Source organism: Actinocorallia populi, assembly GCF_002995495.1.
Classification (GTDB): domain Bacteria; phylum Actinomycetota; class Actinomycetes; order Streptosporangiales; family Streptosporangiaceae; genus Actinocorallia; species Actinocorallia populi.
Window position 1 is genome coordinate 286,560 of the sequence record NZ_PVZV01000003.1, and the last position, 54,417, is coordinate 340,976.

Genomic DNA, 54,417 nt, shown 5'->3' on the forward strand with positions numbered 1-54,417 from the left:
TCGACCTCGAGCCGCAGGACATCCAGGCGGCCTGGACGCGCGGCGACATCGACGCCGCGTACGTCTGGACGCCGGTGCTCGGGGAGCTGCAGAAGGACGGCAGGACCCTCGTCACCAGCAGGGACCTGGCCGCCAAGGGCAGGGTGACCGCCGACCTCGCGGTGGTGCGCACCGCTTTCGCCGACAGATACCCCGAGGCGCTGGCCGTCTGGCTGCGGCAGCAGGACCGGGCGGTGAAGCTCGTCCGCGAGGACAAGGCCGCCGCGTCCGCGGCGGTCGGACGCCAGCTCGGCCTCTCCCCCGAGGAGGCCGGACGGCAGATCGACCAGCTCATCCTGCTCGACGGCGAGGAGCAGCAGGGCGCCGGCCATCTGGGCACCGCCGCCGCGCCGGGCGCGCTGGCGCAGACCCTGCGCAGCACCGCCGAGTTCCTGCGGACGCAGAAGACCGTGGACGCGGTGCCCGAGCTGACCGTCTTCCAGCAGGCGCTGGCCGCTGACGCGCTCGCCGAGGCGTTCGGTGGCTGAATCCTCCCCTCCCGCGGTGGAGCTGAGCGGCGTCTCCCTGTCCTACGGGGGACGCCGCGACAGGGTCCTCGCCCTCGGCCCGGTGGACGCCCGGATCGAGGCCGGAGAGTTCGTCGTCATCGTCGGCCCCTCCGGCTGCGGCAAGAGCACCCTGCTGCGGCTCGTCGCGGGGTTCGCCCCGCCCTCCGAAGGCACGGTGCACGTGGACGGGGCCCCGGTCGCCGGACCGGGCCCCGACCGGGGCGTGGTCTTCCAGCAGCCCCGGCTCTTCCCGTGGCTGAGCGTGCGCCGCAACGTGGAGTTCGGCCTGCGCACGACCGGAGTCCCCAGGGCCGAGCGGCGGGCCAGGTCCGCCGGGCTGCTGGAGCTCGTCGGGCTGGGGGACTCCGCCGCGCGCCGCCCGTACGAGTTGTCCGGCGGGATGCAGCAGCGGGCGGCGATCGCCCGCGCCCTGGCGCCCGACCCGGCGATCCTGCTCATGGACGAGCCGTTCGCGGCGCTCGACGCGCTGACCCGCGAACGGCTCCAGGAGGAGATCCGGCGGATCTGGCAGGCCACCGGCAAGACCGTCCTGTTCGTCACGCACAGCGTCGACGAGGCGGTCTTCCTGGGGACGCGGATCCTCGTGCTCAGCAGGCGGCCCGGCCGCATCGTCCTGGACCGTTCCGCGCCGCCCCGCTCCGCAGGCCCCCGCACCCGTCCGTCCTCCCTCGCCCTGCGTGAGGAAGTCGCCGCGGCCGTCCGCGACGCCGCGGCCTGAGCACCGAAGGAGCATCCGATGCGCTTCCACTGGTTCCTGCCGACGACCGGTGACGGGAACGGAATCCGCACCGCCATCATGGACACCGACCGGCGTCTGGCATCCGGCCGCCCGGCGAGTGTGCGCTACCTGTCGCAGGTGGCCCGGGCCGCCGAGGACGCCGGGTTCGAGGCGGTGCTCACCCCCGTCGGCGCGGGCTGCCCCGACCCGTGGATCGTGTGCTCGGCGGTCGCCCAGCACACCGAGCGCCTCCAGATGCTGGTGGCGTTCCGGCCCGGGTTCGCCCTGCCGACCCTGCTGGCCCAGCAGGCGCAGGCCTTCCAGGAGGTCTCCGGCGGGCGGCTGGCGCTCAACGTCGTCACCGGAGGCGACCCCGTCGAGCAGCGCTCCTACGGCGACTTCCTCGACCACGACGCCCGCTACGCCCGTACCGAGGAGTTCCTGGACGTGCTGAAGCGGAGTTTCACCGGGGTGCCGTTCGACCACGAGGGGGAGCACTACCGGATCGCGGGCGGGGGTCTTGCCGAACCGCTGGAGCGGGTGCCGGAGCTGTACTTCGGCGGGTCCTCCCCCGCCGCCGAGCGGGTCGCCTCCCGGCATGCGGACGTCGCGCTCACCTGGGGCGAACCGCCCGCGGCGGTCGCCCCCAAGGTGGAGCGGCTCAGGGAGCGGGCCGCCGCGCGGGGCCGGACGCTGCGGGTCGGCCTCCGCGTGCACGTGATCGCACGCGACACCTCGGCCGAGGCGTGGGCGGTGGCCGAGCGGCTGCTGGCGGGCATGGACCCGGCCCGGATCGAGGCGGCGCAGCGGCGCTTCGCCCGCTACGACTCCGTCGCCCAGCGCGCCATGACCGATCTGCACGGCGGCGGCACCCGGGATCTGGAGGTCTCGCCGGGGTTGTGGGCCGGAGTCGGGCTGGTGCGCGAAGGCGCGGGCACCGCGCTCGTCGGCTCCTACGAGGAGGTCGCGGCGCTGCTGCGCGAGTACGCGGGACTCGGCGTCGAGGAGTTCATCCTGTCCGGCTGGCCCCATCTGGAGGAGGCCTACCGGGTCGGTGAGAACATCGTCCCAAGGCTGGCCCCGGTGACGGCCTGAGCCCCGCGGCCTCAGTCGTCGACGTCGGCGAAGACGTCGTGGTCGGTCCAGTCCGAGACGTGGCCGCGGGCCGTGCTCGCCCCGGCGATGCCCACGGCCATCCCGGTCAGCGCCGCGAAGGCGGCGGCACCGGCGACACCGGTGATGATCCTGCGTCCGGTCATCTTCGGTCTCCTCCGACTTCGGTTCTTTTGACTTCCAACGAACGGCTCCACGGTGACGGACGCCACCCGCGGGTGTCAACGATCGCTACTGGACCGTAATCCTGCGACCGGCGATAGGAGAAATGTAAAGTAACTCTCTAAATCCCCTCTGTCTCGGAGGAATATTGCATACCGTCGTCCGTCCGGCGATGCTCCCCACCGCTCTGCTGCTCGCCGTCGGCCTGGCCGCACCCGTCCGGGCGGCGCCCGCCCCCTCACCGGTCTCCCAGGAGCTCGACGCGCCGGGAGGATGGACGGCCGAGCGCATGCGCCGGGCGGAGGCGGCCCCGCGCGACATGCCCGCCCGGACCAGGAGGGCCGCGCCGAAGAAGCCGCCGCCGATCGCCAAGGCCGTGGTCGCCGCAAAGCACCGCAGGGCACCGCTCAAACAGATCGGCCGCCTCTACATCACCGGTGAGGACGGGCGCGTGGCCACCTGCACCGGGACGGTCGTCAACACCGCCCGTCCCGGGCGGGGCAAGGGCAACGGCAGCGTCCTGCTCACCGCGGCGCACTGCCTCCAGGACCCTTCCGACGGCTGGAACGCCCGGTCCCTGGTGTTCGCGCCCGACCTGGACCGGGAGGCCGCCCCGCACGGGTTGTGGAACGGGTACCGGACGCTGATGTGGTCGCCGTGGACCGAGCGGGCCGACCCTGCCTTCGACTACGCCTTCGTCGCGATGGCCCGGCACTCCTCGGGCACCATCCAGAAGAAGACCAACGGCCAGAGCCTGCGCTTCGACGTGAAGCGCAAGGCCCGGCTGTGGTCGCGGCTCTACGGGTACGCCGTCCAGCACCACCCCCGCAACCAGGACTACCCCGAAGGCGGCAGCGTCCTGCGCATGTGCAGGGGCCGGACGGGTCCCGTCACGCTCTCCGGAGGCAGGTTCCACACGCTGAAGTGCAACATGTCCCACGGGGCCAGCGGCGGCCCGCTCATCGCCGGCATGCGGAAATCCGGTTACGGGCGGATCGTCGGGGTGACGAGCTTCCGCAAGGAGGGCGAGGCCAAGCTCTACAGCCCGGTCCTCGACAAGTGGGCCAAGGACCTCTTCCTCCGGATCCGCACCGTTCGCGTGCCGCTCCAGGAGGCGCCGCAGGACGTCGTCCGCGTCCCGAAACGCCTCACAGCACCCGGAAGGTGAGCCCCGCCCGCCGGAGCCGGTCGATCAGCGCCTGTCCCATGGCCTGCGCCGTGGTGACCTGGCCGGCCGTCTCCGGCAGGTCGTCGTGCAGGAGGCACAGCGCGGACTCCGCGAGCATCTTGGCGGTCTCGGTGTAGCCGGGGTCGCCCCCGGCCACCTCGGTGTTGACCGAGCGGCCGCCGCCCTCGCCGTGGAAGCGCACCCGGAACCAGTTGCGCGCCCGCTGCTCCGCCGAGGGCCCCTCACCCGGCTGCCGCCGCAGCATCTCGCCCAGCCCGCCGTCTCCGCCGAGGCGCCCGGCCCTGGTCAGCGCGAGGAAGTGGCCGTAGGTGAAGTCCGGCCCGTACCGCTCCAGCGCCCGGGCGCTGCGGACGACCACCTGCGGGTCGAGGGTGGGCAGCGGGACGGCGAACCCGCCGCGCAGCCGGGTGTGCGGCAGGGGGCTGCGGGAGATCCGGGCGCGGCGGTCTTCGGGCATCCGCTCCATGCGGGAGCGCGCCCGCGCGGCGCGCAACCCGGTGAGCGGGTCGAAGATGACGCCCTTGGCCGAGGCGATCGTGCCGCCCGAGGCGCTGCCGCTGGCGCTGACGAACCCCTCGACGCGCAGCGGCACGCCCTCGGGCAGCTGCTGGACGGTGAAGAGGACGCCCAGGTCGTGCGGGATGGAGTCGAAGCCGCACGCGTGCACCAGGCGCGCCCCCGACTCCACCGCGCGGTGGTGGTGGCGCACGTACATCAGGTCGACGAACGCGGGCTCGCCGGTGAGGTCGATGTAGTCGGTGCCGTTCTCGGCGCACGCCTCGACCAGCGGCTCACCGTACTTCAGGTAGGGCCCGACGGCGGAGACGACGAGCCGGCTGCTCCGTGCCATCTCCTCCAGGGACGCGGGGTCGTCGGCGTCGGCGTGCAGCAGCGGGACGTCCGAGCCGAGCCGTTCGCGCACCGCCTCCAGCTTCGCGCGGTTGCGTCCGGCCAGCGCCCAGCGCGTCTTCCCCGCGTGCGCGGCGAGGTACTCCGCGGTGAGCCCCCCGGTGAAACCGGTCGCCCCGTACAGAACCGCGTCGTACTCCCGTTCCCGCTCCATGCGACGTTCCTTCCCCTTTCCCCCAGGCCTATTGACACGATATCTATCAATTATCGACCCGGTGACCACAAACGCCCCTACCCCCTGCCGGGCGCGGCACGCCTCAGGCCGCCCGGCTCCAGTCCACCGCGCCGAGCTCGTCGAAGACGGCGGTGTTGAGGCGGTAGGCGAGCCGCACCTCGTCGATGATCCGCCCCCGCTCCCCCGCGTCGAAGGGCGCCTCGTCGACGCGCCGGCGGTAGGCCTCCTTGAAGGGCTTGGTCTTCAGGCCGTCGAAACGGTAGAAGCCGGTGCCCCTGCCGCCCTCCAGGCCGTAGACGCGCTCCACGCGGCGGCCGATGATCTGGCCGCCGGACAGGTCGCCCATGTAGCGCACGTAGTGGTGGGCCAGGAAGCCGCCGGGCGAGGTGAACGCGACCTCGCGGATGCGGGCGGCGTAGGCGTGCGCGGCGGGCGACTCCCCGATCCGGCCGGCCCAGTCGGGACCCAGCAGCTCGGCGAGGTCGGCCTCCAGCGCGGGCCTGCGGACGAGCTCGGCGAAGACGAACCGGCCCGCGACCGGGTGCTCCCGCATCGCCTCGGCCGCCTCCTCCAGAGCGGCGTACACCGGGAGGAGCCGGGCGGTCAGCGCGGTGTACGCGGACAGGGGCAGCTTCCCGCCCATGAGGTCGCTCATGTAGCCGTTGGACTCCGCGTCCGCGTGGTCCTGGACACTCGCCTGCCGCAGCACGGCGGAGAAGGGCTCCCCCGGAGGAAGGGTCATTCGGATGCTACTCCTTTGTCGCAGTTTGGACTGTTCGAGCAGTTGATCCACATTGGGGGTACCTTAGCTTAGGCTCACCTAAGAAAACAGGTCGGCCTTCTCCGGCGGCGGGACGCGGTCAGTGCCCGCGCGGGGCCACCCCGAGCACCGCACAGGCCTCCTGGTACATGCGCACCACCTCGTGCCGCACCTGGACGCGGTCCTTCAGCGGCTCGTTCCAGGGCACGCGGACCTCGCGCTCGGAACCGTCGGCGAGCACCGCCCGAAAGACCATCGCCTCGGCGTCCAGGCCGGTGTTCACCGCGCTGACGGCCTCGACGCCGCCCAGCGCCCGGCAGATGAGCACGTTGTCCTCGGCGTGGTCGCCGTTCATGTGGGCGGCGATGGCGGCGACCGCCTCGGGACCGAACGGAAGGTCGGACATCGAGGTCCTTTCGGAATAGCGGGATGTATGACCGTTAAGGTACTCCACGGAAGTCAGTGCGGCCTTACCTCGTCCGTGTGCCGGAGCGGGCGGCGCCGCGTCAGGATCCGGCCAGGAACGTGCCGGGTGACCGGGTCGCGGTTACCCTGGAGACACCGCGGGCACCCTTGGTGCCGTCCTGGTAGGGGGAGACGATGCCGGAGCCTCGCCTGCAGTTCGCGCAGAAGGCGTTCATCGTGGACCGGGACCGGGTGCTGCTGGTCCGCAAGTCCGGATCCGACCCGCACCATCCGGGCTGCTGGGAGGTGCCCGGCGGGCGGCTGAAGGTCGGCCAGGACGCCGACCTCGACGAGCACATCCGCCGCGAGGTCTACGAGGAGGTCGGGCTGCGGGTCGAGCCCGGCCCGCCCTTCCACCTGTGGGACTGGTGGATGCCCGACGGGGAGCCGGGCGAGGACGTGCGGGTGGTGGCCGTCGCCCGCACCTGCCGGGCCGTCGGCGGGACCGCCGTCACCGACGAGCACCGCGTGCCCGACGACCACCTCGGCGAGGCCGCCTGGGTGCCGGTGCGCGACCTGGCGGACTACGACGTCATCCCCGGCCTCAAACCCGTGATGGAACACTTCCGCACCGACCTGGCATGAACCCGGCCCGCTGGCTCGACGCCCCGCCGGAGCCGAGGTTCACGCTGACCGTCCTGGGCGACGTGCGCGTCGAGCTGCGCGCCCGCATCCCCGAGCGCTTCACCGGCATGGACGCCGACCGGCTGCTGTACGCGCCCCTGCGACCGCTCATCGCGGGCACGGCCGTCAACTTCGCGCGCAACGCCCGCGAGCACTTCAAGCACATCGGGATCCTCGGCCGCATCGGGGACGACTCCTTCACCCCGGTCATCCGCGCGACCCTGCGCGACCTGGGCGTCACCGACCTGCTGCACGCCGACCCCGAGCAGCAGAACGGCTGCTCGGTCATGCTCCGCGACCCCGGCGCCCGCCTGCTCGTCGCCAGTGACCGGGGGCCGCGCCCCACACCCGAGGACGTCCGCGCCGGACGCGAGGCCATCGCCTCCTCGGACCTGCTGGTCGCCGACGGCTACGCGCTCCTGGAGGAACGTTCCCGCGCCGCGCTGCTGGAGGCCATGGCCCTGGCCCGCGCCCACGGCACGCCCGTCGCCTTCGACCTGGTGCCGCACGACCTGCCCGACCGGATGGCGCTGCCCGGCGTCCTGCCCGCCCTGGAGCTCGCCGACGTCGTCATCACCGAGGTGCCCACCCTCGCCGGGCTGCTGGAGGACGGGGCACGCCTGCCCGAGCGCCTCGACACCCTCACCGCGGGCGACCCCCTGTGGCTGCTGCGCGACGGGCCCACCGCGATGGAGCACTCGCTGGCCTACCGGCGCGGGCGGCTGCGCCTGGGCTACCCCACCGGTTTCCGGTCCGGCGTCACCGAACGCACCGGCTTCGGCGACCGGCTGACCGCCAGCGAGCTCTACTGGTGGCTGTCGCAGCGCTGACCCCGCGCGAGCGCCTTTAGCGTGGCGTGGAACCTGCGGCGGCTGGGCGGCAGCCCGAACAGCTCCTGCCAGCGCCAGACCGGTGAGCCCTCCCCCAGCACCGCGCCGCGCAGGAACTGGCCGGGCAGTTCGTCGGCCGGGTAGGCGTGCCCGCCGACCATCACGTACGAGCGGCCTTCGTCGTGCAGGCGGCGCAGCGCCTCGTGGCCCGCCGGGCGTCCGGTGAGGCCGGCCGCCTCCGCCGCGGCGCGCACCCGGCCGCCCAGCGCGCCCGCGTCGGGCAGCAGATGCCAGTGGAAGTGGTCGACGCACGCCCCGCCGCCGCCCGGCGAGGCCGGACCGTGCTCCAGGACCAGGACGCCGGGATCCCCGTAGGCGCGGGCATAACGGCCGGAGACCTCGGCCCGCCAGCCTTCGGCGCGCTGCCACAACGCGGGCGGCAGCTGCCCGCCGCACCGCCAGTGCCGTTCGCTGACCAGCAGCAGATGCCCCTCGACGAGCGGGGCGAGGTCGGGCGCAAGGTAGAAGTCGGCGTCCCGTGCCAGCACGCCCGGGGGCAGGCCCGCCATCTCGTTGAGCCGGAACCGCAGCGGCGGGCACAACACGCAGTCGTGCGCGGACGGCTCCCCCGCCGGGCCCCCCTGATCCGGAAACCATCGTGTCGCCATGAGCGTCCTCATCGTAGGCCGCCGAGAGTCAGTGGCACGCTTGACTCTTCGCGTTCAGAGCAAAAGATAATCTCTTCCGAGCCGATCACCATCGAGGGCGGCCTCCCGGCCGCCGGAGCGGAGCGTGTTGATCCTCGACGTCCGCGACCTCCACCGCCACCTGTCGATCGCCACCGAGACCCTGCGCGACCACTACCGCTCCGTCCCGGACGGCCCGCAGGGCTCGGGCGGCTGGTACCACGAGCTCGGCGGCGCCCCCGGCGCGACGGCGACCGCCCTGGCGCTGGCCTGCTTCGTCGACTGCGACGAGGCGCCCGACCGGCTCGACCAGGCGCTGCGCTTCCTGCGCGAACACCAGCAGGAGGACGGCGGCTGGCCCACCCGCACCAGCGGCAGCCAGGCCGTGGTCGAGGCGACCGGCTGGATCGCCTGGGCCCTGGCCCGCATCCGCTGCGACCTGCGCGAGGGCGCGCCCGACCTGCACCGGGCCACCCGCTGGCTGATCGGGCAGCAGAATCCCGACGGCGGCTGGGGCTCGATGCGGGACGCCCCCTCCCGGGTCTGGCTGACCTGCCTGGCGCTGCGCGCCCTGAACGAGCTCGACCCGCACGCCGATGCCGTCGCGCACGGGGTGCGCTGGCTGCTGGACCAGCGGGTCACCGACCAGACGACCCGCGCCCGCGTGTGGGGGGTCAACGGCGGCGCGGGCGGCCCGACCGTCACCCACACCGCCTTCGCCCTCATCACCCTGGCCGAACTGCGCCCGGCCGACCTGTCCCGCCACCTGCCGGCCTTCGCGTGGCTCACCCGGCGGCTGGCGATGGACCCCGCCAACCCGCACAAGTGGATCGAGACCTACACCGTCGCCCCTGCCGAGGGCGGCGCGTGGCGGCTCAACCTGTGGCATTACGGCCTGCCGCTCGCCCTCACCGCGCTCCTGCACCACCCGGAGGGGCCGCCGGTGGCGCAGGTGGGCCCGGCGCTCGAGCGGATCCTGCGGATCTCCCCCGGCGAGCACATCTGGGGCGACGACATCACGCCCGGCGAGAGCCCGTCGTTGTGGAGCCTGTGGTGGTCGCTGCAGGCCATCACGAGCGTGTACCGCCAGCCGCTCTTCCGCCCCGACGACCTCGTCGTCTGGCTGAAGGACGCCGTCGTCATCCGCCGCGGCACGGCCCGCCGCAAGCCGCTCTTCTCCCTGGCGCCCGCGTTGTGGGCGGCCGGGCTCGGCCGCCTCCTCAAACGCTACTGGGCGTACGCCGCCCTGCTCCTGCTGTGCTCCCTGATCGGCGGAGGGGTGCTGGCCGGATGGTGGAAGGGCGAGGTCTTCTGGGTCGGCCTCGTCATCCCCATGGCCCTCATCCCCCTCCAGGAGGCCTTCAAGCCCCGGCGCTGACGCCTCAGGCGGGGCCGTCCCCGCGCAGGCGGCGGGCCAGCTCGGCCTCGCCCGCGGCGCGCATGGCCTCCACCGGCACGTCGGTGCGGGCGGTCATCAGCTCCACCTGCCGGACGGCCTGGTGCAGCAGCATCGCGTAGCCGCTGACGACCGTGCCGCCGCGTTCCAGGACGGCCCGCGCCAGCGGGGTGGGCCACGGCGAGTAGACCACGTCGAAGACCGGGACGCCCGCCTCGGCCACCGGGCCGGTGAAGGGCAGGGCCCCCTCGCCGGGCAGGGTGGAGACCACCAGGCCGGTGTCCAGCAGGGCGGGGAGCTCCTCCAGGGTGGCGATCTTCATCCCAAGGCCGAAGCGCTCGCCGACCTCGGCCGTCTCCACCGCCCGCGCGGGCGTCCGGACGGCCAGGACCGCCCGGCTCGCGCCGAGCCGGGCCGCCGCGGCGAGCGCGGACGCCGCGGTGGCGCCGCCGCCCAGGACGACGAGCTCGTCCAGTTCGTGCACGCCGCCCTCGGCCAGGGCGGTCACGATGCCGTACACGTCGGTGTTGTCCGCGATCCAACGGCCGTCGCGCGGGACGAGGGTGTTGGCTCCGCCGACCCTCACCGCCAGCTCGCTGCACTCGTCGGCCAGCTTCAGCGCGGTGCGCTTCAGCGGCATCGTCAGGGACAGCCCCGCCCACGGCCGCGCCAGGAAGCCCGCCAGGCCGTCCTCGGCGCACTCGTGCGCCTCGTACGCCCACTCCTCCAGGCCCAGGGCCGCGTAGGCGGCCCGGTGCAGGACGGGTGAGAGGGAGTGCCGGATCGGCGAGCCGAGCACGGCGGCGCGGCGGGTCAGTCGCGGTTCTTCTCGAGCCATTTGTCGAACTTCTTCTTCAGCCGGGCGAAGTCTTCCTCGGTCACCCCGAACTCGGTGATGTGGTTCTCCGGGTCGGTGGCGACGAAGAACATCCATTTGCCGGGCTGGGGATCGATCGCGGCCTTGATCGCGTCGAGTCCTGGATTGCTGATCGGGCCCGGCGGCAGGCCGAGGTGCTTGTACACATTGTAGGGGGAGTCGATCTCCAGGTGCCCGTACCGCACGTCGATGGTCCGCTCGCCGTGCGCGTACATGACCGGGGTGTCGAACTGCAGGGCCTTGTCGGCCTTGAGGCGGTTGTAGACGACCCGGGAGATCTTGGCCTGGTCCTCGGGCTTGCCCGCCTCGGCCTGGACGATGCTGGCGATCACCATGATCTCGCTGACCGTCCGGCCCTGCTCCTCGGCGCCCTCGGCGAGGTTCACCCTCTTGATCTCCTGGCGGAACCTGTCGACCATCATCTTCAGCAGCTGCTGGGCCGTCGCGTCCGGCGGCAGGTCGTACCGGCCGGGGAAGAGGTAGCCCTCGACCTCGCCCTTGGCCGCCGCGGGCAGGCCCAGCTTCCGGGGATCGACCTTCTTGAACGCCGAGACCGGGATCTTGGTGGTCTTCGACAGCCGCTGGTAGATCTCCGAGGCCCACAGGCCCTCGGGCACGTCGATCACCCCGGAGCGGGCCTCGGGGCTCAGGATGAGCGTCACCGCCGCCTCGGCCGACATGCGCAGGCGCATCACGTAGAAGCCGGGCTGGATCGACTGGACCTCGGGCGCGTCCTCGGCCGCGTTGACGAACGCCTTGGCGGACTTGACCACCTCGGCCTTCTCCAGGGTGCCGGCGATGACGGAGGTGGAGTCGCCGTCCTTCACCTCGACCGTGACCTTGCCGGTGCCCTCCCCGGTGTAGTCCGGCGGCTGCATGTAGGCCTTCAGCTCGGTGTAGCCGAAGTAGCCTCCGCCGCCGACCACCACGAAGAGGAAGAGCAGGGAGGCCACCGCGGCCGCGCCGCTCCCCCTGCGCTTGCGCTTCTGCTTCTTCTGTTTCTGCTTCTGCCTCCGGCGCCCGCCCGAGCCGACCACCGGATTGTCGTCCCGGGTCTTGTCCGTATCCCAGAAGTCGGTGCCGCTCACTCTTTCCCCTTGACCGGCGCGCCCGGCGGGTTGCCGGTGAGCCGCTCGGAATCGAGCGCGGCCTGCAGCAACACCGCCGCTGCGGCCTGATCGATGACGCCGCGTTGGTTCTTGGCCTTGGTGCCTCCGGCCCGCAGGCCGCTGGCGGCGGTCACGGTCGTGAGACGTTCGTCATAGAGACGTACCGTACCCAAGGGGAGTTTCAGTGCCAATCTCCTGGCGAAGGCCCGAGCCGAGGCCGCCGCCTGCCCCTCCCTGCCGGACAGGTTCGTCGGCAGCCCGACGATGATCTCCAGCGCCTCGTACTCGGCGGCCAGGGCGAGGATCCGCGCGACATCGCCCCGGCCGGCGCGCACGGTCTCCAGGGGGGTGGCCAGGATGCCGGCCGGATCGCTGCGGGCCACGCCTATCCGGACGCTGCCCACGTCGACGGCCAGCCGCACACCCTGTCTCACTCGGCGCCCACCGCGTGTTCCACCACGTGCAGCGCCTCGGCGATCTTGGCGGGGTCGGCGCCGCCGCCCTGGGCGAGGTCGTCCTTGCCGCCACCGCCGCCGCCCAGCGTCCTGGCGGCCAGCGAGACCAGCTTCCCGGCCTTGCGGCCCCGCTCGCGGGCGCGCTCGTCGACCGCGACGACCACGACCGGACGGTCCTTGGGCACACCGGTGATCATGACCACGCAGGGGCGGTCCTGGATCCGGGAGCGCACGTCCACGGCGAGCCTGCGCAGGTCGTCCGCGCCGGTGCCGTCGGGGGCGCGGTGCCCCACGAACGCGATGCCGTTCACGTCCTTGGCGCCCTGCGCCAGCCCCGCCGAGGCGGCCAGCACCTGCTCGGCGCGCAGCCGCTCCAGGTCCTTCTCGGCCTCGCGCAGCCGGCTCACCAGGCCAGAGATCCGCTCGGGCAGCTCCTCGCGGCGCGCCTTCACCTGGTCGGCGAGCTGGGAGACCAGCACGCTCTCGCGGGCCAGGAAGCGGAAGGCGTCCATGCCCACCAGCGCCTCGATGCGGCGCACCCCGGCTCCGATGGACGACTCGCTCATCAGCTTGATCAGGCCGAGCTGGCCCGAGCTGCCCACGTGCGTGCCGCCGCACAGCTCGCGGGAGTAGTCGCCGACCTCGACGACCCGCACCTCGTCGCCGTACTTCTCGCCGAACAGCGCCATCGCGCCCATCGCCACCGCCTCGGTCTGGCTGGTGGTGAACGCCCTGACCTCCAGGTCGTTGATGAGGACCTCGTTGACCTCGTCCTCGACGTCGCGCAGCACCGACGGCGGCACCGCGCCGGCGGCGGTGAAGTCGAACCGGAAGCGGCCCGGGGAGTTCTCCGAGCCCGCCTGCGCCGCCGACTCGCCCAGCGCCGCGCGGAAGCCCTTGTGGACCATGTGGGTGGCGGTGTGCGAGCGGGAGATGGCGTTGCGGCGGGAGACGTCGATCTCGGCCAGCACGGTGTCGCCGGAGCGGGCCACGCCCGAGCGCACCCGGCCGCGGTGCACGATGAGGCCGGTCAGCGGCGACTGCACGTCGGTGACCTCGACCTCGGCGCCGCCCAGGAAGCGGATCACCCCGTGGTCGGCGAGCTGGCCGCCGCCCTCGGCGTAGAAGGGGGTGCGGTCGAGCACCACCTCGACGTCGGTGCCCTCGGGCGCCTCCACGACGTTGGCGCCGTTGACCAGCAGGCCCACGGCCCGCGCCTCGGCGGTGAAGTCGCGGTAGCCCAGGAAGTCGACGGTGCCGCCGGCCTGCTCCAGCAGGTCGCCCAGCACCGAGACGTCGGCGTTGCCGGTCTTCTTCTCCCTGGCGTCGCGCTTGGCCCGCTCGCGCTGCTCGGCCATGAGGCGGCGGAAGCCCTCCTCGTCGACGGTCAGGCCCTGCTCGGACGCCATCTCCAGGGTGAGCTCGATCGGGAAGCCGTAGGTGTCGTGCAGCTTGAAGGCGTCGGCGCCGCCCACGACCTCGCGGCCGGAGTCCCGGGACTCCTTCACCGCGACGTCGAAGATGTTCTCACCGGTGCGCAGGGTGCGGGAGAAGCTCTCCTCCTCCGCGTCGATGACGGTGTGGATGTTGGCGGCGGTGCGGACGAGCTCGGGGTACTGCTCGCCCATCGCGCCGATCGCGGTGGCGGTCAGCTCGTGCAGCATCCCGCGCTCCTGGCCGCCCAGCAGCCGCAGCTTGCGGACCGCCCGGCGCAGGATGCGGCGCAGGACGTAGCCGCGGCCCTCGTTGGAGGGGATGATGCCGTCGGAGACCAGCATCATGCCCGCGCGCACGTGGTCGGCCACGACGCGCAGCGAGACGTCGTCGTTGCCGTTGGCGCCGTAGCGCGTCTCGGTCAGCTGCGCCGCGCGGTCGAGGACCTTCCACATCGTGTCGGTCTCGTAGATGTTGTCGACGCCCTGCAGCAGGATGGCCATGCGCTCCAGGCCCATGCCGGTGTCGATGTTCTTGGCCGGCAGGTCGCCCGCGATGTCGAAGTCGACCTTGCTGCGCACCGCGCCGAGCTGGAACTGCATGAAGACCAGGTTCCAGACCTCGAGGTAGCGGTCCTCGTCGGCCTCGGGGCCGCCCTCGCGCCCGTACTCGGGGCCGCGGTCGTAGTAGATCTCCGAGCTGGGGCCGCCGGGGCCGGGCACGCCCATGTGCCAGAAGTTGTCGGCCAGGCCGCGGCGCTGGATGCGGTCCATCGGGACGCCGACGTTCTTGTGCCAGATCTCGGCGGCCTCGTCGTCGTCGTGCAGGACGGTGACCCAGAGCCTGTCCTCGGGGAAGCCGAAGCCGCCGTCGGACTGCGACCTGGTCAGCAGGTCCCAGGCGAAGGGGATCGCCTGCTCCTTGAAGTAGTCGCCGATGGAGAAGTTGCCCAGCATCTGGAAGAAGGTGGCGTGCCGGGTGGTCTTGCCGACCTCCTCGATGTCCGGGGTGCGCACGCACTTCTGGCAGCTGGCCATCCGCGGGGCCGGCGGGGTGCGCTGGGCCAGGAAGTAGGGCTTGAACGGAACCATGCCGGCGGGCACCAGCAGCAGCGTCGGGTCCTCGGCGATGAGGCTCGCCGAGGGCACGAGGGTGTGCCCGTTCTGCTCGAAGTACCGCAGGTATCGGCGGGCGATCTCAGCCGACTCCATGTGTTCCGTCCTTGATGTCGTCGTGGTTGTCGTTGTGGTCGAGGGCGCGGAGCTCGCGGGCTTCGACGGGCCGCGCCTGCAGGATCCGGATCGGCCGGGCCCGCCGGGGGTCCACCGGAGGCTCCTGGTCCAGCCGGATGGCCTCGTTCAGCTCGGCCTCGCGCTCGGCCATGTGGGCCCGCACCTCGTCGGCGAACTCGCGCAGCCTGTCCCCCGTGGTGCTCCCGGTCTTCACCGCGTTCTCCACGGCGCGGACCGCGAGGTTCTCCGGGGCGAGGCTGCGGGCGAAGCGCATCGCCCTGCGCTGGGCGTACAGGGCGGTGCCCGCGCCCACCGTGAGCCAGAAGAGACGTTTCATCTGCGCCCTCCCTTGCGCTGGGCCGGCAGCTGGGGCCGTGCCGGGGGGCTCGGGCGGCTGAGCGCCCTGCGCACCCCGTAGGAGAACGCCGCGGCCTTCACCAGCGGTCCGCTGACCACCGAGGTCATCACGGTGGTGACCGCCGAGACGTTCTGGGTGACCCCCGCCATCTGCTTGGTGATCACATCGGTGCGGTCGAGCTGCTCGCCCGCCTGCTCCACCGTGCGGGCCATCTCCTCCAGCAGCGGGGCCGCCTGGTCGCCCAGCTCGGCCACGAGCTCGGTGGTCTCCCGCAGCAGCCGGGCCAGCCGCAGCAGGACCAGCACCAGGAAGGAGACCAGGACCGCCCAGAAGACGGCGATGATGAGACCTGCGAGCTGTCCACCAGTGAGCATCCGGGTCTTCCCATCACAGTTCGTCGAGCCCCCGCACGGGGCGATCGGGCCGGAGCCCGTGTTCCACGGACCTTATCGCGTGCGGGCTGCTCAGAAGGCGAGCCGGCTGCCGGGCACCGGGCCGTCTCCAGCCTAACGGCCCCGGAGAACAGTTCTAATACGCTCCAGCACCTCGGTCCACCGGGTTTCCGCCCCGTGCCTGGTGGGGCGGTAGTAGCGCCGGTCGACCAGTTCGTCGGGGGCGTACTGCTGGGCGACGACCCCGCCGGGGTGGTCGTGGGCGTAGAGGTAGCCCTTGCCGTGGCCGAGCTTCTCGGCGCCCCGGTAGTGGGCGTCGCGCAGGTGGCCGGGCACGTGGCCCGCGGCGCCCCGGCGCACGTCCGCCATCGCCTCGTCGATCGCGGTGATCACGGCGTTGGACTTGGGCGCCAGCGACAGGTGGATCACCGCCTGTGCCAGGTTGATCCGCGCCTCGGGCAGGCCGACGTGCTCGACGGCCTTGGCGGCGGCCACCGCCGTCTGCAGGGCCGTGGGGTCGGCCATGCCGATGTCCTCGCTGGCGTGGACGATCAGCCGCCGGGCGATGAACCGGGCGTCCTCCCCCGCCACGATCATCCGGGCCAGGTAGTGCAGGGCGGCGTCCACGTCGCTGCCCCTGATGCTCTTGATGAAGGCGCTGATCACGTCGTAGTGCTGGTCGCCGTCGCGGTCGTAGCGCACCGCCGCCCGGTCGACGGCCTTCTCCAGGACGTCCACGGTGATCTCCCCGTCCGCCGCGACCAGGGCGGCGGCCTCCAGGTAGGTCAGGGAGCGCCGGGCGTCCCCACCGGCGAGCCTGACGAGGTGGTCCTCGGCCTCCCCGGTCAGTACCGCCCGGATGCCCCGTTCGTCCGTCAGCGCGCGTCTGAGGACCGCACGCACCTGCTCGTCGCCCAGGGGCTGGAGGGTCAGCAGCAGCGAGCGGGACAGCAGGGGGCTGTTGACCGAGAAGAACGGGTTCTCGGTGGTGGCGCCGATGAACGAGACCCAGCGGTTCTCCACCGCGGGCAGCAGGGCGTCCTGCTGCGCCTTGTTGAAGCGGTGGACCTCGTCGACGAACAGCAGGGTGTGGCGGCCGGACATGCCCAGCTCCCGCTTGGCCCGGTCGATGGCCTCCCTGACCTGCTTCACGCCGTCGGAGACCGCGGAGATCTCCACGAAGCGGCGCTCGGAGGCCCTGCTGATCACCGTGGCCAGAGTGGTCTTGCCGGTCCCGGGCGGGCCCCACAGCACCAGCGACATCGGCGCGTCCCGCTCGACGAGCTGCCTGATCGGCGTGCCGGGGCCGGTCAGGTGCTCCTGCCCGACGACCTCGTCCAGGGCGCGGGGGCGCATCCGCACGGCCAGGGGCTCGTTGGCCCGCTGGGCGTCCTCCGCGGGGACGTCGAACAAGCTGTCCATAAGGTGACACTATCCGGCGCAGTCCAGAAGCGGCGTAGCGGTTGACAGAGCGACCGGAACGGGAGTGACGTTGTCCTTCATGACTCGGGAGCCCAGCGGATACGACCGCGCCCTCGACCTGTTCGAGGGCGTCGTCGTCGGCGTTCCGGCGGGCGCCTGGGACCTGCCGTCCCCGTGCGAGGCCTGGAGCGCCCGCGACCTGCTCGGCCATGTGATCGGCGGCCAGCTGGAGATCATCGCGCTGATCGGGCGGACTGAGCCCCCCGACGCCGCGGACGATCCCGGCCGGCTCGCCGGGGACGACCCGGTGGGCGCCTGGCGGCGGGCCAGGGCCGCCTGCGCCGCCGCCCTCACCCCCGCGGCGCTGGCCACCCCCATCCCGTTCGGCGGGTTCGGCGAGCTGCCGCTGCGCGACCTGCTCGACACCTACGTGCTGGAGCTGCTGGTCCACGCCTGGGACCTGGCCCGCGCCGCCGGGCTGGCGGTGCGGCTCGACGCCGACCTGGTCCACCGCGCCTCCGCCACGGCCCAGGTGATCGGCACCACCATGCGCAAGGAGGGCATGCTCGGCCCGGCGCTGACCCCGCCGCGCGGCGCGGGCGAGCTCACCCGGCTGCTGGCCTTCCTCGGCCGTGACGAGAGCGCCTTCCCCGAGGCCTGAGGACCCCCGGAAAAGGGGGGACCCGCACGGCCTCGCGGCCGCGCGGGTCCTGCGCCCGCGTGCGGGGCGTCAGCCGGTGAACTCCGCGAGGGTGCGCTCGGCCTCCTCCAGCCAGGCGCGGCGGGCCGTCAGCGCCTCCTGGGCGTCCTTGACGCCCTTGGCGTTGTTCGCCGCCTCGGCCTTGGCCAGCTTCTTCTCCAGCTGCTCGATCGACGAGCGCAGCTGCGCCACCGTGGCCTCGGCACGCGCCCTGGCCTCGGGGTTGCTGCGCCGCCACTCGGACTCCTCGGCCTGGCGGACGGCCTCCTCGACCTTGCGCAGCCGGCCCTCGAGCCGGTCGCGGTCGGCGCGCGGGACCATGCCCGCGGCCTCCCAGCGCTCCTGGATCGAGCGCAGCGCCTGCCGGGTCTGGCGGACGTTGCCCACCGGAACGAGGCGCTCGGCCTCCTCCAGCAGCTTCTCCTTGACCTCGGCGTTGCCGGCGAACTCCGCGTCCCGCTCGTCGAAGGCGGCCTTGCGGGCGTTGAAGAAGACGTCCTGGGCGCCCTTGAAGCGGCCCCACAGCTCGTCCTCGACCTCACGCGAGGCGCGCCCGGCGTTCTTCCAGCGGCGCATCAGCTCGCGGTAGGCCGCGGCGGTGTCGTTCCACTGGGTGGAGCCGGAGATCGCCTCGGCCTCGGCGACCAGACGCTCCTTCTCCGCCTGCGCGACGGCCCGCTGGTCCTCCAGGGAGGAGAAGTAGGCCTTGCGGCGCTTGGTGAAGGCGTTGCGCGCCGACGACAGCCGCTTCCACAGCACCGTCTCGGTGGCGCGGTCGATGCGCTCGGCCGCCTTCCACTCCTCGACGAGCTGGCGCAGCCGCTCGCCGCCGTTCTTCCAGTGGGTCTCCTCGGTGGCCAGGCGCTCGGCCTCGGCGACGATGCGCTCCTTGACCTCCTTGGCGGCGGAGCGGGCGTGGTCGCGCTGGACCTTCAGCTCCTCGCGCTTCTTGCCCGCCACCTCGCCCAGCGCGTCCAGCCGGCGCAGCAGCGAGTCGAGGTCGCCGACCGCGTTGGCGTCCACGACCGACTCGCGCAGCCGCTCGATGCTGCTGGCCGCCTGGGCGGGGGCCAGGTCGGTGGTCCTGATGCGCTGCTCGAGCAGCCCGATCTCGGTGGCGAGCGAGTCGTACTTGCGCTTGAAGTAGGCAAGGGCCTCCTCAGCGGCGCCCGCCTGCCAGGAACCCACGACCCTCTCGCCGTCCGCGGTCTTCACGTAGACCGTGCCCTCTTCGTCGACACGGCCCCACGGATCTGTGGCGCTGGACACCCTTGCCTCCTGCGTCATGGCCCGAACTGCCGGATGTGTTTTTCGGGCCTATCAAACACTAGCGCCCCGAGTCACTCATTCTTGGCGATCGAGATGCTGTTGATTTCAACCTTCTTCTTGGGCTTGCCGTCGCTCGGGGGCTCGGAGCCCGCCTCGGCGACGTCCTCGACCTTGTCGAGGCCCGAGGAGACCGTACCGAAGATGCTGTAGTCGGCCGGAAGGTCGTCCCAGTCCTTGTAGACGATGAAGAACTGGCTCCCGTTGGTGCCGGGGCCGGCGTTCGCCATCGCCAGGACGCCCTTCTTGTACTTCGCGCCCTCGGTGTTCTCGTTGGCGAACTCATACCCCGGACCGCCCGAGCCCGACCCCGTGGGGTCGCCGCACTGCAGGACGTTGCCGGTCAGGCGGTGGCACTCGGTGCCGTCGAAGTACTTCTCCGCCGCCAGGTGGGCGAAGGAGTTGACGGTGCAGGGCGCGTTCTCGCCGTCCAGAGTGAAGGTCATCTCGCCGACCGAGGTCTTGACCGTGGCCTTCACGTCGCCGTCGTGGGCGGGCTTGACGGGGGGCATGCCGACGTCCTTGGCGGCCTTCTCGCCGCTCGCGGGCTCGGTGTAGAGGCACTCGCCGGGCTTGGCGGTCGGCGCCGCCACCGTCGGGTCGTCCGCGAGCTCGTCCTCGCCGCCCTTGGTGATGGCGTAGGCGGCGCCGGCGACGCCCAGGACCACCACCGCCGTGGCGACGGCCGCTCCGATCACGCTGCGCCGCTTGGCCGCGGCCTCCTCGGCGGCGCGGCGCTCCTGCTGGCGCTCATAGCGCTGGCGCGCGAGTTCCTTCTTGCGGTCCTTGCCGGCCACTGCGGCTGCCTCCCCTGTTCTCCCTTGCCGTACGCTGATGATGATCAGTGCAGGGCATCGTAGCGGTCTCCGATCCCGCGCGCCTCCCCCGCGTGACACGCGGAACTCGTTCGCGGAGGGGCCTGACCCCCCGGTAGGCTCGGGATCACCTTCCGTGCATCCAAGCGGCCCCAGCATAAGGGGCGCATACAGAGAGGCAGAACGTGCTCGTCGCCGGGTTTCCCGCAGGCTCCTTCGCCACCAACTGCTACGTGGTGGCGCCGGCCGCGGGCGAGGAGTGCGTGGTCATCGACCCCGGGCAGGACGCGACCGACGGCGTCGAGGAGATCCTGCGCGAGCACCGGCTCAAGCCGGTCGCGGTGATCCTCACGCACGGCCATCTGGACCACGTGTGGTCGGTCGCCCCCGTCTGCGGGGCGCGCGACGTGCCTGCGTTCATCCATCCCGACGACCGCGACCTGCTCTCGGATCCGGCCAAGGGCTTCGGGGTGACCTCCGCCCAGCTGTTCGGCGGGCTCACCCTGAGCGAGCCGGACGACGTGCGCGAGCTGAGCGACGGCGCCGTGCTGGAACTGGCGGGGCTGGAGCTGACCGTCGACCACGCGCCGGGCCATACGCCCGGGTCGGTGACGTTCCGCACGCCCTTCGAGGACGTGCAGGTGATGTTCTCCGGCGACCTGCTGTTCGCCGGATCCATCGGCCGCACCGACCTGCCGGGCGGCGACCACCAGGCCATCCTGCGCAGCCTGGCCCGGGTCTGCCTGCCCCTGCCGGACGAGACCGTGGTGCTGCCCGGACACGGACCCCAGACGACCATCGGCCGTGAGCGCGTGAGCAATCCGTACATGTCGGATCTAGCTCCCAGCGAAGGCCCCGGACGAGGCTTCTGATCTTCCATGAGCACTTTCCAGGCCCCCAAGGGGGTCAGTGAGTACGTTCCGCCGCGCTCGGCGGCGTTCCTCGCCGCCCGCGACGCCTTCGCGGCCGCCGCGGGCCGGGCCGGCTACTCCTATCTGGAGCTGCCGGTCTTCGAGGACACCCAGCTGTTCGCCCGCGGCGTCGGCGAGTCCACCGACGTGGTGAACAAGGAGATGTACACCTTCACCGACCGGGGCGACCGCTCGATCACGCTCCGGCCGGAGATCACCGCGGGGGCGCTGCGCTCGGTGCTGGAGCACAACCTGCACCGGGGCGCGCTGCCGGTGAAGGTCTGGGCCGTCGGCCCCGTCTTCCGCTACGAGCAGCCCCAGTCCGGCCGGTACCGGCAGTTCTACCAGGTCGACCTGGAGGCCCTGGGCTCGCAGGACCCGGCGATCGACGCCGAGACCATCGCCCTGGCCTGGGACTACTACCGCGAGCTGGGCCTGCGCCGGACCGCCCTGCACCTGAACACCCTGGGCGACGCCGAGTGCCGTCCCGCCTACCGTGCCTCCCTGCAGTCCTTCCTGCGCGGCCTGGACCTCGATGAGGACACCCGCCGCCGGGTGGAGCTCAACCCGCTGCGCGTCCTGGACGACAAGCGGCCCGAGGTGATCGCCCAGCTCGGCGACGCCCCGCTGATCGCCGACCACCTGTGCGCGGCCTGCAAGGCCCACTACGACCGGGTCCGCGAGCTGCTGGCCGACCTGTCGATCCCGTGGACCGAGAACCCGCGGCTGGTGCGCGGCCTGGACTACTACACCCGCACCCTGTTCGAGTTCGACCACCCGCTGCTGGGCGCCCAGTCGGGCATCGGCGGCGGCGGCCGGTACGACGGCCTGTCGGAGACCATCGGCGGCCCGCCGCTGCCCGGCATCGGCTTCGGCCTCGGCCTGGACCGCACGGTCCTGGCGATGGAGGCCGAGCGGGTCCCCGCGGTGACCGGCGCCTGCGTCCAGGTCTACGGGGTGGCGCTGGGCGACCAGGCCGCCCGCGAGATCTTCAAGCTGGTCACCGGGCTGCGGCGGGCCGGGATCGCCGCCGACCAGGGCTTCGGCGGGCGCAGCATGAAGGCGGGCATGAAGGGCGCGGACCGCTCCGGCGCCGCCTACGCCCTGATCCTCGGCGAGCGAGATCTGGCCGCCGGGTCCGTGCAGCTCAAGGACCTGGCCACCGGCGACCAGACCGCCGTCCCGCTCACCGACATCATCGACGTTCTCAAAGGAAAGCTCTCATGATTCGCACGCACGAGGCCGGCTCTCTCCGGGCGGAGCACGCCGGCACGCAGGTCGTGCTGGCCGGCTGGGTGGCGCGCCGCCGCGACCACGGCGGGGTCACCTTCATCGACCTGCGCGACGCCTCCGGCACCGTCCAGGTCGTCTTCCGCGAGGAGGACGCCGCGCACGACCTGCGCTCGGAGTTCTGCGTGAAGATCACCGGCTCGGTCCGGATCCGGCCCGAGGGCAACGAGAACCCTGAACTGCCGACCGGCTCGGTCGAGGTCGTGGCCGACGAGATCGAGGTGCTCTCGGAGTCCGCTCCGCTGCCCTTCCCCATCGAGGGCGACGTCAACGTCAACGAGGAGGCGCGGCTGCGGCACCGCTACCTCGACATCCGCCGGGAGTCCTCGGCCAAGGCGCTGCGGGCCCGCTCCGAGGCGACGTTCCTCATCCGCGAGGTGCTGCGCGAGCAGGGCTTCGTCGACGTGGAGACCCCGACGCTGACCCGCTCCACCCCCGAGGGCGCGCGCGACTTCCTGGTGCCGGTGCGGCTCAAGCCCGGCCACTGGTACGCGCTGCCGCAGTCCCCGCAGCTGTTCAAGCAGCTGCTCATGGTCGCCGGGCTGGAGAAGTACTACCAGATCGCCCGCTGCTACCGGGACGAGGACTTCCGCGCCGACCGGCAGCCGGAGTTCACCCAGGTCGACATCGAGATGTCCTTCGTCGACCAGGAGGACGTCCTGGCCGTCGGCGAGGCGCTGGTGGCCCGGGTCTGGAAGGAGCTGGCCGGCTACGAGGTGCCGCTGCCGCTGCCGCGGATGACCTACGCCGAGGCCATGGCCAAGTACGGCTCCGACAAGCCCGACGTGCGCTTCGGCCAGGAGCTGGTCGACCTCACCGGTTACTTCAGCGGCACCGAGTTCCGCGTCTTCCAGGCCGAGCACGTCGGCGCGGTCGTCATGCCCGGCGGCGCCTCCCAGACCCGCAAGGAGCTGGACGCCTGGCAGGACTGGGCCAAGGCGCGCGGCGCCCGCGGCCTGGCCTACGTGCTGGTCGAGCCGGACGGCTCGCTGCGCGGCCCGGTCGCCAAGAACCTCTCCGCCGAGCACCTGGCGGGCCTGGCCGCCACGGTCGGCGCCGCTCCGGGCGACGCGATCTTCTTCGCGGCCGACCGCCGCCACAAGGCCCTGGACCTGCTGGGCGCGGCGCGGCTGGAGATCGGCCGCCGCTGCGGCCTGATCGACGAGTCGGCGTGGAAGTTCCTGTGGGTGGTGGACTTCCCGATGTTCGAGCCGATCGAGGACGACAAGGGCGAGCAGACCGGCTGGCACGCGGTGCACCACCCGTTCACCGCGCCCACCGCCGAGAGCCTGGAGACCTTCGACAAGGACCCCGGGTCGGCCCTGTCCAACGCCTACGACCTGGTGCTCAACGGCACCGAGCTGGGCGGCGGCTCGATCCGCATCCACCGCAAGGACGTCCAGGAGCGCGCGTTCGCCGCGATCGGCCTGCCCGAGGAGGAGGCGCAGTCCCAGTTCGGCTTCCTGCTGGAGGCCTTCAACTACGGGCCGCCCCCGCACGGCGGCATCGCGCTGGGCCTGGACCGCCTGGTCACGCTGCTCATCGGCGCCGAGAGCATCCGCGAGGTGATCGCCTTCCCCAAGGCCGCCTCCGGCCTCGACCCGCTCACCGCGGCGCCCACCCCGATCACCGCGCAGCAGCGCAGGGAGGCCGGGATCGACGCCCCGGTCAAGCCGCAGGGCTGATCGGACGGACCCGAAAGGGGCGGGAGCACACCGTGCTCCCGCCCCTTTTCGTTCATCCGGCTGCCGCGCCGGACTCAGTTCTTGCGGGCGGCGCCGCAGTAGGCGTCGACCTCCTCGGGCACGCCCCAGGGGTTGTTCTCGGGACGCCAGTGCGCGACCGAGACCACTCCGGGCTCCAGCAGCTCCAGCCCCTCGAAGAAGAGGGCGATCTGCTCGGGGGTGCGCAGCTTGTAGTGGTAGCCACCCTCCTCGTCCCGGATCTTCTCGGCCTCGGCCGCCGCCGCGGCGTCGACGGTGTTGGTGCCGTCCTCCAGGAGCAGGTAGCTGCCGGGCGCCAGCGGCTCCAGCAGCCGCCGCAGGATGTCCCGTGCCTCCTGGTCGTCCCAGACCATGCCCAGGACGCCCAGGACGCTCAGCGCGACCGGCTTGTCGAAGTCCAGGGTCTTCGCCGCCTTCTCCAGGATCTGCTCCGGCTCGCGGGCGTCGGCGTCCAGGTAGTCGCAGACGCCCTCGGGGGAGCTGGTCAGCAGCGCCTGGGCGTGCACCAGGACCAGCGGGTCGTTGTCGACGTAGACGATGCGGGACTCGGGCGCGATGCTCTGGGCGATCTCGTGGGTGTTGCCCGCGGTGGGAAGGCCGGTGCCGACGTCCAGGAACTGGCGGATGCCCACCTCGGCCGTCAGGTGGGTGATCGCCCGCTTGAGGAAGCCGCGGGTGTGGCGGGCGACGTCCCGGGTTCCGGGGTAGGCCTGCAGGATCTGCTCGGCGAAGGCCCGGTCGGCCTCGTAGTAGTCCTTGCCGCCCAAATAGTAGTTCCAGACACGGGCCTGGTGCGGAACGGTCGTGTCGATCTTGGGGGTCTCTGAGGGCTGCACTGTCGCGAACTCCTGCGCAGAAGGGTCGAAGGGCGCCGGCGTCCGGATCCGGCCAATGCCCAAATTACGCCTATTCGGCGCCGCCGGAAGGCGGTTTCGCGATCTTTCTTCCGGCGGGGCGCCGGTCAGCCGGCGCCGTTGTGGACCCGGTAGACGTCGTAGACGCCGTCTATGTTGCGCACGGCCTTCAGCACGTGGCCCATGTGCTTGGGATCGCCCATCTCGAAGGTGAACCGGCTGGTCGCCACCCGGTCACGGGTGGTGGCGACCGTGGCCGACAGGATGTTGACGTGGTGGTCCGACAGGACGCGGGTGACGTCCGACAGGAGCCGGGGGCGGTCCAGCGCCTCGACGTGGATCGCGACCAGGAACACCGAGTCCTCGCCCGGCGACCACTTCACGTCGATCAGCCGGTCGGGCTGGCTCTTGAGCTGCTCGATGTTCACGCAGTTGGTGCGGTGCACCGAGACGCCGCTGCCGCGGGTGACGAACCCGATGATCTCGTCGCCGGGCACCGGGGTGCAGCAGCGCGACAGGCGCACCCAGACGTCGGCGCCGCCCGCCACGACCACTCCCGGATCGCCCGCGGGACCGGCGCGGCGCGCCCGGCGGCGGGTCGACGGGATGGTCAGCTCGGCCAGGTCCTCCTCGGTGTCGTCCACGCCGCCCAGGGACTGCACCAGCTTCTGCACCACGGTCTGGGCCGAGATGTGGTTCTCGCCGACCGCGGCGTACAGGGACGCCACGTCGCCGTAGCGCAGCTCCTCGGCGAGGGAGACCAGCGACTCCCCCGACATCATGCGCTGCAGCGGGAGGTTCTGCTTGCGCATCGCGCGGGCGATCGACTCCTTGCCGGACTCGATCGCGCTGTCCCTGCGCTCCTTGGAGAACCAGTGCCGGATCTTGTTGCGGGCGCGGGCGCTCTTGACGAAGGCCAGCCAGTCACGGGACGGTCCGGCGTCGGGCGCCTTGGAGGTGAAGATGTCCACCGAGTCGCCGTTGTCCAGCTTGGACTCCAGCGGCACCAGCCGCCCGTTGACCCGGGCGCCGATCGTGCGGTGCCCGACCTCGGTGTGGATGGCGTAGGCGAAGTCGACCGGGGTGGCCCCCTGCGGCAGCGCCATGACGTCGCCCTTGGGGGTGAAGACGAAGACCTCCGAGACCGACAGGTCGAAACGCAGCGTCTCCAGGAACTCCGCGGGGTCGGAGGTCTCCTTCTGCCAGTCCAGCAGCTGGCGCAGCCACTGCATGTCGGCGGCCTTGCGCCCGCCCACGGTCTCCTCTTTGTACTTCCAGTGCGCCGCCACCCCGTACTCGGCGCGCCGGTGCATGCCCCAGGTGCGGATCTGCAGCTCCACCGGCTTGCCCTCGGGGCCGATCACGGTGGTGTGCAGCGACTGGTACATGTTGAACTTCGGCATCGCGATGTAGTCCTTGAACCGGCCGGGGACCGGGTTCCATCGCGCGTGGATCGAGCCGAGGGCGGCGTAGCAGTCGCGGACGCTGTCCACCAGCACCCGGATGCCGACGAGGTCGTAGATGTCCTCGAACGAGCAGTCCCGGGCGATCATCTTCTGGTAGATCGAGTAGTAGTGCTTGGGCCGGCCGGTGACGGTCGCCTTGATCCGCGCCTCGCGCAGGTCGCCCGAGACGTTCTCTATCACTTCCTGCAGGAAGACGTCGCGGCGCGGCGCCCGCTCGCTGACCAGCCGGGCGATCTCCTCGAACCGCTTGGGGTACAGGGTGGCGAAGGACAGGTCCTCCAGCTCCCACTTCAGGGTGTTCATGCCCATCCGGTGCGCCAGCGGGGCGAAGATCTCCAGCGTCTCGCGGGCCTTCTTCTCCTGCTTGTGGCGGGGCATGTAGCGCATGGTGCGCATGTTGTGCAGCCGGTCGGCCAGCTTGATCACCAGGACCCGGATGTCCTTGGCCATCGCCACGACCATCTTGCGCACGGTCTCGGCCTCGGCGGCGTCCCCGTACTTGACCTTGTCGAGCTTGGTGACCCCGTCGACCAGCGCGGCGATCTCGTCGCCGAAGTCGGCGCGCAGCTCGTCCAGGGTGTAGTCGGTGTCCTCGACGGTGTCGTGCAGCAGCGCGGCGCACAGCGTCTCGGTCGCCATGCCCAGCTCGGCGAGGATCGTCGTCACCGCGAGCGGATGGGTGATGTAGGGGTCGCCGCTCTTGCGCTTCTGGTGGCGGTGGTGGTGGGCCGCCACGTCGTAGGCCCGCTCGATCAGCCGCACATCCGCCTTGGGATGGGTGTTGCGGACCGTCTTGATCAGCGGTTCCAGCACTGGGTTCATGGTGGGGCCTCGTTGGGCGCCCAGCCTGGCGAGGCGGCGGCGCACCCTGGCCGCGGACGGGGGGATGGACGACGAGGCGGCCGAGGCGCTCGCTCCCGCCGGAACGGGACGCACCCTGTCCGTCGTCGCCTCACCCGGACCTGGGGTGCCACGGACGGGTGCCGTCTGGCGCGCCTCCGGCTCGGGCTGAACACCCGTACCGATTTCGGGCACGCTCACACGTGTTTCCGTACCAGCCGTCTCACCGGGCACCCGGCCTCCTCGTCGCCGAACAATTCCCTGGTGAAAACCCAGTGTATAGGCAGGCTCCGGCTTATTGTCCGAAAATCCCGTCAGGGTCAGACCGCAACCAGGGAGTGAATACGAAGATCTGCGAGCCGGTCCCGCCCGTTCAGGAAGGTCAGTTCCATCAGCACGCTGAGCCCGGCCACCTCGGCACCCGCCTGGCGGACCAGCGAGGCGGCCGCCTGCGCGGTGCCCCCCGTCGCCAGCACGTCGTCCACGATCAGGACGCGGTCACCGGGCTCGAAGGCGTCCCGGTGCACCTCGATCGTCGCGGTGCCGTACTCCAGATCATAGGTCTCAGCGTACGTCTCCGACGGCAGCTTTCCCGATTTCCGCACCGGGACGAATCCCGCGCCCAGCTCCAGCGCGACCGGGGCGGCCAGCAGGAAGCCCCGGGCCTCCAGGCCCGCCACCTTGTCCACCGGGCCCGCCTGCTCGGCGATGGCCGAGACCACCGACTGGAAGGCGGCGGCGTCGTGCAGGAGGGGGGTGATGTCCTTGAACAGGACACCGGGCTTGGGGTAGTCGGGGACGTCCCGGATCAAACCGGTGATCGTCTGCTGCAGGGACATGGGGGTGTTTCTTCCTTCCTCATGAACGAAGGGAGGCGCACGATCTCCTCGATCGTGCACCTCCCGGTGCGCCGTACCGTCGTCAGGAGCGTCTGCGGCCGCGGGTGCCCTTCTTGGGCTGGTTGCGCGGCCCGGCCTGGACGACCTTGACCGCCACTCCCGTGCCGCCGCTCGCGGGCTCCGCGCCCTCCGGGGGCTCCTGGGCGTCCGCGGGCCCGTCGTCCTCGTCCGCCTCGCCGTCCGCGGCGCCCGCCTTCTTCTGGCGCTTGGCGCTGGCCTCGCGCCGTTCGATGTTCTCGCGCAGCGTGCGGTACAGGGGCTCGCGCTCCTTGAGCTGCACCAGCATCGGGGTCGCCACGCAGATCGAGGAGTAGGTGCCGACGATCATGCCGACGAACAGGGCGAGCGACAGGTCCTTCAGGGTGCCGGCGCCCAGCAGGGTCGAGCCGATGAACAGGATCGAGGCCACCGGCAGGATCGCCACCAGGGTGGTGTTCAGCGAGCGCACCAGGGTGCTGCTGAGCGCCTGGTTGGCGGCCTGGCTGTAGGTGATCTTCGACCGTTCGTTGAGCGGCTTCGTGACCTCCTTGATCATGTCGAACACGACCACGGCGTCGTACAGCGAGTACCCCAGGATCGTCAGGAAGCCCAGCAGGGTCGCCGGGGTGACGTGGAATCCCGACCAGGCGTAGATGCCCGCGGTGATGATCAGGTCGTGGACCAGCGCGACCACCGCGGCCAGCGCCATCCGCGACTCGAACGTCACCGACAGGTAGATCACGATCAGGATCATGAAGACGATCAGCGCCTGCCATGCCTTCTCGCTGACGTCACCGCCCCAGGTGGAGCCCACCTGCTGGGAGCTGATCTCCTTGTCCGGGATGCCCAGCTCGTCGCTGACGTGCTGCTCCACCAGCGCGATCTCGTTGCTGGACAGCTCCCCGGTGGTGACCCGCCAGTTGTCGCCGGCCTTCTGCACGATCGACTCGCTGCCGGTCTGGCCGTCCACCGACTCGCGGACCTGCTCGATCGAGGCGTTGGGCGCCTTGATGGTGAAGACCGAGCCGCCGGTGAACTCCACGCCGAAGTTCAGGCCGCGGATCAGCAGGCCCGCGATCGAGAACAGGACCAGCAGGGCGGAGATGGAGTACCACAGCTTCGGGCGGCCGACGATGTCGGCGGCGATGTCGCCGCGGACGAACCGGCGGAAGGCACTTGAGAACGGCATCATGCCTCCTGGTGCTTCGTCGCGCGGAAGTTCGGGGTGGTCTTGTTCAGCCGGATGGAGTCCAGCCCCGACAACTTGTGTCCGGTCGCGAAGAACTTACGCCGGGCCAGCACGGCGACCAGCGGCTTGGTGAAGAAGAAGACGACGATCACGTCGATCAGCGTGGTCAGGCCCATCGCGAAGGCGAAGCCCCGCACGCCGCCGACGGCCAGGAAGTACAGCACCAGCGCCGCCAGGAACGTCACCGAGTCCGCCACGATGACGGTGCGCCGCGCCCGGGCCCAGGACGACTCGACCGCGGGGCGCAGCGGGCGGCCGAGCTTGAGCTCGTCCCGCAGCCGCTCGAAGTAGACGATGAACGAGTCGGCGGTGATGCCGATGGAGACGATCAGGCCGATGATGTGCGGCAGCGAGAGCCGGAACCCGAGGTTCTCGCCCAGGATCACCACCGACAGGTAGGTGATCAGCGAGGCGATCCCGAGGCTGAGCACCGCCACCAGGCCGAGCGCCCGGTAGTACAGGAAGCAGTACAGCACCACCAGCACCAGGCCGATACCGCCGGCGATGAGGCCGCCGCGCAGCTGGTCGGCGCCGAGCGAGGAGGAGATCGACTCGACGGTCCGCTTGTCCTCGGGGAACTTCAGCGGCAGCGCGCCGTACTTGAGCACCTGCGCCAGGCCCTCGGCGTACGTCTGGTTGAAGTCGGTGCCGCCGGAGATGCTGGCGGTGCCGCCCAGGATCGCGCCCTGGTTGATGGCCGGGGCCGAGACGACCTGGCCGTCCAGCACGATCGCGATCTGCGCCTCGGCCGCGTAGGGGTTGCTCCGGTAGGCGGCGTCCGCCTCCTTGGTGAGCTGGCCGAACTGCTCGGCGCCCAGCTTCTTGAAGGTCAGGGCGACCTCCCAGCCGGTCTGGCCCTGCTGGGCGTTGGGCGGCTGGGCCATGGCCTCGTCGACCTCGGTGCCGTGCACCTTGGTCGGGCCGAGGATGTACTTGTAGGAGCCGTCGGTCTCGCAGGCCACCACGTACGGGGCGTTCGGGTCGTCGGCGCCGGGCACCTTGGTGCCGCCCGGCGTGCAGACCGTCTCCTGGTAGAGCTTGACGATCTTCTCGTCCTTGACCTTGGAGAAGTCCTCTCCGCCGTCGGTGGGAGCGGGCTCCGCCTCGGCCTCGGAGTCCGCGGACTTCGTCGGCGAGGGCGTCGATCCGGGCGAGGCGCCGGGGCTCGGCTCGGCGACCAGGGATCGCGAGAGCGCCCGGTTGTTGCCCGTGGGCGTGCCGCTCGGCGCGGCCGAGGGGCTCGCCGTCGGCTGCTTCGACGGGCTCTGGGACGGGCCGGTGGTCGGCGTCTCGGGCGCGGTCGCGCCCACCCCGGTCACCAGCGCCTGGCGGAACTGCAGCTGGGCCGTGGTGCCCACCAGGTCGATGATCTGCTTCTGGTCGTTCTCGTCACCGGGGACGGACACCACGATGACGTTGTCACCCTGCTTGGTGACCTCGGCGTCGGTCAGGCCCGACCCGTTCACCCGGTCACGGATGATCTTGATGGCCTGGTCCATCTGCTCGGCCGGGGCGCTCTCGCCGCTCTCGGTCTGCGCCGTCATCGTGACGGTGGTGCCGCCCGCGAGGTCGAGGCCGAGTTTGGGGGTGGTCGTGCCCTGCAGGAACATCACTCCGGCCAGCAGCACCAGGACGGCGAAGAGCGCCACGAGCGTGCGGACCGGATTGGGGACGTGTCGGTTGGACTTGGACGCCACTGGTCGTCAATTCTTCCGTAGGGGGCCGGTTCAGGCCTTGTCGACGGACTGCGAGGACTCGGCGGGCTGGTCCCCGTCCTTGGACTTGGACAGCTCCACGCCGCCGCTCTCCCCCTCGGCGGCCTCGGCCGCCTCGTCCTCGTCGACGTACTCGACGTCCTCCACGACCCGCATGACCGCCTGGGCCAGGACCCGGATCTCGACGCCCTCGGCGATCTCGAGCAGGAGGTCGCCCTCGTCGTTGTCCAGAACGGTGCCGTAGATGCCGCCCGCCGTCACGATGCGGGTGCCGGGCTGCAGGCTCTGCTGCATCTTCTGCTGTTCCTGCTGACGGCGCTTCTGGGGGCGGATCAGGAAGAAGTAGAACGCCACCGCGATGAGGATCAGCGGGAGAAAGGAGACGAGCGCATTACCCTGCTGCTCTGCTGCGAGAATCGACATATCGTCCTGTTTCTTAATTCTTGTCCGGGTTGACGCCGGATCGGCTGCCGGTCGCCAAGTCCCGGAGTGTAGAGAGTGGAAGCCCCACCGGCAAAGACGTGACGACCCAGCCCACCGCTAAGTTCCCGGAACCCGGCACCAAACTAGTCGCCTTCCCCGCCCGCGTCGAACAGCGTGCCCGTGCCGGGCGCGGCGGAGGGGAAGGGCGGGACCACGCCCGGAGGGGGGGTCAGGCCCAGGTGGGCCCAGGCCGCCGGGGTGGCGACGCGGCCGCGGGCGGTGCGGGCCAGCAGGCCGCGGCGCACCAGGAAGGGCTCGGCGACGACCTCGACGGTCTCGGACTCCTCGCCGACGCTGACGGCCAGGGTGGACAGGCCCACCGGACCGCCGCCGAACTTGACCAGCAGGGCGCGCAGCACCGCGCGGTCCAGCCGGTCCAGGCCCTGGGCGTCCACCTCGTACAGGTCGAGGGCGGCGCGGGCCAGGTCCCGGGTGACCAGGCCGTCGGCCCGCACCTCGGCGTAGTCGCGCACCCGGCGCAGCAGCCGGTTGGCGATGCGGGGGGTGCCGCGGGAGCGGAAGGCGACCTCGGCCGCGGCCTCGTCGTCGATCCGCACGCCCAGCAGGCCCGCCGAGCGCCGGACGATCACCTCGAGCTCGCCCGGCTCGTAGAAGTCCATGTGGGCGGTGAAGCCGAACCTGTCGCGCAGCGGCCCCGGCAGCATGCCGGCCCGGGTGGTGGCGCCGACCAGGGTGAAGGGCGCGATGTCCAGCGGGATCGCGGTGGCGCCCGGCCCCTTGCCGACCACCACGTCGACCCGGAAGTCCTCCATCGCCAGGTAGAGCATCTCCTCGGCGGGGCGGGCCATGCGGTGGATCTCGTCCAGGAAGAGCACCTCGCCCTCGCTGAGCGTGGACAGCACCGCGGCCAGGTCGCCGGCGCGCTCGATGGCCGGGCCGCTGGTGATCCGCAGCGGCCTGCCCAGCTCGGCGGCGATGATCATGGCCAGGGTGGTCTTGCCCAGGCCGGGGCCGCCCGACAGCAGCACGTGGTCGGGGGTGCGGCCGCGGCGCAGCGCGCTGTGCAGGACCAGGGACAGCTGCTCGCGCACCCGCTCCTGGCCCACGAAGTCGTCGAGTTTCTTCGGCCGCAGCGCGGCGTCGATCGCCTGGTCGTCGATGTGCTGCTCGGCCGAGACGAGCCTCTCCTCGTTCACGGGCGGCTCAGCTTGCGCAGGGCCGCCTTGAGCAGCTCGGGAACGGGCGGGACCTGCTCGCCGTCCAGCTCGTCGGCGACCGCGGCGACCGCGGCGTCGGCGTCGCGGGCGGCCCAGCCCAGGTTCTGCAGGCCGGCCGCGACCTGGTCGCGCCACGGCTGCACCCGCGGGCGGGGCACCCGCTCGTCGGCGGCGCCGGACGGCAGGCCCAGCTTGTCCTTGAGCTCCAGGATGATCTTCTGGGCGCCCTTGGGGCCGATGCCCGGCACCAGGGTCAGCGCCCGGACGTCGCCGGTGGCCACCGCCCGCCGGATGGCGTTCGGCCCGTGCGTGGCCAGCATCGCCAGCGCGACCTTGGGCCCGACCCCGCTGGCGGTCTGCACCAGCTCGAAGACCGTGCGCTGGTCGTCGTCGGCGAAGCCGTAGAGGGTCAGCGACTCCTCGCGCACCACCAGGGAGGTGGCCAGCCTGGCCTGCTCCCCCGGGACGAGCCCGGCCGCGGTGTCCGGGGTGCACAGGACCGAAAGGCCCACCCCGCCGACCTCCACCACGGCGCCCTCGGCGCCGGCGGAGTCCACCCGGCCGCTGATGAAGGCGATCATCGCCTGGCTCCCCTTCCTCGCCGGACGGCGGCGGCGATCCGGGCCTGGGCCCCGCCCCGCCACACATGACAGATGGCCAGCGCCAGCGCGTCCGCCGCGTCCGCGGGCCTGGGCGCGGCGCTCAGCCGCAACAACCGGGTGACCATCAGGGCCACCTGGGCCTTGTCGGCCCTGCCGCTGCCGGTGATCGCGGCCTTGGCCTCGCTGGGGGTGTGCGTGCCCACCGGCAGGCCCCGCCGGGCGGCGCAGAGCATCGCCACGCCCGCGGCCTGCGCGGTGCCGATCACGGTGCTGACGTTGTGCTGGGCGAAGACCCGCTCGACGGCCACCGCCTCGGGGGCGAACTCGTCCAGCACCCGCTCCAGGCCCTGCTCGACGCGCAGCAGCCGCTCGGCGGGTTCGAGGTCGGCGTCGGTGCGGATGACACCGACGTGCACCAGGGTCAGCGGCGCGCCGGGGACCCCCTCCACGACGCCCACGCCGCACCGGGTGAGACCCGGGTCCACTCCCAGCACCCGCAACGGCCCACCCCTGATCGTCGTCCGAACACCAGTTCGCCCAGAACCCTACCGCGCCGCACGGGCCGGCGGCACGGGCGGCGCGGCGGGCTCAGTCCTCTTCGTTCAGCTCGGCGAGCACCTCGTCGCTGACGTCGAAGTTGGCCCAGACGTTCTGCACGTCGTCGCTGTCCTCCAGCGCCTCGATCAGCCGGAAGACCTTGCGGGCGCCCTCGGCGTCCAGCTCGACCTGCATGCTGGGCACGAAGGAGGACTCGGCCGACTCGTAGTCCAGGCCCGCCTCCTGGATGGCCTTGCGGACGGTCAGCAGGTCGCCCGCCTCGGAGATCACCTCGAAGTTGTCGCCGGCCTCGTTGATCTCCTCGGCGCCGGCGTCCAGGGCCGCCATCATGACGTCGTCCTCGGTGGTGCCGGCCATCGGCACCAGCACGACGCCCTTGCGGTTGAACATGTAGGACACCGAGCCCGGGTCGGCCAGGGAGCCGCCGTTGCGGGTCAGCGCCACGCGCACCTCCGAGGCGGCGCGGTTGCGGTTGTCGGTGAGGCACTCGATGAGCACGGCCACGCCGCCGGGCGCGTAGCCCTCGTACATGATCGTCTGCCAGTCGGCGCCGCCGGCCTCCAGGCCGCCGCCGCGCTTGCGGGCGCGCTCGATGTTGTCGTTGGGGACCGAGTTCTTCTTGGCCTTGTAGATCGCGTCGAACAGGGTCGGGTTGGAGTCGGGGTCGGGACCGCCGACCCTGGCCGCCACCTCGATGTTCTTGATCAGCTTGGCGAAGAGCTTGCCCCGCTTGGCGTCCAGGGCCGCCTTCTTGTGCTTGGTCGTCGCCCATTTGGAGTGGCCGGACATGCGCTCTTTTACTCCTCGTCCTTCGACTGGCGCACCAGGTCGGTGAAGTACCGGTGCACGGTGTGGTCCCCGGTGAGCTCGGGGTGGTAGGCGGTCGCCATGAGACGCCCCTGGCGGACCGCGACGATCCTACCTTCGCGATCGCCCGACTCCACGCGTCCGAGGATCCGCACGCCCGCCCCGACCGACTCGACCCAGGGCGCCCGGATGAAGACGGCCTCCAGCGGGGCGCCGTCGAAGTGGACCGTGGTCTCGCTGGAGTCCACCTGGCGGCCGAAGGCGTTGCGGCGCACCACCATGTCGATGCCGCCGATGGTCTCCTGGCCCGCCGCGCCGTCCACGATCCGGTCGGCCAGCATGATCATGCCGGCGCACGAGCCGTAGGCGGGCAGCCCCGCCTCGATCTTCTTGCGCAGGGGTTCCAGCAGGTCGAAGGCGCGCAGGAGCCGCCACATGGTGGTGGACTCCCCGCCGGGGATCACCAGCCCGTCGCACCGCTCCAGCTCCCCGGCGCGGCGGACGGACAGGGTGCGGGCGCCGCAGGACTCCAGCGCCCGCGCGTGCTCGCGCACGTCGCCCTGCAGGGCCAGCACACCGATGACGACAGACAAGACTCAGGACCTCTCAGAGGGGACTTCAAAAAGAACGCCCGGGAACATCCGGGATCTTCCGGAAGGCCCCGGCCGCTATGTCAGGCGGAACCGCCGCACCGGCAGTTCCAGGGGGAGGAAGCCGTCGCCGCTGCGCAGCGCGAGGTCGTGCCCGAACAGGCCGGCGGCCAGGGTGAGCCCGTACGCCTCGGGGTCGAAGGGCAGCGGCACGTCCGCCTCGCTCGCCTCGATCGCCTTGCGGTAGGGCGCCTCGGCCGGCAGCGGCTCGCCCTGGTCGACGACCACGCCGTCCTCGGCCGTCAGGTAGACCTCGCGGACCAGGGCGCCGGAGTCGTAGCGGCGGAACCAGCAGCCCCGCGCCTCGCTGTGCAGCACCAGCACCCCGCAGCCGGAGCCGGGCAGGACCGAGGCGATCGCGTCCGCGACGCCGCGCGCCCCCTCGTCCAGGCCGCACAGCCGCCGGTCGCAGACGAGCAGCGCGCCGTCGTAGACGCCGATGAAGAGCTCGTCGTCGTAGGGCCACAACGCGAAGTCCAGGACGGTGCGCCCGGTGTCCTCCACGGTGGCGGCCGGGTACAGCCGCCGTGCCAGCTCCAGCGCCGCGCCCTCGTCGTTCTCCAGACCGGGGCGGAAGATCCGCTCCGGATCGCCGATGCTCGCGCACGCGAGCGCCGCAGACCAGCCCATGCCCGACCCCTCCCGGCCGAATGCCCGCCCCTGATCGGCCGCCGCAAGCGTAACCCCTCCGGCGGCGGCCGCGGGAGGGGTCCGCGCCCGTCGGCCGCCCGTACCGGCGGCCGTCCTCACCAGCCGCGGCCGGCGAACTTCTCGGCCTCGGACATGGTGCCGACGTTGATGCCGACCATGGCCTCGCCCAGGCCGCGCGAGACCTTGGCGATGACGTCGGGGTCGTCGTGGAAGGTGGTGGCCTTGACGATGGCCTCGGCGCGCTTGACCGGGTCGCCGGACTTGAAGATCCCGGACCCGACGAAGACGCCCTCGGCGCCCAGCTGCATCATCATCGCGGCGTCGGCCGGGGTGGCGATCCCGCCGGCGGTGAACAGCACCACCGGGAGCTTGCCGGTCTGGGCGACCTCCTTGACCAGGTCGTAGGGGGCCTGCAGCTCCTTGGCCGCGACGTACAGCTCGTCCTCGGGCAGCGAGGACAGGCGGCGGATCTCGTCGCGCAACTGGCGCATGTGGGTGGTGGCGTTGGAGACGTCGCCGGTGCCGGCCTCGCCCTTGGAGCGGATCATGGCCGCGCCCTCGGTGATGCGGCGCAGCGCCTCGCCGAGGTTGGTCGCGCCGCAGACGAAGGGGACGGTGAAGGCCCACTTGTCGATGTGGTTGCTGTAGTCGGCGGGGGTGAGGACCTCGGACTCGTCGATGTAGTCGACACCGAGCGCCTGCAGCACCCGGGCCTCGACGAAGTGGCCGATCCTGGCCTTGGCCATGACCGGGATGGAGACCGCCTCGATGATCCCGTCGATCATGTCGGGGTCGCTCATCCGGGACACGCCGCCCTCGACGCGGATGTCGGCGGGGACCCGCTCCAGCGCCATGACGGCGACGGCGCCCGCGTCCTCGGCGATCTTGGCCTGCTCGGGTGTGACCACGTCCATGATCACCCCGCCCTTGAGCATCTCCGCCATGCCGCGCTTGACACGTGCGGTGCCGACGGCGGGAGTGTTGTCGGCAGGGGAAGTGGTAGTCACGGGTTGTTCCTTCGGGGTCGACGGTTGGCGGTTCCATGATATTGCCTGCCCCCCACCTGCCTTGACCCGCACCTTGTCAGGAGCGGGGGGCGCTCCTTTACGGAACGACGGGCCTGCCGCGGTTGACCAGCACCACCCAGACCTGACCGGGCGCGAAGGTCATCCGCTCGCCCGACGCGGTGGTGAAGACGGTGCCCTTGCGCCGGCCGGGACGCGACCAGGTGCAGTCGTAGGCCCTGCCGTCCCGCAGCACCACCGCCCTGCCCTTTCCGGTGGTGTGCAGCAGCGGCGTGTAGGAGCCCAGGAAGTCGTGGAACCGGGACCGGGTGGTCCTGACGTACTGGACGACGATCGTCCGGCCGCCCAGCTGCCCCCCTTCGGCCGCGGTGTTGGGCTTGCCGTTGTGGTAGCTCAGCCAGCGCTTCTGGCGGGCCGACCACTTGAAGGTGATGGTCTCGGCGGGCCAGCGGGCGGTGAACTGCCGGACGGGGCGGCCGCCTTCGGGGGCCGGTCCGAAGCGGAAGCCGATGTCGCGGGCCCGCCCGGCCCTGCGCGCCTGGCGCAGCAGGCTGCGGGGGTCGCCGAAGAGGTTGTAGGGGGCGTAGCGCCCGCTGCCGTGGCGGTAGTAGCCGCCGGCGCCGTTGTCCTCCGAGACGTCGATGAGGTCGGACTCCACGACGAGGGGCTTCATCTTGGACTGCACGCCGGAGAAGGCCAGCGCGGGCCGCCGGAACTGGTCGAGCAGGTGCAGGTCGGAGATCCGGGCGCTGCGGACGGGCCCGACCCGCCGCGGGAGCCTCGAGCAGAAGATCGCCATGATCCGGGTCTCGCCGCCCTCGACCTGTTCGACGTAGACGATGTCGGCCGAGCGCAGCCCCTCCTGGGGGTGGGCGGGCGCGGTGTTGTCGATCTTGACGGCCAGGACCTTGTTCCGCAGCCCCTTCCGCCCCCCGGTGAACGGGTGGTAGCCCAGGCCCGTGGGCGTGGGCTCGGCGGTGGGGGCGGGCGGCGGGGCGGTCGCGGGAGGGGCGGTGCCCTGCGGCCTCCCCCCGTCCGAGGAGCAGCCGGCGGCGCCGAAGACCACCCCGGCCAGAGTGAAGGTGAACCTGCGCCGTGAAACACGATGCACAGTCGTTGCCTCTCGCCCCGACGACACGTCCGGACGAACATACCGGAATTACAACGATTACCGTACTTCTGGCGGAACGTCGTCAATTTCAAAGAATTCCGGCAAAGGGGCACGGCCGGCGAGCGGAAGGACGCGGGCCAGCGGCCTGCGCCGCGCGGTCCTGGTCGTGGCCACGGCGTCGTTGTAGAAGCGGCGGGCGAACTCCACCTTCTGCGCCGCGGTCTCCAGCTCCTCCAGCAGCGCGGAGCCCTCCCCCTCCACCGCCTCCCGGAAGCCGGGCTGCTCCAGCACCGCCCGCAGCGCCCGCGACAGGTCGCTCTCGGCGAACTCCCGCCGCTCGTGGTCGGCGGTGCGCGCCTGGTGCGCCGCGGTGGCCAGCACCAGGCTGGTGGCCGGGTCCAGCAGCCGGGAGGCCGCCAGCTCCAGGGAGACCGCGGCCCGGCGCACCAGGGCCGCGTCCAGGCCGGCGCGCGCCAGGTCGACGCGGGCGTGCAGCCGGTCCAGCCGCCCGGCCCGCCAGGACAGGTAGGTGCTCACCAGGAAGAGGGCGAGGAGGACGACCAGGAGGTCCAGCAGCGGGGACATCACGGGGCCGACTCCACCACGCCGATCGCGCCGGCCGCGACCGTCTCGTAGACGTGCAGCACGTCGCGGGCGACCGTCGACCAGTCGTAGGCGCGCACCGCGGACCGCGCCGCCTCGGACAGCTCCTTGCGCCGCGCCGCGTCGTCCAGCAGCCCGGCGGCCTCCTCGGCCAGGGATTCGGCGTCGCCGGTGGTGAACAGCGCCCCGGCGCGGCCGTCCTGGAGCACGCGCCGGAACGCCTCGATGTCGCTGGCCAGGATCGGGGCCCCCGACGACATCGCCTCGGTGAGGACGATGCCGAAGCTCTCCCCGCCCAGGTTCGGCGCGACGAAGACGTCCACCGAGTGGTAGGCGCGGATCTTGTCCGCCTCGCTGACCAGGCCCAGCAGCACGACGCGGTCGCGCAGCCCGGGCGAGACCCTGGCCAGCACGTCGCCGGCGTCGCCGGGCCCGGCCACCAGCAGGCGCAGGTCCGGACGCTGCCTGCCGAGGGTCTCGAAGGCCTTCAGCAGCACCTGCAGGCCCTTGCGCGGCTCGTCCATGCGGCCGAGGAAGCCCAGGGACGGCCCGGCGTCCTTGCCGCCCCAGCCGGGCAGCGGCTCGGCCGCGGCGTACTTCTCCGTGGCCACCCCGTTGGGGATGAGGACGGCGTCGCCGCCCAGATGCTCGACCAGGGTGTTGCGGGCCGCCTCCGACACCGCGATCCGGCCGGTGATCTTCTCCAGCGCGCTCTGCAGGATCGGCGCGGAGACGGTGACGGCGCGGGAGCGCTCGTAGGAGGCGTGGAAGGTCGCCACGATCGGTCCGTCGGCGGCCCAGCAGGCCAGCAGGCCCAGGCTCGGCGCGGCCGGCTCGTGGATGTGCAGGACGTCGAAGCCGCCCTCGCGGATCCAGCGGCGCACCCGGCTCGCCGACAGGAAGCCGAACGCCAGCCGGGCCACCGAGCCGTTGTAGGGCACCGGCACCGCCCGGCCCGCCGGCACGACGTAGTGCTCCAGCGGCGCGTCGTCGTCGGCCGGGGCGATCACCGACACCTCGTGGCCCAGCGCCAGCAGCGCCTCGGCCAGATCCCGGATGTGCTGCTGCACCCCGCCGGGGACGTCCCAGGTGTAGGGGCAGACGATGCCGATCCTCAAGGCAGGTCCTCCACCCAGACCCGCTGCAGCATGTGCCAGTCCGCGGGGTGGGCGGCGATGCCCTCGGCGAACGCGTCGGCCAGCGACTGGGTCATCGCGCGGACACGCGACTTGCGGTCGCCCTCCCCGGGGTCGGGGATCTCCTCGTGGACGCGCGCGCCCCAGCCGTCCTCCCGGTACCACAGGGTGACCGGCAGGAGCGCGGCCCCGGTCTGGACGGCCAGCGCGGCGGGCCCGCCGGGCAGGCTGGCCGGCGAGCCGAAGAAGTCCACCTCGATCCCGGTGGAGGACAGGTCGCGGTCGGCCACCAGGCATACCACCCGGGCCTGGCGCAGCCGCCGCGCCAGCACGCCGAAGACCGAGACGTCGGCCCCGGTCAGCGGCAGGATCTCGAAGCCCAGGGACTCGCGGTAGGCGACGAAGCGCTCGAAGAGCGACTCGGGCTTCAGCCGCTCGTTGACCGTGGTGAGCGGGTGCCCCTGCAGCACCAGCCATGCCCCCGCGTGGTCGTAGTTGCCCATGTGCGGCAGTGCCAGCACCACTCCCCTGCCCTCGCCGATCGCCCTGTCGATCTGCTCGTAGCCGGTGATGTCCATCCCCGAGACGATGCGCTCGCTGCCCATGACGGGCAGGCGGAAGCTCTCCAGCCAGTAGCGCAGGTAGGAGCGCATGGCCTCGCGGCTGAGCCGGCGCACCCGCGGATCCTCCGGGGGAACGCCGAGCACCCGGGCGAGGTTCTTCTCCAGCTGCCGCACTCCCTTGCCGCGCCCCGCCCACGTGCGGTCGGCGATCCGCCGGAAGATCCGGCGGGCGACGCCCTCGGGCATGCGCTTGACGGCCGTCCAGCCCAGCGCGTAGAGGGCGTCGAAGGCCTCGCCCCGCAGGTCCCCCGCCCGGCTCACGAGGCGACCCGCCCGGCCGAGGCCTGCCGGTAGACCACGTGGAAGCGCTGGGCGACCGTGACGGTGCTCAGCACGGCCAGCAGGACCAGGCCGACGTGCAGCGCGTACGGGACGCCCAGGCCGTGCAGGCCCGCCGCGACCAGGCTGATGACGAGCCGCTCGGAGCGCTCGGCGATGCCGACGTCGCACTTGAGGCCCAGTCCCTCGGCCCGCGCCTTGGCGTAGGAGATGACGACGCCCGAGACCAGGCAGTACAGCGCGAGCCAGGACAGCGGCGCGTCGTCGCCCGCTCCGGTGAACCACAGGATGAGCCCGGTGAACACCGCGGCGTCGCCCACCCGGTCCATGGTGGAGTCCAGGAAGGCGCCCCAGGTGCCGGTGCGGCCGGTGATCCGGGCGACGGCGCCGTCGAACATGTCGAAGAAAACAAAGGCAGTGATCACCATGGTGCCCCAGAACAGCTCGCCCCGCGGGTAGAACGCCAGCGCCCCTGCGGCGACGCCCAGCGTGCCCGTCACGGTGATCATGTTGGGGGTGGCACCGGTGCGGGCGAGCGTCCTCCCGATCGGGGTCACCACCTTGGCCAGCGCAGGCCGCAAGCGGTTGAGCATCTTCGTCCAAACCAGTCGGGAGCAGGGGTTCCGCCATCGTAGTGGCTGCCCCGGCCCCCGGTCGTCCCGGTCGCTCAGTCCTCCGGCCAGGACTCCGCCAGCAGCGCCCGGGTGTCGCGCAGCAGCTGGGGGAGCACCTTGGTGCGGCCGATCACCGGCATGAAGTTGGTGTCGCCGCCCCAGCGCGGGACGACGTGCTGGTGCAGGTGCGCGGCGATGCCGGCGCCCGCCACCGTGCCGAGGTTCATGCCGACGTTGAAGCCGTGCGCCCCGCTGGCCTTGCGCAGCGCCGCCAGCGCCCGCTGGGTGAACCGCGCGAGCTCCAGCGCCTCGGCGTCGTCGAGCTCGGCGTAGTCGGCCACGTGGCGGTAGGGGCAGACCATGAGGTGGCCGGAGTTGTACGGGTAGAGGTTGAGCACGGCGAAGACCGCGGTGCCGCGGCGGATGACCAGGCCGTCCTCGTCGGTGCCCTTGGGGATCTCGCAGAACGGGCAGCCGTCGTCGCGGCCGGGCCCGCTCGGCTTGTTCTCGCCCTTGATGTAGGCCATCCGGTGCGGGGTCCACAGCCGCTGGAACCCGTCCTGCTCTCCGACGCCCTCCTGCTCCTCCGGACCGGAGGACCTGTCAGACGGCTCCCGCACCACGGCCACGCCCCTCTCTCAGCATCCGCCCAGGATATTCCTGCCGGGTGCGGAGCCGGAAACCGGGCGTACAAACTTAACTTTTGGCGACGAAGAACAGGAAAAACAACTTTGTCTGGTATATCCCGACCCTGCTCCGCCAAGATGGCAGGAGCACCGCCCCAGCGGCGCTGCCAGTAGAGGAGTCCGCGATGCCCGATCTCGACCCCCTGTACTCCGCCAACGGCACCGGCGGCGAGCACCGCGCCGAACCGCGGTCGGCGATGCCGTTCTTCCCCGCTCCCTCGGCCGCGCCGCCCTCCGCCCCCGCGGGCCTGTCGGGCGGCGGATCCCCGTCCGCCGGAACGCTCCCGTCGCCGCCTCCGCTGCGCGGCGAGGTCCTTCCCGGTTCGGGCGGCTCCGTCACGGGGCCGATCGCGCAGGCGCCCCCGCCGCCGCCGTCCGTCCCCGTCCAGGCCCCCGAAGCCGTCCCCTCGGAGCCCGCCGGGCGCGCCACGGTCAAGGGGCAGATCCGCATCGAGGACGAGGTGGTCGAGAAGATCGCCGCCCTCGCCGCGCTCGAGGTCGCCGGGGTGGCCGCGCTCGGCGGGAGGCGGGAGGCCTCGGAGACCATGGAGGAGGTGCGCCGGCGCATCGGCGACGGGCGCGCCGCGCCCGGCGTGCGGGCCCTGGTCGCCGACGACGAGATCTCCCTGGAGGTCGCGCTGGTCGTGGAGTACGGCAGCATCGTCATCGACGTGGCCAGGACGGTGAAGAACAACGTGGCCAAGAACGTCAGCACGATGCTGGGCATGCGGGTCGCCGCGGTCGACGTGACCGTGCAGGACGTGCGGATGCCCGGCGAGGCCGGCTGAGGCCTACTTGCGCTGCAGCTCGCACTCCTCGCCGCCGGTGCCGCTGGTCACCGTCAGGCCGACCTTCTTGATCGCCTGCGGCGAGACGTCCTCGAACTTGAAGACGTGCGGGGTCGGGTTGCCGGAGGTGGTGTAGCTCTGCGCCAGGGGTTCGCCGTTGGCCGGCACCACGATCGCCCGCACCGCGCCGAACCCCGCGTAGACGACGGTCACCTCGATGCCGCCGCCGACCCGCTTGTAGTACGCCGCCTTGGTCCCGCAGGGCCCGTCGCCCTGCTTCTCCTCGCGCCGGTCCGTGCCGGGGTCGATCGCGGTGAACGGGTTCTCGCCCTGCTCCGCCGTGCCGGGGGCCGCGCTCGGCGCCGTCTGCGCGGACGGCGCGGAGGACGGGACGGGAGCCGCGGAGGGCCGCTCGCCGCCGCCCATCAGCGGCCACAGCAGGACGCCCACCGCCGCCAGGACGAGCAGCGCCGTGAGCGAGTATCCGGAGCTGCGGAGAACCCGGTGGACCAGAGGGCTCTGCGGCATCGGCTCACCCGCAATCGTTACTAGGGGGTAGGGAGTGATAGAGGCTACCGCACGGGGACGCCCAGGACCCGGACCGCCATCGCGGCGATCCGGCGGGCCGAGTCCTCCGGCGGGCCCTCGGGCGTCACCAGATAGCTGACGGTCACCCGGCAGACCATGTCGACGGTCAGCTGGAGCGCCTCGGGGTCCAGATCCGGACGCTGGTGCAGCGCCAGGTCGGTCACCGTCCGCAGCGCCAGGGTCAGCGGCGGCACCTTCCTGCGGCGCAGCACCGCCACCAGCCCCTCGGCCGACCAGCCCACCCGGGCGCTGGTGAGGATGCTGTGGAGCACCGTGTCGCGCGACGCCCGGCGGAAGGTGTAGAGCACCGCCTCGGCGACCGCCGCCTCGATGTCGTCCCGCTGGTCCAGCAGGCACTCGCCGAGCCCGGCCAGGTGCCGCTCGAACTCCCGCATCACCAGGGCCTCGCCGAGCGCCGCCTTGGAACCGAACTCGTTGTAGGCGCTCTGCCTGCTGACGCCCGCCTCGGACGCGATGTGGGCGACGCGCATCTGCGCCCAGCCGCGCGTCTCGATCAATCGCCGGGCGGCGTCGAGCAGGCGGTCCCGTACCGGGGGTCGAACGTCGCGGCTGGCCGTCACCCGTCGCATCGTACAGAGATCAACCCTTTTCCGACCACCGGAAGGAGCCCCGCGGGGCTCCTTCCGGCCGGCGGTCAGACCTGGATCCGGTCCTCGACCGCCTTCACGATCTCGGCCACCGCCTCGTCCACCGGCACGCCGTTGTTCTGCTCGCCGGAGCGGTAGCGGAACGACACCGCGCCCTTGGACACGTCGTCGTCGCCCGCCAGCAGCATGAAGGGGACCTTCTGCTTCTGGGCGTTGCGGATCTTCTTCTGCATGCGGTCGGACGAGGAGTCCACCTCCACCCGGATGCCGCGGGCGCGCAGCTTCGCCGCGATCTCCTCCAGGTAGGGCGCGTGCTCGTCGGCGATCGGGATGCCCACGACCTGGACCGGGGCCAGCCACGGCGGCATCGCGCCGGCGTAGTGCTCCAGCAGGACGCCGAAGAACCGCTCGATCGAACCGAACAGCGCCCGGTGGATCATGATGGGCCGCTGCCGGGTGCCGTCCGCCGCCTGGTACTCCAGGTTGAACAGCTTCGGCAGCTGGAGGTCCACCTGGATGGTGGACATCTGCCAGGTGCGGCCGATCGCGTCGCGGGCCTGGACGGAGATCTTCGGACCGTAGAAGGCGGCGCCCTCCGGGTCGGGGGTGAGCTCGAGTCCGGAGTTCTCGGCGGCCACCCGCAGCATCTCGGTGGCCTCCTCCCACTCCTCGTCGGAGCCGACGGACTTCTTCGGGTCCCGGGTGGACAGCTCCAGGTAGAAGTCGTCCAGGCCGTAGTCGCGCAGCAGGTCCAGCACGAACTTCAGCAGCGAGTGCAACTCGTCCTGCATCTGCTCGCGGGTGCAGTAGATGTGCGCGTCGTCCTGGGTCAGGCCCCGCACCCGGGTGAGGCCGTGCACGACGCCGGACTTCTCGTACCGGTAGACGGTGCCGAACTCGAACAGCCGCAGCGGCAGCTCCTTGTAGGAGCGGCCCCGGGCGTCGAAGATCAGGTTGTGCATGGGGCAGTTCATGGGCTTGAGGAAGTACTGCGCCCCCTCCAGCTCCATGGGCGGGAACATGCCGTCGCGGTACCAGCCGAGGTGCCCGGAGATCTCGTACAGGTGGCCCTTGGTGATGTGCGGGGTGTTGACGAAGGAGTACCCCGCCTGCTCGTGCCGCAGCCGCGAGTAGTTCTCCAGCTCGCGCCGGATGATGCCGCCCTTGGGGTGGAACACCGGCAGGCCGGAGCCGATCTCGGTCGGGAAGGAGAAGAGGTCGAGCTCGGCGCCGAGCTTGCGGTGGTCGCGCTTCTCGGCCTCCTCCAGCATCTTGAGGTACTCGTCCTGCTTCTCGCGGGACTCCCACGCGGTGCCGTAGATGCGCTGCAGCTGCGGGTTCTTCTCGCTGCCGCGCCAGTACGCGCCGCCGGAGCGCATGAGCTTGAACGCCGGGATGTTGCGGGTGGTGGGCAGGTGCGGGCCGCGGCAGAGGTCCTTCCAGCACAGCTCGCCGGTCTTGGCGTTGAGGTTGTCGTAGATGGTCAGCTCTGCGCCGCCCACCTCCACCGACTCCTCGTCCTCCGCGCCGCCCTTGAGGCCGATCAGCTCGAGCTTGTAGGGCTCGGCGGACAGCTCCTCGCGGGCCTCCTCGTCGGAGACGACCCGGCGGGAGAAGCGCTGGCCCTGCTTGACGAGCTCGCGCATGCGCTTCTCGATGCGCTTGAGGTCCTCGGGGGTGAACGGCTCCTTGACGTCGAAGTCGTAGTAGAAGCCGTTCTCGACCGGCGGTCCGATGCCGAGCTTGGCCTCGGGGAAGATCTCCTGGACGGCCTGGGCCATCACGTGCGCGGTGGAGTGGCGCAGGATGTCGCGGCCGTCCTTGGAGTCGATCTCGACGCCCTCGAGGACGTCCCCGTCCCGCACGACGTACTCCAGGTCGCGCAGCTCACCGCCGACCCGGGCCGCGACGATCCGGGGACCTCCGTCCAGCACCTGCCCCGCCGTGGTGCCGGCGTCCACCACTCGCTCGCTTCCGCCGAGGGTGACGCGCAGTTCGGACACGGGAACTCCTTGAATCGTGGGATCGATCGGATGATCACAAAGGGCCCTGGGAGAGTTCTCCCAGGGCCCTTCGCATGTCGCAGATGGTCAGCGCGCGTGCTCAGACGGCCGGGGAGAACCCCGGCGTGGTCGTCTCGCGGATCGCGCAATCGGCTGCCATGCCCACAGTGTAACCCGATCTCGTCTCCCGTCTCATCCGGAAGCGGGCCTCGCCCCTCCGGTGCAGGGCAGTCCCGCCGCCTTCCACGCCCGGAACCCGCCGTCGACGTCGGTGGCCCGGGACAGGCCGAGGTCCTGCAGGGCGGCGGCCGCGAGGCTGGAGGTGTAGCCCTCGGAGCAGAAGACGACCACCCTGACGCCGTAGCCGGCGGCCTCGGGCAGCCGCGCGTCGCTCTGCGGGTCGAACCGCCATTCCAGGTGGTTGCGCTCGACGATCAGCGCGCCCTCGATCTCGCCCTCCTCCGCGCGCTGCGCGGCGGGCCGGATGTCGACGAGCAGGGCGTCCGGCGCGGCGTGCGCCTCGGCGGGCGTGAGCCGGGCCAGGCGGGAGCGCGCCTCGGCCAGGATCTCGTCGATGGACCTGGCCCCCGGCGGCCGGTTCACCACTCCTCCGCCGACTCGGACCGCAGGGTGACCAGTTCGCCGTTCTCATCCAGGTCGTAGCGGTTCATCCGGGACAGCGGCGGCGCGTAGACGTGGACGCTCACCGCGGGCGCGCCGGAGACGTTGCGGACGTCGTGGACGTGGTGCCCGCCGAACCCGCGGACCTGGCCGCCCTCCAGGGTGCGGGCGGCGCCGGGGACCGCCTCCTCCAGCTCGCCCAGCACGACGGCGAACGCGCCGGCCGAGCCGCCGTGGTCGTGGAAGCCGGTGCTCTGGCCCGGCAGCCAGCTGATGATCCACACCTCGTGGTCGGCGTCGGCGTGCAGTCTCTCGTACCAGCGGCCCTGGGGGTCCAGGCGGACCCGGTGCAGCCACTCGGCGCTGTCCTCGGCGAGGGAGCGCGCTCGCGCGCTGAGCGCGCGCGTCCCGGTGTCGGTCGCGGTCACGGTCATGAGAACCATCCTGGCCCGCATTTCCTATTAAGTCAATCGGAATACTTAGCTAGGTGCCCCGGCATCCCGCGCGGGGCCGCCCCCATCCTGAGAGGTGCCCGCGAGTTCACCCCCAGGGGGCGGGACGCGGCACGCCCGGTATGGCTAGCCTCGCCGATGTGATCGGACAAGCTCCCCGGAACATGCTGGACTCGGTGCTCGACGCGGTGATGCGGGCGCCCTCCGGGCCGGAACGCCAGCCCTACTCCATCGAGCGGTGGTGGCTCAAGGCCCTCATCATGGGCGTCGCCCTGGCGCTGGGCATCGGCTTCTCCGGCGGCAGCATCGCGATATACCACCACATGCACGGGCTGGGCCTCAGCCAGAGCTGGCTGCTGGGCCTGCTGCAGGGCCTGCCCCTGGTGGTCGCGCCGCTCATGCCGCTGGCCGCCTGGCGGGTCATGGTCACGGGGCTGCTGCTGGCCGACCTCACCGCGGGCCGCGGTGAGTTCATGCCCTGGCCGGTCACCTCCCTGCTGGGGATGCTGGTGGTGCTGGCCCTGGTCGCGGCGGTCTCCTCCCGGCCGGTGAGCCAGGGCGTGAGCATCATGATGATCGCCGTGCTGGCGATCCTGCCGGTCATGTTCAACGGGCTCGAGCAGTGGTTCGGGCTCATCCTCATCGCCCTGGCGCTGCTGGCGGTGGTCTTCGGCGACGCGGTCGGCGGCCGGCGCTGGGCGGAGATCAGCCTGGCCGAGCAGGCCGAGCTGCGCCGCCAGGACCTGGCCCGGCAGGCGGTGCTGGAGGAGCGCTCCCGCATCGCCCGCGAGCTGCACGACGTCGTCGCCCACCACATGTCGGTGATCGCGCTGCAGGCCGAGGCCGCCCCCTACAAGATCCCCGAGCTGCCCGAGGCCGCCCGCACCACCTTCGTGCTGCTGCGGGACGAGGCGCGGGCCGCGCTCACCGAGACCAGGCGGGTGGTCGGGCTGCTGCGCGCCGACGACGAGACGGCCGAGCGGGTGCCGCAGCCGGGCATGGAACGGCTGCCCGAACTGGTGGCCTCCCACGACGGGCTGCGGGTGTCGCTGGCCGTGGTCGGCACGGCGCGTGCCCTGCCCGAGGGGCTGGACCTGTCGGCCTACCGGATCGTCCAGGAGGCGCTGAGCAACGCCTCCCGCTACGCCCCCGGAGCCGCGGTCGCCGTGGAGGTGCGCTACGACGCGGACATGCTGCGGCTCTCGGTCGTCGACGACGGGGCGCGCGGCGAGCCCGACACCAGCAACGGCGGGCACGGCCTGGTCGGCATGCGCGAGCGCGTCACCATGCTCGGCGGCACCCTGTTCGCGGGCGGGCGCAACGACGGATGGGCCGTCATCGCGGAACTTCCCTATGATGACGGGCATGATCCGCGTGGTGATCGCTGACGATCAAGTAATGATCAGGGACGGGCTCGCCACACTGCTGGCCTCCGCTCCGGACATCGAAGTGGTGGGGCAGGCCGGGGACGGGCAGGAGGCGGTGGAGCTCTGCACCGAGCTGCGGCCGGACGTCGTCGTCATGGACATCCGGATGCCGCGGCTGGACGGGCTGGCCGCCACCGAACGGCTCGCGGGCAAGGGCGGCGACGGCACGAAGGTGCTCATCCTGACCACGTTCGATCTGGACGAGTACGTCTACGAGGCACTCGGCGCGGGCGCCAGCGGGTTCCTGCTCAAGGACGCCTCGGCGGGCGACCTCATCCACGCCGTGCGGGTGGTGGCCTCCGGCGAGGCGCTGCTGGCGCCGTCGGTGACCCGCCGGCTGATCTCCGACTTCGCCCGCAGGCGGCGGCACGAGCGGCCGCGCAGCGACCTGGTGGACGTGCTCACCCCGCGCGAGCTGGACGTCCTGCGGCTGATCTCCCGCGGCCTGTCCAACGCCGAGATCGCCGGGGAGCTGTTCCTGTCGGAGCAGACGGTCAAGAGCCACGTCGGCAACGTCCTGAGCAAGCTGGGCCTGCGGGACCGCACCCAGGCCGTCGTCTTCTCCTACGAGAACGGCATCGCCGGGTGAGGTCCCGCCGCGGCTAGCGGGAGGGGTCGAGCACGAGCTTGCCGGCGGTCCGGCGGGAGCGCAGCGCCTCGTGGGCGGCCCGCGCCTCCGACAGGCCGTACTCGCCGCCGGGGACGACGCGCAGCGCGCCCGTGGCGGCCAGCTCGAACAGCTCGGTCATCGCGCGGCGCATGACGTCGCCGGGCAGGGTGAAGACGTGCGGCAGCCACATGCCGATCACGGCGGTGGAGTGGCGCAGCAGGGAGGGCGCCTGGATCGGGGACGGCGGCTTACGGGACGCCATGCCGTAGAAGGCGAGCCTGCCGAACGGGGCCAGCGCCGCCAGCGAGCGGTCGGTGACCTCGCCTCCGGTCATCTCCAGCACGGTGTCGACCCGCCTGCCTTCGTTGGCCTCGATGAGCGCGGCCTTGAGGTCGGGCACGGCCGGGTCCAGCGCCACGTCCGCGCCGAGGTCCAGCGCCAGCCTGCGCTTGTCCTCACTGGAGGCGGTGGCGATGACGCGCCCCGCGCCCCAGGCCTTGGCGAGCTGGACGGCCAGGGTGCCGACGCCGCCCGCCGCGGCGTGCACCACCACGGACTCGCCGGGCTCCAGGTGCACGCTCTTGCGCAGCAGCAGCCACGCGGTCGCGCCCTGGACGACGAGGCCGAGCGCGGTCGCGTCGTCCACCCCGTCGGGGATGTCGTAGACGGCGCCCGCCTCGGCCACGGCCTGCTCGGCGTAGCCGCCGCCGTCGGAGGTCAGGGCGACCACGCGGCGCCCGTCCACCGTCCCGGCGACCTCGCCGCCGGGGATCATCGGCAGTTTCGCGGCCGCCAGGTAGCTGTTCTCCGCCTGGTGGGTGTCGGCGTAGTTCACGCCGGCGCGGGTGACGTCGATCAGCACCTGGCCGGGGCCCGGCACGGGGGCCGGCACGTCGGCCAGGCGCAGGACCTCGGGGCCGCCGAACTCGGTGATCTGGATGGCTCTCATGACTCTCTCCTGCTCAGGCCCGGGGTCCGGGAACACCCCGGAAGCGGAACGGTTCGAACTCGCGGCCGGGCACCACCGGCCAGGCCTGCCCGGTGCCGCCGGAGGCCAGGAGGTTCAGGAACGCGTCGACGACGGTCTCCACGTCCAGGATCGGGAAGTCGCCGAGGATGTCGCGCATCCGGTCGATGATCCGGGTCTCGGCGAAGGACGGGCACAGCGCGTTGACGCGGACGCCCTCCTCGGCGTAGGCCGGGCCCAGCGAGCGGGCCAGCGCGACGACGGCCGCCTTGTTCGCCGCGTAGACCGGCTCGTAGGGCATCGGCGCCAGGCCGCCCATGCTGCCGGTGAGGACGATGTCGCCGCCGCCGCGGGCGCGCAGCGCGGGCAGCGCCGCGTTCACGCCGTACACGACGCCGTCGAGGTTGATGGACATCGCGCGGCGGTAGACCTCGGGGTCGAAGCCCTCGCCGAGGTCGCAGCCGGTGCTCACCCCGGCGTTGAGGAACGCCACGTCCAGGCCGCCGAAGTGCTCGGCCACCGCCTGCACCGCGCGGACGCTGTCGGCGTGCTCGCGCACGTCGCACCGGACGAACAGGGTGTCCAGCTCGGCCGCCAGGGCCTCGCCCCGTTCGACGTCCACGTCCGAGAGCGCCGGCAGGGCACCGAGGCCGGCCAGGCGCCGGGCGGTGGCCGCACCGATGCCGTTGGCGCCGCCGGTGATCCAGACGACCTTTCCCTTGAGTTCCACGGACCCTCCCTAGAAGTAACTGACGCGTCAGTTATGGTACCGGTATGGACTTCTCACTGAGTGAACGGGCTGCCGACCATCTGGCCCGGTTGCAGGATTTCATGGACGCCCACGTCTACCCCGCGGAGCCCGTCTACGAGGCGCAGCGCGCGGAGCTGGCCGCCGCCGGACGGCCCCACGACCTGCCTCCCGTCGTCGAGGAGCTCAAGACCGAGGCGCGCAAGCGCGGCCTGTGGAACCTCTTCCTCCCGGACGTCTCCGGCCTGACCAACACCGACTACGCCACGCTGGCCGAGCTCACCGGCCGCTCCCCCGCGCTGGCGCCCGAGGCGATCAACTGCGCCGCCCCCGACACCGGGAACATGGAGGTGCTGCACCTGTTCGGCACCGACGAGCAGAAGGAGCGCTGGCTCAAGCCGCTGCTGGAGGGCGAGATCCGCTCCTGCTTCGGCATGACCGAGCCGGACGTGGCCTCCTCCGACGCCCGCAACATCTCCACCGCCATCGTCCGCGACGGCGACGAGTACGTCATCAACGGGCGCAAGTGGTGGACGACCGGCGCCGCCGACCCGCGCTGCCAGGTCATGATCCTCATGGGCAAGACCGATCCCGAGGGCCACCCCTACCTGCAGCAGTCGATGGTGCTGGTGCCGATGGACGCCCCGGGCCTGACCATCGTGCGCGACCTGTCGGTCTTCGGCTACCACGACCAGCACGGCCACTGCGAGATCCGGCTGGAGGACGTGCGGGTGCCGGTGGGCAACCTCATCGGGCAGGAGGGCGGCGGTTTCGCCATCGCCCAGGCCCGGCTGGGGCCCGGCCGCATCCACCACGCGATGCGCACCATCGGCCTGGCCGAGCGGGCCCTGGAGCTGATGTGCGAGCGGGCCGCCGCCCGCGTGGCGTTCGGCAAGGAGATCGCCCGCCAGGGCGTGGTCCAGCAGTGGATCGCCGAGTCCCGCATGGCCATCGAGCAGGCGAGGCTGCTCACCCTCAAGACCGCCTGGCTGATCGACACCCAGGGCGTGAAGGCCGCCCGCTCCGAGGTCGCCGCGATCAAGGTGGTCGCGCCGCGCGTCGCGCTGGAGGTCCTCGACAAGGCCATCCAGGTCCACGGCGGCGCGGGCGTCTCCCCCGACACCCCTCTGGCGCGGATGTGGGCGGCGGCGCGTACGCTACGGCTTGCGGACGGCCCCGACGAGGTGCACATCCGCTCCGTCGCCCGCACCGAACTGGCTCCTTACCTTGGCAAGTAGAAGACTGTCCGCCGCCACCCGGCGGGAGCAGCTGATGGCCGCCGCGCTGGCCGAGTTCGGCCGGCGCGGCTTCCACCTGACCCAGATGGAGCACGTCGCCGCGGCGGCCGGGGTCTCCAAGGCGCTGCTGTACCAGCACTTCGAGTCCAAGGAGCAGTTGTTCTCCGAGGTGGCCCAGGCGATCGTCGACGACCTGACCGCGCGGCTGGCCGCCTCCGAGGTGGAGCAGGCCTCGTCCCTGGAGCGGGTCTCGGGCATGGTCTCCACCCTGTTCGACTACGCCACCGCCGAGCCCGACGCCTGGTCGGTCATCATCCGCCACCTCGACAAGCCCGAGGTCGGGGTGGAGCTGCGGGAGCTGCGGGAGAGCTTCGGCAAGGCCGCCGCCGACCGGTTGTTGTCGCGGCGCAGGCGGCGGCTCGACGCCCGGGAGCTGGCGGCCAACGAGCGCCGGGCGCTGCTGCTGGTCCCGCTCATCTACGGCTCGCTGTTCTCGCTGATCTCCTGGTGGCTGGAGCACCCCGAAGCCGAGCGCGAACGGGCCGAGGCGATGGCGCTGGACTTCATCTGGCTGGGTCTGGAGCGCGTGCGCAACGGCGAGCGGCTGCCCCGGGAGCAGGAGGGCTAGAGGCTCTTGGCCATGCAGATCGACATGAGCTCCGGAACGCCCGCGTAGGGCGGGAACACGGGGATGCGGGCGTAGCCCTCGCGCTCGTACACGCGGACGGCGGCGGGCTGGCGGTCGCCCGTCTGGAGGATCACGCGGACGGCCCCGGCCTTGCGCGCCGTCTGCTCGACCCAGTCGAGCAGCACGCGGGAGGTCCCGTTCCCCCGCGTCCGCGGTGTGACGTACATGCGCTTGAGCTCCAGGTCGGGCCCGCGCCAGCGCAGCGCCGCGTGCCCGACGGGGACGCCGTCGCGGGTGGCGACGCCCACGAAGGCGATCTCGGCCGGGTCCACGGCCAGCGCCTCCCACAGGACGGGGGTCGCCGCCTTGGCCCGGTCGGCGTACAGCTCGCCCATCTCCGCGTCCATCGCCGCCCGCAGCCTCTCGCCGTCCGGGTCGCTCCAGTCACATGTCCGTACTTCGATCACCGTGCGACGATACCCGCGCTCCCTTTCGCCTCAGGACGTGCCTCCGAGGGCGGACCGGGCCTCGGCGGCACGGGCGAGGGCGGTCTCGGTCTGCGCTTCGGCGTCCTCCAGGCGGCGGCGGACGGCCGAGCGGTGGAGGCGGAGCTGGTCGAGGCGGTGGCGGAGCCGCTCCTCCTCCTGCTCGATGTGTTCGACCTCACGGCGCAGGACGTCGCGTTCCCCGGCCAGTTCGGCCGCCCGGTGCTCCAGCTGCTCGACGCGCCTGCGCTGCTTCTCCTCGCGGACGCGTTCCTGTTCGCTCCCGGCGAGCACGGCCTCGCCGGGAGCGGGCGCCTCGGGAACGGCGAAGCCCGCGTGGCTGCGGGGGTGGGTGAGGCGGCCCGAGCGCACCTCCTCGGCGGCCTCCGCGTCGACGATCGCGGCCTGGAGCGTCTCCTCCACCTCGTGGGCGGCCTGCTCGCCCAGCGGGCGGCCGGTGGCCTCGACCAGGACTCCCGCCACCCGGACGGCCTCGGCCACCGCCAGGTTGCGCACCCGGTCGAACCTGGCGGGGTCCTCGCCCCCGGCCCAGCCCCTGCGGATCTCCTCGCCGAGCTCCAGCAGCTCGCCCACCAGTTCGCCCTGCTCTCGTACCAGCAGGTTCACCGCCCAGGCCGAGACGGTCGGCCGCCGCAGCGCCCTGATCCGCTTGGCCACCGCCTCGTCGCCCGCGGCCTGCGCCGCGTCGGCGAGCCTGCGCCTGGTCTGGACGAACTCCGAGGGCGGCACCCGGTAGAGCTCTTCGATCGCCGCGTTGAGATCCACAACCGGTAACTACCACCGGAGATCTCCCCGGAATCCGGGAGTGATCAGTCTCTCCCCCGCACAGGAGGACATCCTCTCCGCAAAGCCCAGAAGTCTCCGACGAATCGTCGATTGACGGAAGACCTGACTGACCCTGACGTCCGCCCTTCCTCCCCGGCGCGGCCATGGCCGGGACCCGGAGCCGTTCCTACCCTCGGAGGGATGAACACCGTTCCTTTCCTCGCCACCGCCTTCCTGGTCATCGGCGTGCTGGCACCGGAGAAAGGCGCCTCCACCCCCGACTCCGCCCCCGACGTCCGGATCGAACGGGTCCGCTTCGACGCGCCCGGCACCGACGCCCGGACGAACCGGAGCCTCAACGGCGAATGGGTGGAGGTCAGGAACCGCTCCCGGCAGGCGCGGAACCTGCGGGGCTGGCGGCTGCAGGGGGCGGACGGCCGCACCTACACCTTCGGCGACCTCCGCCTGCCGCCCGGCCGGAGCGTCCGCGTCCACACCGGTTCCGGACGGGACACCGGCGGGCACGTCTACTGGAACCGCGGCACCCACGCCTGGCGGAACTCGGGCTCGGCCGTCCGCCTGCGCTCCCCCGCGGGAAGCGCCGACTCCTGCCGCTGGAGGTCGGGGGGGACGGTCAAGCGTTGTTGACCTTAAGGTGACTATTCCTATTGACTTAATAGGAAATCTCTCTGATCATGGACATACCCCCCTTGGTCCGTGTTCGGAGTGTGATCACCTTGCTCAGCCGCCGCCAGCTGCTCCACGGTTCGGCAGTCCTCGGCCTCGGGGCCCCGCTGCTGGACCGGGCATCGGCACCCG

At 71.9% G+C, this 54,417-nt stretch carries 61 protein-coding genes (2 of these 61 running past the window's edge); 19 read left to right on the top strand and 42 right to left on the bottom strand.

Going from position 1 to position 54,417, the window contains the following annotated elements; all coding sequences use genetic code 11:
• The 3 genes in view from C2865_RS14380 to C2865_RS14390 are tightly spaced (at most 18 nt apart) and all read left to right on the top strand, a layout consistent with a single transcriptional unit that may run on beyond the window.
• Positions 1-527, top strand: the 3' portion of a protein-coding gene (locus tag C2865_RS14380; protein WP_106399356.1) for a taurine ABC transporter substrate-binding protein. The gene continues 508 nt to the left of window position 1, outside the view; the window shows 527 of its 1,035 coding nt (coding positions 509-1,035); its start codon lies off the left edge, out of view; it ends in the stop codon at positions 525-527.
• Positions 520-1,287: an ABC transporter ATP-binding protein gene (locus C2865_RS14385; protein ID WP_106398965.1), complete on the top strand. Its 768-nt coding sequence runs from the start codon at positions 520-522 to the stop codon at positions 1,285-1,287. Before C2865_RS14380 ends, C2865_RS14385 begins: the two co-directional genes overlap by 8 nt.
• A gap of 18 nt (positions 1,288-1,305) precedes the next feature.
• Complete coding sequence (locus tag C2865_RS14390; RefSeq protein ID WP_106398966.1) at positions 1,306-2,382, top strand: LLM class flavin-dependent oxidoreductase; 1,077 nt, start codon at positions 1,306-1,308, stop codon at positions 2,380-2,382.
• A gap of 11 nt (positions 2,383-2,393) precedes the next feature.
• On the opposite strand, the gene C2865_RS39395 is transcribed toward C2865_RS14390, so the two are convergent.
• Positions 2,394-2,546 carry a hypothetical protein gene (locus tag C2865_RS39395; RefSeq protein WP_157963719.1) on the bottom strand — a complete coding sequence of 51 codons (153 nt, stop codon included), beginning with the start codon at positions 2,544-2,546 and terminating at the stop codon, positions 2,394-2,396.
• A 188-nt stretch (positions 2,547-2,734) separates the two neighbouring features.
• Between C2865_RS39395 and C2865_RS14395 the strand changes: the two genes are divergently transcribed.
• Positions 2,735-3,730, top strand: a complete 996-nt coding sequence (locus tag C2865_RS14395) for a trypsin-like serine peptidase (protein WP_106398967.1) — start codon at positions 2,735-2,737, stop codon at positions 3,728-3,730.
• Here C2865_RS14395 and C2865_RS14400 read toward each other — a convergent pair.
• The 3 genes from C2865_RS14400 to C2865_RS14410 form a co-directional block, all read right to left on the bottom strand.
• Positions 3,711-4,814, bottom strand: coding sequence for a saccharopine dehydrogenase family protein (locus C2865_RS14400; RefSeq protein ID WP_106398968.1), 1,104 nt, complete (start codon positions 4,812-4,814; stop codon positions 3,711-3,713). The two genes, C2865_RS14395 and C2865_RS14400, sit on opposite strands and share 20 nt — an antisense overlap.
• A 103-nt stretch (positions 4,815-4,917) precedes the next feature.
• Positions 4,918-5,577 carry a biliverdin-producing heme oxygenase gene (locus C2865_RS14405; RefSeq protein WP_106398969.1) on the bottom strand — a complete coding sequence of 220 codons (660 nt, stop codon included), beginning with the start codon at positions 5,575-5,577 and terminating at the stop codon, positions 4,918-4,920.
• A gap of 118 nt (positions 5,578-5,695) precedes the next feature.
• Positions 5,696-6,001: a DUF2470 domain-containing protein gene (locus tag C2865_RS14410; protein WP_106398970.1), complete on the bottom strand. Its 306-nt coding sequence runs from the start codon at positions 5,999-6,001 to the stop codon at positions 5,696-5,698.
• Positions 6,002-6,195: 194 nt separating this feature from the next.
• On the opposite strand from C2865_RS14410, the gene C2865_RS14415 reads away from it, so the two are divergent.
• A complete protein-coding gene (locus tag C2865_RS14415; RefSeq protein WP_106398971.1) occupies positions 6,196-6,645 on the top strand; it encodes an NUDIX domain-containing protein in 450 nt (149 codons plus the stop codon).
• Positions 6,642-7,514, top strand: a complete 873-nt coding sequence (locus C2865_RS14420) for a carbohydrate kinase family protein (protein WP_106398972.1) — start codon at positions 6,642-6,644, stop codon at positions 7,512-7,514. The genes C2865_RS14415 and C2865_RS14420 overlap by 4 nt, the downstream gene beginning before the upstream one ends.
• Here C2865_RS14420 and C2865_RS14425 read toward each other — a convergent pair.
• Positions 7,490-8,182: an HIT family protein gene (locus C2865_RS14425; RefSeq protein ID WP_157963720.1), complete on the bottom strand. Its 693-nt coding sequence runs from the start codon at positions 8,180-8,182 to the stop codon at positions 7,490-7,492. The genes C2865_RS14420 and C2865_RS14425 overlap by 25 nt on opposite strands.
• A gap of 124 nt (positions 8,183-8,306) precedes the next feature.
• Between C2865_RS14425 and C2865_RS14430 the strand changes: the two genes are divergently transcribed.
• A complete protein-coding gene (locus C2865_RS14430; protein ID WP_106398974.1) occupies positions 8,307-9,578 on the top strand; it encodes a prenyltransferase/squalene oxidase repeat-containing protein in 1,272 nt (423 codons plus the stop codon).
• A 4-nt stretch (positions 9,579-9,582) separates the two neighbouring features.
• On the opposite strand, the gene C2865_RS14435 is transcribed toward C2865_RS14430, so the two are convergent.
• The 7 genes from C2865_RS14435 to C2865_RS14465 form a co-directional block, all read right to left on the bottom strand.
• The gene (locus C2865_RS14435; RefSeq protein ID WP_106398975.1) at positions 9,583-10,434 is read right to left on the bottom strand and encodes a shikimate dehydrogenase; all 852 of its coding nucleotides are present in this window, start codon (positions 10,432-10,434) and stop codon (positions 9,583-9,585) included.
• Positions 10,410-11,561, bottom strand: a complete 1,152-nt coding sequence (gene mltG, locus C2865_RS14440; RefSeq protein WP_106398976.1) for an endolytic transglycosylase MltG — start codon at positions 11,559-11,561, stop codon at positions 10,410-10,412. Before mltG ends, C2865_RS14435 begins: the two co-directional genes overlap by 25 nt.
• The gene (gene ruvX / locus C2865_RS14445) at positions 11,558-12,016 is read right to left on the bottom strand and encodes a Holliday junction resolvase RuvX (protein WP_106398977.1); all 459 of its coding nucleotides are present in this window, start codon (positions 12,014-12,016) and stop codon (positions 11,558-11,560) included. The genes mltG and ruvX overlap by 4 nt, the downstream gene beginning before the upstream one ends.
• A complete protein-coding gene (gene alaS, locus C2865_RS14450; protein ID WP_106398978.1) occupies positions 12,013-14,682 on the bottom strand; it encodes an alanine--tRNA ligase in 2,670 nt (889 codons plus the stop codon). Before alaS ends, ruvX begins: the two co-directional genes overlap by 4 nt.
• Entirely contained in the window at positions 14,669-15,040 is a 372-nt protein-coding gene (locus tag C2865_RS14455) for a DUF6167 family protein (protein ID WP_106398979.1), read from the bottom strand. Before C2865_RS14455 ends, alaS begins: the two co-directional genes overlap by 14 nt.
• Positions 15,037-15,435 (bottom strand): DUF948 domain-containing protein, encoded by a 399-nt coding sequence (locus C2865_RS14460; RefSeq protein WP_106398980.1) that lies wholly within the window; start codon positions 15,433-15,435, stop codon positions 15,037-15,039. The genes C2865_RS14455 and C2865_RS14460 overlap by 4 nt, the downstream gene beginning before the upstream one ends.
• Positions 15,436-15,567: 132 nt before the next feature.
• Positions 15,568-16,875, bottom strand: a complete 1,308-nt coding sequence (locus C2865_RS14465) for a replication-associated recombination protein A (RefSeq protein ID WP_106398981.1) — start codon at positions 16,873-16,875, stop codon at positions 15,568-15,570.
• Between the two features lie 79 nt (positions 16,876-16,954).
• Here C2865_RS14465 and C2865_RS14470 point away from each other — a divergent pair, with 79 nt between their 5' ends.
• A complete protein-coding gene (locus tag C2865_RS14470; RefSeq protein ID WP_157963721.1) occupies positions 16,955-17,536 on the top strand; it encodes a TIGR03086 family metal-binding protein in 582 nt (193 codons plus the stop codon).
• A gap of 69 nt (positions 17,537-17,605) precedes the next feature.
• On the opposite strand, the gene C2865_RS14475 is transcribed toward C2865_RS14470, so the two are convergent.
• The gene (locus C2865_RS14475; RefSeq protein ID WP_106398983.1) at positions 17,606-18,862 is read right to left on the bottom strand and encodes a DUF349 domain-containing protein; all 1,257 of its coding nucleotides are present in this window, start codon (positions 18,860-18,862) and stop codon (positions 17,606-17,608) included.
• Positions 18,863-18,915: 53 nt separating this feature from the next.
• Positions 18,916-19,698: a peptidylprolyl isomerase gene (locus tag C2865_RS14480; protein WP_106398984.1), complete on the bottom strand. Its 783-nt coding sequence runs from the start codon at positions 19,696-19,698 to the stop codon at positions 18,916-18,918.
• Positions 19,699-19,901: 203 nt separating this feature from the next.
• On the opposite strand from C2865_RS14480, the gene C2865_RS14485 reads away from it, so the two are divergent.
• Genes C2865_RS14485 through aspS form a run of 3 tightly spaced genes read left to right on the top strand, consistent with a single transcriptional unit; the run spans position 19,902 to position 23,602 of the window.
• A complete protein-coding gene (locus C2865_RS14485; RefSeq protein ID WP_106398985.1) occupies positions 19,902-20,588 on the top strand; it encodes an MBL fold metallo-hydrolase in 687 nt (228 codons plus the stop codon).
• Positions 20,589-20,594: 6 nt separating this feature from the next.
• Positions 20,595-21,854: a histidine--tRNA ligase gene (gene hisS, locus C2865_RS14490; protein WP_106398986.1), complete on the top strand. Its 1,260-nt coding sequence runs from the start codon at positions 20,595-20,597 to the stop codon at positions 21,852-21,854.
• On the top strand, positions 21,851-23,602 hold the full coding sequence (gene aspS / locus C2865_RS14495; protein WP_106398987.1) for an aspartate--tRNA ligase: 1,752 nt from the start codon (positions 21,851-21,853) through the stop codon (positions 23,600-23,602). The genes hisS and aspS overlap by 4 nt, the downstream gene beginning before the upstream one ends.
• Before the next feature lie 74 nt (positions 23,603-23,676).
• On the opposite strand, the gene C2865_RS14500 is transcribed toward aspS, so the two are convergent.
• Both C2865_RS14500 and C2865_RS14505 read right to left on the bottom strand, forming a co-directional pair.
• Positions 23,677-24,477, bottom strand: a complete 801-nt coding sequence (locus tag C2865_RS14500; protein ID WP_106398988.1) for an SAM-dependent methyltransferase — start codon at positions 24,475-24,477, stop codon at positions 23,677-23,679.
• A 125-nt stretch (positions 24,478-24,602) separates the two neighbouring features.
• The gene (locus C2865_RS14505; RefSeq protein WP_106398989.1) at positions 24,603-26,783 is read right to left on the bottom strand and encodes a RelA/SpoT family protein; all 2,181 of its coding nucleotides are present in this window, start codon (positions 26,781-26,783) and stop codon (positions 24,603-24,605) included.
• Between C2865_RS14505 and C2865_RS40705 the strand changes: the two genes are divergently transcribed.
• The gene (locus C2865_RS40705) at positions 26,782-26,973 is read left to right on the top strand and encodes a hypothetical protein (RefSeq protein WP_157963722.1); all 192 of its coding nucleotides are present in this window, start codon (positions 26,782-26,784) and stop codon (positions 26,971-26,973) included. The two genes, C2865_RS14505 and C2865_RS40705, sit on opposite strands and share 2 nt — an antisense overlap.
• Before the next feature lie 148 nt (positions 26,974-27,121).
• On the opposite strand, the gene C2865_RS14510 is transcribed toward C2865_RS40705, so the two are convergent.
• From C2865_RS14510 to C2865_RS14590, 17 genes are all read right to left on the bottom strand, one after another.
• Complete coding sequence (locus tag C2865_RS14510) at positions 27,122-27,640, bottom strand: adenine phosphoribosyltransferase (RefSeq protein WP_106398990.1); 519 nt, start codon at positions 27,638-27,640, stop codon at positions 27,122-27,124.
• An 82-nt stretch (positions 27,641-27,722) separates the two neighbouring features.
• Positions 27,723-28,868, bottom strand: coding sequence for a protein translocase subunit SecF (gene secF, locus C2865_RS14515; protein WP_106398991.1), 1,146 nt, complete (start codon positions 28,866-28,868; stop codon positions 27,723-27,725).
• Complete coding sequence (gene secD, locus C2865_RS14520; protein ID WP_332873365.1) at positions 28,868-30,625, bottom strand: protein translocase subunit SecD; 1,758 nt, start codon at positions 30,623-30,625, stop codon at positions 28,868-28,870. Before secD ends, secF begins: the two co-directional genes overlap by 1 nt.
• Before the next feature lie 30 nt (positions 30,626-30,655).
• Positions 30,656-31,066, bottom strand: coding sequence for a preprotein translocase subunit YajC (gene yajC, locus C2865_RS39990; RefSeq protein ID WP_198653325.1), 411 nt, complete (start codon positions 31,064-31,066; stop codon positions 30,656-30,658).
• A 143-nt stretch (positions 31,067-31,209) separates the two neighbouring features.
• Entirely contained in the window at positions 31,210-32,283 is a 1,074-nt protein-coding gene (gene ruvB, locus C2865_RS14530) for a Holliday junction branch migration DNA helicase RuvB (protein ID WP_106398992.1), read from the bottom strand.
• Positions 32,280-32,885: a Holliday junction branch migration protein RuvA gene (ruvA, locus tag C2865_RS14535; protein WP_106398993.1), complete on the bottom strand. Its 606-nt coding sequence runs from the start codon at positions 32,883-32,885 to the stop codon at positions 32,280-32,282. The genes ruvB and ruvA overlap by 4 nt, the downstream gene beginning before the upstream one ends.
• Entirely contained in the window at positions 32,882-33,406 is a 525-nt protein-coding gene (gene ruvC / locus C2865_RS14540) for a crossover junction endodeoxyribonuclease RuvC (RefSeq protein WP_106398994.1), read from the bottom strand. The genes ruvA and ruvC overlap by 4 nt, the downstream gene beginning before the upstream one ends.
• A gap of 88 nt (positions 33,407-33,494) precedes the next feature.
• Positions 33,495-34,253, bottom strand: a complete 759-nt coding sequence (locus C2865_RS14545; RefSeq protein WP_106398995.1) for a YebC/PmpR family DNA-binding transcriptional regulator — start codon at positions 34,251-34,253, stop codon at positions 33,495-33,497.
• Between the two features lie 8 nt (positions 34,254-34,261).
• Positions 34,262-34,864, bottom strand: coding sequence for a pyridoxal 5'-phosphate synthase glutaminase subunit PdxT (pdxT, locus tag C2865_RS14550; RefSeq protein ID WP_106398996.1), 603 nt, complete (start codon positions 34,862-34,864; stop codon positions 34,262-34,264).
• Positions 34,865-34,939: 75 nt separating this feature from the next.
• Positions 34,940-35,551, bottom strand: a complete 612-nt coding sequence (locus tag C2865_RS14555) for a DUF6928 family protein (RefSeq protein WP_106398997.1) — start codon at positions 35,549-35,551, stop codon at positions 34,940-34,942.
• Positions 35,552-35,667: 116 nt separating this feature from the next.
• Positions 35,668-36,579 carry a pyridoxal 5'-phosphate synthase lyase subunit PdxS gene (gene pdxS / locus C2865_RS14560; RefSeq protein WP_106398998.1) on the bottom strand — a complete coding sequence of 304 codons (912 nt, stop codon included), beginning with the start codon at positions 36,577-36,579 and terminating at the stop codon, positions 35,668-35,670.
• A 97-nt stretch (positions 36,580-36,676) separates the two neighbouring features.
• Positions 36,677-37,708: a DUF3048 domain-containing protein gene (locus C2865_RS14565; protein WP_198653326.1), complete on the bottom strand. Its 1,032-nt coding sequence runs from the start codon at positions 37,706-37,708 to the stop codon at positions 36,677-36,679.
• Positions 37,709-37,765: 57 nt separating this feature from the next.
• On the bottom strand, positions 37,766-38,293 hold the full coding sequence (locus C2865_RS14570; protein ID WP_106398999.1) for a LemA family protein: 528 nt from the start codon (positions 38,291-38,293) through the stop codon (positions 37,766-37,768).
• On the bottom strand, positions 38,293-39,429 hold the full coding sequence (locus C2865_RS14575) for a glycosyltransferase family 4 protein (protein ID WP_106399000.1): 1,137 nt from the start codon (positions 39,427-39,429) through the stop codon (positions 38,293-38,295). The genes C2865_RS14570 and C2865_RS14575 overlap by 1 nt, the downstream gene beginning before the upstream one ends.
• On the bottom strand, positions 39,426-40,331 hold the full coding sequence (locus tag C2865_RS14580) for a phosphatidylinositol mannoside acyltransferase (protein ID WP_106399001.1): 906 nt from the start codon (positions 40,329-40,331) through the stop codon (positions 39,426-39,428). Before C2865_RS14580 ends, C2865_RS14575 begins: the two co-directional genes overlap by 4 nt.
• On the bottom strand, positions 40,328-40,942 hold the full coding sequence (gene pgsA / locus C2865_RS14585) for a phosphatidylinositol phosphate synthase (protein ID WP_106399002.1): 615 nt from the start codon (positions 40,940-40,942) through the stop codon (positions 40,328-40,330). Before pgsA ends, C2865_RS14580 begins: the two co-directional genes overlap by 4 nt.
• A 74-nt stretch (positions 40,943-41,016) precedes the next feature.
• Positions 41,017-41,586 (bottom strand): HIT family protein, encoded by a 570-nt coding sequence (locus C2865_RS14590; protein ID WP_106399359.1) that lies wholly within the window; start codon positions 41,584-41,586, stop codon positions 41,017-41,019.
• 188 nt (positions 41,587-41,774) lie between these two features.
• Here C2865_RS14590 and C2865_RS14595 point away from each other — a divergent pair, with 188 nt between their 5' ends.
• Entirely contained in the window at positions 41,775-42,437 is a 663-nt protein-coding gene (locus C2865_RS14595) for an Asp23/Gls24 family envelope stress response protein (protein ID WP_106399003.1), read from the top strand.
• A 3-nt stretch (positions 42,438-42,440) separates the two neighbouring features.
• On the opposite strand, the gene C2865_RS14600 is transcribed toward C2865_RS14595, so the two are convergent.
• The 5 genes from C2865_RS14600 to C2865_RS14620 form a co-directional block, all read right to left on the bottom strand.
• Positions 42,441-42,965: a hypothetical protein gene (locus tag C2865_RS14600; protein WP_106399004.1), complete on the bottom strand. Its 525-nt coding sequence runs from the start codon at positions 42,963-42,965 to the stop codon at positions 42,441-42,443.
• A gap of 44 nt (positions 42,966-43,009) precedes the next feature.
• The gene (locus C2865_RS14605) at positions 43,010-43,606 is read right to left on the bottom strand and encodes a TetR/AcrR family transcriptional regulator (protein ID WP_198653327.1); all 597 of its coding nucleotides are present in this window, start codon (positions 43,604-43,606) and stop codon (positions 43,010-43,012) included.
• Between the two features lie 74 nt (positions 43,607-43,680).
• Positions 43,681-45,636, bottom strand: coding sequence for a threonine--tRNA ligase (gene thrS, locus C2865_RS14610; protein ID WP_106399006.1), 1,956 nt, complete (start codon positions 45,634-45,636; stop codon positions 43,681-43,683).
• A 192-nt stretch (positions 45,637-45,828) separates the two neighbouring features.
• Positions 45,829-46,239 carry a rhodanese-like domain-containing protein gene (locus C2865_RS14615; protein WP_198653328.1) on the bottom strand — a complete coding sequence of 137 codons (411 nt, stop codon included), beginning with the start codon at positions 46,237-46,239 and terminating at the stop codon, positions 45,829-45,831.
• Positions 46,236-46,691: a cysteine dioxygenase gene (locus C2865_RS14620; RefSeq protein ID WP_106399008.1), complete on the bottom strand. Its 456-nt coding sequence runs from the start codon at positions 46,689-46,691 to the stop codon at positions 46,236-46,238. Before C2865_RS14620 ends, C2865_RS14615 begins: the two co-directional genes overlap by 4 nt.
• 158 nt (positions 46,692-46,849) lie before the next feature.
• On the opposite strand from C2865_RS14620, the gene C2865_RS14625 reads away from it, so the two are divergent.
• Together C2865_RS14625 and C2865_RS14630 are read left to right on the top strand one after the other, a co-directional pair.
• On the top strand, positions 46,850-48,097 hold the full coding sequence (locus tag C2865_RS14625; RefSeq protein ID WP_157963723.1) for a sensor histidine kinase: 1,248 nt from the start codon (positions 46,850-46,852) through the stop codon (positions 48,095-48,097).
• A 10-nt stretch (positions 48,098-48,107) separates the two neighbouring features.
• Positions 48,108-48,725 (top strand): response regulator, encoded by a 618-nt coding sequence (locus C2865_RS14630; protein ID WP_408608316.1) that lies wholly within the window; start codon positions 48,108-48,110, stop codon positions 48,723-48,725.
• 13 nt (positions 48,726-48,738) lie between these two features.
• Here C2865_RS14630 and C2865_RS14635 read toward each other — a convergent pair whose 3' ends face one another.
• Both C2865_RS14635 and C2865_RS14640 read right to left on the bottom strand, forming a co-directional pair.
• Positions 48,739-49,695 (bottom strand): quinone oxidoreductase family protein, encoded by a 957-nt coding sequence (locus C2865_RS14635; RefSeq protein ID WP_106399011.1) that lies wholly within the window; start codon positions 49,693-49,695, stop codon positions 48,739-48,741.
• A gap of 13 nt (positions 49,696-49,708) precedes the next feature.
• Positions 49,709-50,443 carry an SDR family oxidoreductase gene (locus tag C2865_RS14640; protein WP_106399012.1) on the bottom strand — a complete coding sequence of 245 codons (735 nt, stop codon included), beginning with the start codon at positions 50,441-50,443 and terminating at the stop codon, positions 49,709-49,711.
• A gap of 44 nt (positions 50,444-50,487) precedes the next feature.
• On the opposite strand from C2865_RS14640, the gene C2865_RS14645 reads away from it, so the two are divergent.
• Both C2865_RS14645 and C2865_RS14650 read left to right on the top strand, forming a co-directional pair.
• A complete protein-coding gene (locus tag C2865_RS14645) occupies positions 50,488-51,699 on the top strand; it encodes an acyl-CoA dehydrogenase family protein (protein ID WP_106399013.1) in 1,212 nt (403 codons plus the stop codon).
• Positions 51,689-52,327 carry a TetR/AcrR family transcriptional regulator gene (locus C2865_RS14650; protein WP_232835600.1) on the top strand — a complete coding sequence of 213 codons (639 nt, stop codon included), beginning with the start codon at positions 51,689-51,691 and terminating at the stop codon, positions 52,325-52,327. The genes C2865_RS14645 and C2865_RS14650 overlap by 11 nt, the downstream gene beginning before the upstream one ends.
• On the opposite strand, the gene C2865_RS14655 is transcribed toward C2865_RS14650, so the two are convergent.
• Positions 52,324-52,794 (bottom strand): GNAT family N-acetyltransferase, encoded by a 471-nt coding sequence (locus tag C2865_RS14655; protein WP_198653329.1) that lies wholly within the window; start codon positions 52,792-52,794, stop codon positions 52,324-52,326. The genes C2865_RS14650 and C2865_RS14655 overlap by 4 nt on opposite strands.
• 30 nt (positions 52,795-52,824) lie before the next feature.
• Positions 52,825-53,598 (bottom strand): hypothetical protein, encoded by a 774-nt coding sequence (locus C2865_RS14660; RefSeq protein WP_106399016.1) that lies wholly within the window; start codon positions 53,596-53,598, stop codon positions 52,825-52,827.
• A 201-nt stretch (positions 53,599-53,799) separates the two neighbouring features.
• Between C2865_RS14660 and C2865_RS14665 the strand changes: the two genes are divergently transcribed.
• A complete protein-coding gene (locus C2865_RS14665; protein WP_106399017.1) occupies positions 53,800-54,246 on the top strand; it encodes a lamin tail domain-containing protein in 447 nt (148 codons plus the stop codon).
• An 80-nt stretch (positions 54,247-54,326) separates the two neighbouring features.
• Positions 54,327-54,417 carry the beginning of an arylsulfatase gene (locus C2865_RS14670; protein WP_198653330.1) on the top strand. Its footprint extends 1,319 nt past the window's final position, so only the first 91 of its 1,410 coding nucleotides appear in the window; its start codon is at positions 54,327-54,329; its stop codon lies off the right edge, out of view.

Bases quoted from the DNA above. Each gene is read 5' to 3' on its own strand.
- C2865_RS14390 (WP_106398966.1), top strand. From the start codon at position 1,306: ATGCGCTTCCACTGGTTCCTGCCGACGACCGGTGACGGGAACGGAATC.
- C2865_RS39395 (WP_157963719.1), bottom strand. From the start codon at position 2,546: ATGACCGGACGCAGGATCATCACCGGTGTCGCCGGTGCCGCCGCCTTC.
- C2865_RS14395 (WP_106398967.1), top strand. From the start codon at position 2,735: ATGCTCCCCACCGCTCTGCTGCTCGCCGTCGGCCTGGCCGCACCCGTC.
- C2865_RS14400 (WP_106398968.1), bottom strand. From the start codon at position 4,814: ATGGAGCGGGAACGGGAGTACGACGCGGTTCTGTACGGGGCGACCGGT.
- C2865_RS14405 (WP_106398969.1), bottom strand. From the start codon at position 5,577: ATGACCCTTCCTCCGGGGGAGCCCTTCTCCGCCGTGCTGCGGCAGGCG.
- C2865_RS14410 (WP_106398970.1), bottom strand. From the start codon at position 6,001: ATGTCCGACCTTCCGTTCGGTCCCGAGGCGGTCGCCGCCATCGCCGCC.
- C2865_RS14415 (WP_106398971.1), top strand. From the start codon at position 6,196: ATGCCGGAGCCTCGCCTGCAGTTCGCGCAGAAGGCGTTCATCGTGGAC.
- C2865_RS14420 (WP_106398972.1), top strand. From the start codon at position 6,642: ATGAACCCGGCCCGCTGGCTCGACGCCCCGCCGGAGCCGAGGTTCACG.
- C2865_RS14425 (WP_157963720.1), bottom strand. From the start codon at position 8,182: ATGGCGACACGATGGTTTCCGGATCAGGGGGGCCCGGCGGGGGAGCCG.
- C2865_RS14435 (WP_106398975.1), bottom strand. From the start codon at position 10,434: ATGGCTCGAGAAGAACCGCGACTGACCCGCCGCGCCGCCGTGCTCGGC.
- alaS (WP_106398978.1), bottom strand. From the start codon at position 14,682: ATGGAGTCGGCTGAGATCGCCCGCCGATACCTGCGGTACTTCGAGCAG.
- C2865_RS14455 (WP_106398979.1), bottom strand. From the start codon at position 15,040: ATGAAACGTCTCTTCTGGCTCACGGTGGGCGCGGGCACCGCCCTGTAC.
- C2865_RS14460 (WP_106398980.1), bottom strand. From the start codon at position 15,435: ATGCTCACTGGTGGACAGCTCGCAGGTCTCATCATCGCCGTCTTCTGG.
- C2865_RS14465 (WP_106398981.1), bottom strand. From the start codon at position 16,875: ATGGACAGCTTGTTCGACGTCCCCGCGGAGGACGCCCAGCGGGCCAAC.
- C2865_RS14470 (WP_157963721.1), top strand. From the start codon at position 16,955: ATGACTCGGGAGCCCAGCGGATACGACCGCGCCCTCGACCTGTTCGAG.
- C2865_RS14475 (WP_106398983.1), bottom strand. From the start codon at position 18,862: ATGACGCAGGAGGCAAGGGTGTCCAGCGCCACAGATCCGTGGGGCCGT.
- hisS (WP_106398986.1), top strand. From the start codon at position 20,595: ATGAGCACTTTCCAGGCCCCCAAGGGGGTCAGTGAGTACGTTCCGCCG.
- aspS (WP_106398987.1), top strand. From the start codon at position 21,851: ATGATTCGCACGCACGAGGCCGGCTCTCTCCGGGCGGAGCACGCCGGC.
- C2865_RS40705 (WP_157963722.1), top strand. From the start codon at position 26,782: ATGGTGGGGCCTCGTTGGGCGCCCAGCCTGGCGAGGCGGCGGCGCACC.
- C2865_RS14505 (WP_106398989.1), bottom strand. From the start codon at position 26,783: ATGAACCCAGTGCTGGAACCGCTGATCAAGACGGTCCGCAACACCCAT.
- C2865_RS14510 (WP_106398990.1), bottom strand. From the start codon at position 27,640: ATGTCCCTGCAGCAGACGATCACCGGTTTGATCCGGGACGTCCCCGAC.
- secF (WP_106398991.1), bottom strand. From the start codon at position 28,868: ATGCCGTTCTCAAGTGCCTTCCGCCGGTTCGTCCGCGGCGACATCGCC.
- yajC (WP_198653325.1), bottom strand. From the start codon at position 31,066: ATGTCGATTCTCGCAGCAGAGCAGCAGGGTAATGCGCTCGTCTCCTTT.
- ruvA (WP_106398993.1), bottom strand. From the start codon at position 32,885: ATGATCGCCTTCATCAGCGGCCGGGTGGACTCCGCCGGCGCCGAGGGC.
- C2865_RS14545 (WP_106398995.1), bottom strand. From the start codon at position 34,253: ATGTCCGGCCACTCCAAATGGGCGACGACCAAGCACAAGAAGGCGGCC.
- C2865_RS14555 (WP_106398997.1), bottom strand. From the start codon at position 35,551: ATGGGCTGGTCTGCGGCGCTCGCGTGCGCGAGCATCGGCGATCCGGAG.
- C2865_RS14570 (WP_106398999.1), bottom strand. From the start codon at position 38,293: ATGTCCCCGCTGCTGGACCTCCTGGTCGTCCTCCTCGCCCTCTTCCTG.
- pgsA (WP_106399002.1), bottom strand. From the start codon at position 40,942: ATGCTCAACCGCTTGCGGCCTGCGCTGGCCAAGGTGGTGACCCCGATC.
- C2865_RS14595 (WP_106399003.1), top strand. From the start codon at position 41,775: ATGCCCGATCTCGACCCCCTGTACTCCGCCAACGGCACCGGCGGCGAG.
- C2865_RS14600 (WP_106399004.1), bottom strand. From the start codon at position 42,965: ATGCCGCAGAGCCCTCTGGTCCACCGGGTTCTCCGCAGCTCCGGATAC.
- C2865_RS14620 (WP_106399008.1), bottom strand. From the start codon at position 46,691: ATGACCGTGACCGCGACCGACACCGGGACGCGCGCGCTCAGCGCGCGA.
- C2865_RS14630 (WP_408608316.1), top strand. From the start codon at position 48,108: ATGATCAGGGACGGGCTCGCCACACTGCTGGCCTCCGCTCCGGACATC.
- C2865_RS14635 (WP_106399011.1), bottom strand. From the start codon at position 49,695: ATGAGAGCCATCCAGATCACCGAGTTCGGCGGCCCCGAGGTCCTGCGC.
- C2865_RS14645 (WP_106399013.1), top strand. From the start codon at position 50,488: ATGGACTTCTCACTGAGTGAACGGGCTGCCGACCATCTGGCCCGGTTG.
- C2865_RS14665 (WP_106399017.1), top strand. From the start codon at position 53,800: ATGAACACCGTTCCTTTCCTCGCCACCGCCTTCCTGGTCATCGGCGTG.